Source organism: Pseudomonas sp. PvP028 (assembly GCF_017832255.1).
GTDB lineage: Bacteria > Pseudomonadota > Gammaproteobacteria > Pseudomonadales > Pseudomonadaceae > Aquipseudomonas > Aquipseudomonas syringae.
In genome coordinates this window covers 1202706-1259225 of the sequence record NZ_JAFIBL010000001.1, presented here as the reverse complement: position 1 = coordinate 1259225, position 56520 = coordinate 1202706, and the positions used below count along the sequence as shown (strand labels likewise).

At 59.8% G+C, this 56520-nt stretch carries 54 protein-coding genes and 1 pseudogene (2 of these 55 running past the window's edge); 30 read left to right on the top strand and 25 right to left on the bottom strand.

Translation table 11 applies throughout. The features are described 5' to 3' along the window. The 3 genes in view from rbsK to JOE34_RS05650 are tightly spaced (at most 29 nt apart) and all read left to right on the top strand, a layout consistent with a single transcriptional unit that may run on beyond the window. A protein-coding gene (gene rbsK, locus JOE34_RS05660; protein ID WP_209995227.1) for a ribokinase crosses the window boundary here: on the top strand, positions 1 to 41 show its end. The gene continues 886 nt to the left of window position 1, outside the view; 41 of the gene's 927 nt are visible here — the last part of the coding sequence; the start codon falls outside the window, past its left edge; its stop codon occupies positions 39 to 41. Positions 42 to 70: 29 nt separating this feature from the next. Then, positions 71 to 1402 (top strand): L-fucose:H+ symporter permease, encoded by a 1332-nt coding sequence (fucP, locus tag JOE34_RS05655; protein WP_003415888.1) that lies wholly within the window; start codon positions 71 to 73, stop codon positions 1400 to 1402. Next, the gene (locus JOE34_RS05650; protein ID WP_209995217.1) at positions 1399 to 2466 is read left to right on the top strand and encodes an aldose 1-epimerase family protein; all 1068 of its coding nucleotides are present in this window, start codon (positions 1399 to 1401) and stop codon (positions 2464 to 2466) included. Before fucP ends, JOE34_RS05650 begins: the two co-directional genes overlap by 4 nt. A gap of 5 nt (positions 2467 to 2471) precedes the next feature. On the opposite strand, the gene deoR is transcribed toward JOE34_RS05650, so the two are convergent. Continuing rightward, complete coding sequence (gene deoR / locus JOE34_RS05645) at positions 2472 to 3242, bottom strand: DNA-binding transcriptional repressor DeoR (RefSeq protein ID WP_003425726.1); 771 nt, start codon at positions 3240 to 3242, stop codon at positions 2472 to 2474. Between the two features lie 102 nt (positions 3243 to 3344). On the opposite strand from deoR, the gene deoC reads away from it, so the two are divergent. Beyond that, entirely contained in the window at positions 3345 to 4025 is a 681-nt protein-coding gene (gene deoC, locus JOE34_RS05640; RefSeq protein ID WP_004403629.1) for a deoxyribose-phosphate aldolase, read from the top strand. 33 nt (positions 4026 to 4058) lie between these two features. On the opposite strand, the gene JOE34_RS05635 is transcribed toward deoC, so the two are convergent. Both JOE34_RS05635 and JOE34_RS05630 read right to left on the bottom strand, forming a co-directional pair. After that, positions 4059 to 4307, bottom strand: a complete 249-nt coding sequence (locus JOE34_RS05635; protein ID WP_010408162.1) for a hypothetical protein — start codon at positions 4305 to 4307, stop codon at positions 4059 to 4061. A gap of 100 nt (positions 4308 to 4407) precedes the next feature. Beyond that, on the bottom strand, positions 4408 to 5322 hold the full coding sequence (locus tag JOE34_RS05630) for a LysR family transcriptional regulator (protein ID WP_003425731.1): 915 nt from the start codon (positions 5320 to 5322) through the stop codon (positions 4408 to 4410). 111 nt (positions 5323 to 5433) lie between these two features. Here JOE34_RS05630 and JOE34_RS05625 point away from each other — a divergent pair, with 111 nt between their 5' ends. The 6 genes and pseudogenes from JOE34_RS05625 (at position 5434) to JOE34_RS05600 (ending at position 9339) form a co-directional block, all read left to right on the top strand. Continuing rightward, on the top strand, positions 5434 to 6291 hold the full coding sequence (locus JOE34_RS05625) for a sugar phosphate isomerase/epimerase family protein (RefSeq protein ID WP_209995206.1): 858 nt from the start codon (positions 5434 to 5436) through the stop codon (positions 6289 to 6291). Between the two features lie 406 nt (positions 6292 to 6697). Continuing rightward, positions 6698 to 7104: pseudogene (locus tag JOE34_RS26105) on the top strand (calcium-binding protein); the annotation flags it as partial. Positions 7105 to 7404: 300 nt separating this feature from the next. Beyond that, the gene (locus tag JOE34_RS05615) at positions 7405 to 7761 is read left to right on the top strand and encodes a DUF4190 domain-containing protein (RefSeq protein WP_003318145.1); all 357 of its coding nucleotides are present in this window, start codon (positions 7405 to 7407) and stop codon (positions 7759 to 7761) included. Between the two features lie 16 nt (positions 7762 to 7777). Then, entirely contained in the window at positions 7778 to 8218 is a 441-nt protein-coding gene (locus tag JOE34_RS05610; RefSeq protein ID WP_003437268.1) for a DUF805 domain-containing protein, read from the top strand. Between the two features lie 326 nt (positions 8219 to 8544). Then, positions 8545 to 8910 carry a histone-like nucleoid-structuring protein, MvaT/MvaU family gene (locus JOE34_RS05605; RefSeq protein ID WP_003318143.1) on the top strand — a complete coding sequence of 122 codons (366 nt, stop codon included), beginning with the start codon at positions 8545 to 8547 and terminating at the stop codon, positions 8908 to 8910. Between the two features lie 129 nt (positions 8911 to 9039). Then, complete coding sequence (locus JOE34_RS05600) at positions 9040 to 9339, top strand: hypothetical protein (protein ID WP_004403637.1); 300 nt, start codon at positions 9040 to 9042, stop codon at positions 9337 to 9339. Between the two features lie 147 nt (positions 9340 to 9486). Here the strand turns inward: JOE34_RS05600 and JOE34_RS05595 are convergent, their stop codons facing one another. Beyond that, positions 9487 to 10374, bottom strand: a complete 888-nt coding sequence (locus tag JOE34_RS05595; protein WP_010408188.1) for an SDR family oxidoreductase — start codon at positions 10372 to 10374, stop codon at positions 9487 to 9489. A gap of 97 nt (positions 10375 to 10471) precedes the next feature. Here JOE34_RS05595 and JOE34_RS05590 point away from each other — a divergent pair, with 97 nt between their 5' ends. The 4 genes from JOE34_RS05590 (at position 10472) to JOE34_RS05575 (ending at position 14126) form a co-directional block, all read left to right on the top strand. Beyond that, entirely contained in the window at positions 10472 to 11293 is an 822-nt protein-coding gene (locus JOE34_RS05590; RefSeq protein WP_010408189.1) for a helix-turn-helix transcriptional regulator, read from the top strand. 228 nt (positions 11294 to 11521) lie between these two features. Beyond that, a complete protein-coding gene (locus tag JOE34_RS05585; protein WP_209995204.1) occupies positions 11522 to 12196 on the top strand; it encodes an HAD family hydrolase in 675 nt (224 codons plus the stop codon). A gap of 233 nt (positions 12197 to 12429) precedes the next feature. After that, positions 12430 to 13566, top strand: coding sequence for an XRE family transcriptional regulator (locus JOE34_RS05580; RefSeq protein ID WP_209995202.1), 1137 nt, complete (start codon positions 12430 to 12432; stop codon positions 13564 to 13566). Beyond that, positions 13563 to 14126 (top strand): DUF4411 family protein, encoded by a 564-nt coding sequence (locus JOE34_RS05575; protein ID WP_080341364.1) that lies wholly within the window; start codon positions 13563 to 13565, stop codon positions 14124 to 14126. Before JOE34_RS05580 ends, JOE34_RS05575 begins: the two co-directional genes overlap by 4 nt. Here the strand turns inward: JOE34_RS05575 and JOE34_RS05570 are convergent. Further along, the gene (locus JOE34_RS05570; protein ID WP_003339994.1) at positions 14051 to 14299 is read right to left on the bottom strand and encodes a hypothetical protein; all 249 of its coding nucleotides are present in this window, start codon (positions 14297 to 14299) and stop codon (positions 14051 to 14053) included. The two genes, JOE34_RS05575 and JOE34_RS05570, sit on opposite strands and share 76 nt — an antisense overlap. Before the next feature lie 83 nt (positions 14300 to 14382). Then, positions 14383 to 14853 carry an Lrp/AsnC family transcriptional regulator gene (locus JOE34_RS05565; RefSeq protein ID WP_003339996.1) on the bottom strand — a complete coding sequence of 157 codons (471 nt, stop codon included), beginning with the start codon at positions 14851 to 14853 and terminating at the stop codon, positions 14383 to 14385. A gap of 253 nt (positions 14854 to 15106) precedes the next feature. Here JOE34_RS05565 and JOE34_RS05560 point away from each other — a divergent pair, with 253 nt between their 5' ends. The 9 genes from JOE34_RS05560 to JOE34_RS05520 all read left to right on the top strand — a co-directional run bounded on the left by JOE34_RS05560 (position 15107) and on the right by JOE34_RS05520 (position 28078). Then, positions 15107 to 16261, top strand: a complete 1155-nt coding sequence (locus JOE34_RS05560) for an aminotransferase class V-fold PLP-dependent enzyme (RefSeq protein ID WP_046266607.1) — start codon at positions 15107 to 15109, stop codon at positions 16259 to 16261. 1216 nt (positions 16262 to 17477) lie between these two features. Continuing rightward, on the top strand, positions 17478 to 18287 hold the full coding sequence (locus JOE34_RS05555; protein ID WP_229699120.1) for an energy transducer TonB: 810 nt from the start codon (positions 17478 to 17480) through the stop codon (positions 18285 to 18287). A gap of 53 nt (positions 18288 to 18340) precedes the next feature. Beyond that, complete coding sequence (locus JOE34_RS05550) at positions 18341 to 19048, top strand: MotA/TolQ/ExbB proton channel family protein (protein ID WP_003340004.1); 708 nt, start codon at positions 18341 to 18343, stop codon at positions 19046 to 19048. Next, positions 19048 to 19449, top strand: coding sequence for a biopolymer transporter ExbD (locus tag JOE34_RS05545; RefSeq protein WP_002555939.1), 402 nt, complete (start codon positions 19048 to 19050; stop codon positions 19447 to 19449). Before JOE34_RS05550 ends, JOE34_RS05545 begins: the two co-directional genes overlap by 1 nt. Before the next feature lie 99 nt (positions 19450 to 19548). Then, positions 19549 to 22374, top strand: coding sequence for a TonB-dependent receptor (locus JOE34_RS05540; protein WP_003425754.1), 2826 nt, complete (start codon positions 19549 to 19551; stop codon positions 22372 to 22374). 144 nt (positions 22375 to 22518) lie between these two features. Then, on the top strand, positions 22519 to 24402 hold the full coding sequence (locus JOE34_RS05535; protein WP_046266608.1) for an extracellular solute-binding protein: 1884 nt from the start codon (positions 22519 to 22521) through the stop codon (positions 24400 to 24402). Position 24403: 1 nt separating this feature from the next. Then, a complete protein-coding gene (gene yejB, locus JOE34_RS05530) occupies positions 24404 to 25471 on the top strand; it encodes a microcin C ABC transporter permease YejB (RefSeq protein ID WP_046266609.1) in 1068 nt (355 codons plus the stop codon). Then, positions 25471 to 26493, top strand: a complete 1023-nt coding sequence (locus JOE34_RS05525; protein ID WP_003437297.1) for an ABC transporter permease — start codon at positions 25471 to 25473, stop codon at positions 26491 to 26493. Before yejB ends, JOE34_RS05525 begins: the two co-directional genes overlap by 1 nt. Before the next feature lies 1 nt (position 26494). Then, on the top strand, positions 26495 to 28078 hold the full coding sequence (locus JOE34_RS05520) for an ABC transporter ATP-binding protein (RefSeq protein ID WP_046266611.1): 1584 nt from the start codon (positions 26495 to 26497) through the stop codon (positions 28076 to 28078). 9 nt (positions 28079 to 28087) lie between these two features. Here JOE34_RS05520 and JOE34_RS05515 read toward each other — a convergent pair whose 3' ends face one another. From JOE34_RS05515 to gabT, 4 genes are all read right to left on the bottom strand, one after another. Further along, positions 28088 to 29584 (bottom strand): methyl-accepting chemotaxis protein, encoded by a 1497-nt coding sequence (locus tag JOE34_RS05515; RefSeq protein WP_046266612.1) that lies wholly within the window; start codon positions 29582 to 29584, stop codon positions 28088 to 28090. 341 nt (positions 29585 to 29925) lie between these two features. Continuing rightward, the gene (locus JOE34_RS05510; RefSeq protein WP_002555947.1) at positions 29926 to 30414 is read right to left on the bottom strand and encodes an Lrp/AsnC family transcriptional regulator; all 489 of its coding nucleotides are present in this window, start codon (positions 30412 to 30414) and stop codon (positions 29926 to 29928) included. Between the two features lie 47 nt (positions 30415 to 30461). After that, positions 30462 to 31118 carry a haloacid dehalogenase gene (locus tag JOE34_RS05505; RefSeq protein ID WP_003437305.1) on the bottom strand — a complete coding sequence of 219 codons (657 nt, stop codon included), beginning with the start codon at positions 31116 to 31118 and terminating at the stop codon, positions 30462 to 30464. Positions 31119 to 31199: 81 nt separating this feature from the next. Then, positions 31200 to 32504: a 4-aminobutyrate--2-oxoglutarate transaminase gene (gene gabT / locus JOE34_RS05500; RefSeq protein ID WP_003425770.1), complete on the bottom strand. Its 1305-nt coding sequence runs from the start codon at positions 32502 to 32504 to the stop codon at positions 31200 to 31202. Positions 32505 to 32790: 286 nt separating this feature from the next. On the opposite strand from gabT, the gene JOE34_RS05495 reads away from it, so the two are divergent. Beyond that, positions 32791 to 33720, top strand: a complete 930-nt coding sequence (locus tag JOE34_RS05495; RefSeq protein ID WP_046266631.1) for a glyoxylate/hydroxypyruvate reductase A — start codon at positions 32791 to 32793, stop codon at positions 33718 to 33720. 612 nt (positions 33721 to 34332) lie between these two features. Here JOE34_RS05495 and JOE34_RS05490 read toward each other — a convergent pair. The 11 genes from JOE34_RS05490 to JOE34_RS05440 form a co-directional block, all read right to left on the bottom strand. Further along, positions 34333 to 35790, bottom strand: coding sequence for an NAD-dependent succinate-semialdehyde dehydrogenase (locus tag JOE34_RS05490; RefSeq protein WP_209995192.1), 1458 nt, complete (start codon positions 35788 to 35790; stop codon positions 34333 to 34335). Positions 35791 to 35904: 114 nt separating this feature from the next. Next, positions 35905 to 37062: an acetylornithine deacetylase gene (argE, locus tag JOE34_RS05485; protein ID WP_003425778.1), complete on the bottom strand. Its 1158-nt coding sequence runs from the start codon at positions 37060 to 37062 to the stop codon at positions 35905 to 35907. After that, the gene (locus JOE34_RS05480; RefSeq protein ID WP_209995190.1) at positions 37059 to 38228 is read right to left on the bottom strand and encodes an FAD-binding oxidoreductase; all 1170 of its coding nucleotides are present in this window, start codon (positions 38226 to 38228) and stop codon (positions 37059 to 37061) included. Before JOE34_RS05480 ends, argE begins: the two co-directional genes overlap by 4 nt. Further along, positions 38225 to 39634 carry an FAD-dependent oxidoreductase gene (locus tag JOE34_RS05475; protein ID WP_209995188.1) on the bottom strand — a complete coding sequence of 470 codons (1410 nt, stop codon included), beginning with the start codon at positions 39632 to 39634 and terminating at the stop codon, positions 38225 to 38227. The genes JOE34_RS05480 and JOE34_RS05475 overlap by 4 nt, the downstream gene beginning before the upstream one ends. After that, positions 39613 to 39924 carry a (2Fe-2S)-binding protein gene (locus tag JOE34_RS05470; protein WP_010408411.1) on the bottom strand — a complete coding sequence of 104 codons (312 nt, stop codon included), beginning with the start codon at positions 39922 to 39924 and terminating at the stop codon, positions 39613 to 39615. Before JOE34_RS05470 ends, JOE34_RS05475 begins: the two co-directional genes overlap by 22 nt. Next, the gene (locus JOE34_RS05465) at positions 39921 to 41762 is read right to left on the bottom strand and encodes an ABC transporter ATP-binding protein (RefSeq protein WP_003318114.1); all 1842 of its coding nucleotides are present in this window, start codon (positions 41760 to 41762) and stop codon (positions 39921 to 39923) included. Before JOE34_RS05465 ends, JOE34_RS05470 begins: the two co-directional genes overlap by 4 nt. 1 nt (position 41763) lies before the next feature. Continuing rightward, entirely contained in the window at positions 41764 to 42642 is an 879-nt protein-coding gene (locus JOE34_RS05460) for an ABC transporter permease (protein ID WP_003425791.1), read from the bottom strand. Beyond that, positions 42639 to 43595: an ABC transporter permease gene (locus JOE34_RS05455; protein ID WP_003318112.1), complete on the bottom strand. Its 957-nt coding sequence runs from the start codon at positions 43593 to 43595 to the stop codon at positions 42639 to 42641. The genes JOE34_RS05460 and JOE34_RS05455 overlap by 4 nt, the downstream gene beginning before the upstream one ends. 31 nt (positions 43596 to 43626) lie before the next feature. Next, positions 43627 to 45264 carry an ABC transporter substrate-binding protein gene (locus tag JOE34_RS05450; protein WP_010408429.1) on the bottom strand — a complete coding sequence of 546 codons (1638 nt, stop codon included), beginning with the start codon at positions 45262 to 45264 and terminating at the stop codon, positions 43627 to 43629. 93 nt (positions 45265 to 45357) lie between these two features. Next, positions 45358 to 46632 carry an FAD-binding oxidoreductase gene (locus JOE34_RS05445; protein WP_010408434.1) on the bottom strand — a complete coding sequence of 425 codons (1275 nt, stop codon included), beginning with the start codon at positions 46630 to 46632 and terminating at the stop codon, positions 45358 to 45360. 66 nt (positions 46633 to 46698) lie between these two features. After that, positions 46699 to 47367, bottom strand: coding sequence for a haloacid dehalogenase type II (locus JOE34_RS05440; RefSeq protein WP_010408438.1), 669 nt, complete (start codon positions 47365 to 47367; stop codon positions 46699 to 46701). Between the two features lie 534 nt (positions 47368 to 47901). Between JOE34_RS05440 and JOE34_RS05435 the strand changes: the two genes are divergently transcribed. The 4 genes from JOE34_RS05435 to JOE34_RS05420 all read left to right on the top strand — a co-directional run bounded on the left by JOE34_RS05435 (position 47902) and on the right by JOE34_RS05420 (position 51494). After that, positions 47902 to 48759, top strand: coding sequence for a GNAT family N-acetyltransferase (locus JOE34_RS05435; protein ID WP_010408441.1), 858 nt, complete (start codon positions 47902 to 47904; stop codon positions 48757 to 48759). Positions 48760 to 49057: 298 nt separating this feature from the next. After that, positions 49058 to 49771, top strand: coding sequence for a cupin domain-containing protein (locus JOE34_RS05430; RefSeq protein WP_010408443.1), 714 nt, complete (start codon positions 49058 to 49060; stop codon positions 49769 to 49771). Positions 49772 to 50206: 435 nt separating this feature from the next. Beyond that, complete coding sequence (locus tag JOE34_RS05425; protein ID WP_080393217.1) at positions 50207 to 50656, top strand: hypothetical protein; 450 nt, start codon at positions 50207 to 50209, stop codon at positions 50654 to 50656. A 130-nt stretch (positions 50657 to 50786) separates the two neighbouring features. Then, on the top strand, positions 50787 to 51494 hold the full coding sequence (locus JOE34_RS05420; RefSeq protein ID WP_003437335.1) for a hypothetical protein: 708 nt from the start codon (positions 50787 to 50789) through the stop codon (positions 51492 to 51494). A gap of 95 nt (positions 51495 to 51589) precedes the next feature. Here JOE34_RS05420 and JOE34_RS05415 read toward each other — a convergent pair whose 3' ends face one another. The 4 genes from JOE34_RS05415 to JOE34_RS05400 form a co-directional block, all read right to left on the bottom strand. Then, positions 51590 to 52093 carry a GNAT family N-acetyltransferase gene (locus JOE34_RS05415; protein ID WP_209995179.1) on the bottom strand — a complete coding sequence of 168 codons (504 nt, stop codon included), beginning with the start codon at positions 52091 to 52093 and terminating at the stop codon, positions 51590 to 51592. A 128-nt stretch (positions 52094 to 52221) separates the two neighbouring features. Then, positions 52222 to 53766, bottom strand: a complete 1545-nt coding sequence (locus tag JOE34_RS05410) for a phosphoenolpyruvate carboxykinase (protein ID WP_004403694.1) — start codon at positions 53764 to 53766, stop codon at positions 52222 to 52224. Positions 53767 to 53945: 179 nt separating this feature from the next. Further along, positions 53946 to 54848, bottom strand: coding sequence for an Hsp33 family molecular chaperone HslO (hslO, locus tag JOE34_RS05405; RefSeq protein ID WP_003318104.1), 903 nt, complete (start codon positions 54846 to 54848; stop codon positions 53946 to 53948). Positions 54849 to 55024: 176 nt separating this feature from the next. After that, on the bottom strand, positions 55025 to 55432 hold the full coding sequence (locus JOE34_RS05400) for a S4 domain-containing protein (RefSeq protein WP_003344502.1): 408 nt from the start codon (positions 55430 to 55432) through the stop codon (positions 55025 to 55027). A gap of 167 nt (positions 55433 to 55599) precedes the next feature. Between JOE34_RS05400 and JOE34_RS05395 the strand changes: the two genes are divergently transcribed. Both JOE34_RS05395 and JOE34_RS05390 read left to right on the top strand, forming a co-directional pair. After that, positions 55600 to 56382, top strand: a complete 783-nt coding sequence (locus tag JOE34_RS05395) for an EAL domain-containing protein (protein ID WP_010408460.1) — start codon at positions 55600 to 55602, stop codon at positions 56380 to 56382. Positions 56383 to 56431: 49 nt separating this feature from the next. Next, positions 56432 to 56520 carry the beginning of an ATP-dependent zinc protease gene (locus JOE34_RS05390; RefSeq protein WP_170855945.1) on the top strand. It continues 355 nt past the right edge of the window, so 89 of the gene's 444 nt are visible here — the first part of the coding sequence; it begins with the start codon at positions 56432 to 56434; its stop codon lies off the right edge, out of view.

Genomic DNA, 56520 nt, shown 5'->3' with positions numbered 1-56520 from the left:
CGCCCACGTTTGCGCGCTTCCTCGATGCATCGGCCAACTGACACTCACCAGCATCTCGCGGAGAACAATAATGAATAAGCCTGCGCTGCAACAAACCCCGGACGGGTTCTACCTGAACCGTACGCCGTGGTTCGCCTTCATCCTGCTCTGCAGCATCTTCGCCCTGTGGGCGGCGGCCGCGAGCATGAACGACGTGCTCATCGCGCACTTCAAGAAGGCCTTCCTGCTCAGCGACTTCCAGACCGCTTTCGTCCAGTCGGCGTTCTATCTGGGTTACTTTTTCGTCGCCATTCCGGCGGCACTGGTAGTGCGTCGCTTCAGCTACAAGACCACCATCCTCATCGGCCTGATGCTGTACCTGTTCGGCTGCGCCCTGTTCTTTCCAGCGGCGTCGACCGCCAAGTACGGCATGTTCCTGATGGCACTGTTCGTCATCGCCGCTGGCCTGTCGTTTCTCGAGACTGCGTGCAACACCTATTCGACACTGATGGGGCCACGGGAAACCGGCACACGGCGCCTGAACATCTCGCAGACCTTCCACCCATTCGGCGCCATGACCGGGGTGTACGTCGGCAGCTTCGTGATGTTCAAGGACACCGATGCCACGCGCGAACAGTTGGCCCAGATGAGCGCCAGTGAGGCGGCGGCGCAGCAATTGCAAATGATCCAGTCGACCCTGCTGCCGTACAAATGGATGATCGCGGTACTCATATTGATGTTCATCCTGATCGCCATCACCCGCTTCCCCGCGTGCAAGGGCAACGGCACCGTCAGCGAACCGCGGGCGAGCATCGGCCAGAGCCTCGGCCGCCTGCGGCGCAATCCGCGCTTCTGCTTCGGTGTGCTGGCGCAGTTCCTCTATGTTGGCGCGCAGGTCGGGGTGTGGAGCTTCACCATTCGCCTGGCCATGCAAATGGGCGGGATGAACGAGCGCAGTGCCTCGTGGTTCCTGCTGACCACCTTTGCCGCCTATTTTATCGGCAAGATGATCGCCAACCTGCTGATGCGCAAAATGCACCCGGCCAAAGTTCTCGCGGTGTATGGCGTGCTGTGCATCGTGCTGCTGGCTTACACCATCCTGGTGCCGAACATCACTGCGGTGTATGCCGCAGTGGGGGTCAGTGTGTTTCTCGGGCCTTGCTGGCCGACCATCTATGGTCTGACCATTGACGGGCTCGGCGAGGACACCGGTGTCGGCGGCTCGTTACTGGTGATGAGCATCGTTGGCGGTGGCGTGATGCCGATCTTCCAGGGTCTGCTCAGCGATGCCAATGGCGGCAACATGCAGATTGCCTACAGCGTGCCGCTGCTGTGCTTCGTGGCCATCGTGATGTACGCAGTGTATTGCATGCGTCAGCCGCAACCGGTGCTGGGTGGCTCGGCCACGGCGGTGGCGCAATGAGTAGCGAAGCGTTGCGCCTGCCCCTCTACCCTCAGCTCTGGGACCAGACCAGCCGGCTGCTGCTCGAATCCGCGAACTTCAGCGTGCGTGCCTGGACCTACCCCAGCGGGGTCAAGGCGCTGTCACTGGAAAACAGTCGCGGCAAGCTGGTGATCCTGCCCTGGCAGGGGCAAATGATCTGGTCGGCCGAATTCGACGGCGTTGATTTGACCATGCTCAATATGTTCACCCAGCCGCGGCCCAGTGCCAGCGTGATCGGCACCTACGGCTGTTTCATGTTTCACAGCGGCCTGCTGCGCAACGGTTGCCCGGGGCCCGAGGATGATCATGCGCTGCACGGCGAAATGCCCTGCGCGCCGATGGACGATGCCTGGCTGCAGGCAGGCGAAGACGAGCACGGCGCTTATCTGCGCCTCGGCGGCACTTACGAATACGTGCAGGGTTTCGGCGACCATTACCGGGCCAGCCCGAGCGTGACCCTGCGCCCGGCCAGCGGGCTGTTCGAGATCGGCATGCAGGTGGTCAATCTGGCCGGTAAGGCCATGGACCTGATGTACATGGCGCACATGAACTACGCCTACGTCGACGGCGCGCGCCTCACCCAGCCCTTGGGCTGCGAGGGCACACGGGTACGCGCCAGCGTGCCGGCCCATGTGCGGCCGACCCCAGCCTGGAACGCCTATATCGCCGAGCTCAGTCAGGACCCGACCCGCCTCGAGGTGCTCGACTCGCCCGCGCTGTATGACCCGGAGATCGTCTGCTTCTTCGATGACGTGCGCAGCGACGCTCAGGGACAGGCGCATTTCTTCCTCGATCATCCCGACGGCGCGGCGTTCTACACCCGCTACAGCCCGCGGCAATTTGAACATGCCGCGCGCTGGATCCTGCATAACACCGATCAGCAGGTGGCGGCCTTTATCTTGCCGGCCACCTGCGAACCGGAGGGCTACCGCGCCGAACTCGCCAAAGGCAACGTGCGCAGCCTCGCGCCCGGTGCCAGCGCCGAGTTCAGCGTGACCACCGGTTACCTGAACGCACCCGAACGCCGGGCGCTGCAACCGTGATGCATCTAGAGCACAAGCTGCGCGCCGCCGGCCTCGATGGCCTCGCGGTAGCTACGCGGGATTTTCTTGTCGCTGACCACGCAATGGAAGTCGCTCAAGGCACCGAAGTGCGCAGTGCGTACGGCGTCGAATTTGGAGTGATCGGCCAGCAGCAGGCTTTGCCGGGCCTGACGCATGACCTTCTGCTTGACCTCCACCTCGTGGAAATTGAAGCAGGTGACACCGCAGTCCAGGCTGACCCCGGCCGCCGAGACAAATGCCCAGGTCAGGCGCACGCCATCGAGGATGCTGGTTTCGGCATGGCTCTCGAACACCTGGTTCTTGCGGTGGAAGATGCCGCCGCACAGGACGATGCTGCAGTTGGGTTTCTGCTGCAGCTTGAGCAGCACGTTGAGCGAGTTGCACACCGCGGTGAACTCCAGCTCGTCGGGGATGAAGTCGACCACGAAGGGGATCGTTGTACCGCAGTCGAAAAACACGGTGTCGCCGGGCCGGATGAAAGTGGCGGCCAGCTTGCCGATGCGGCGCTTCTCCTCGACATGGCGGGTGCCCTGCTCGCTGACCCGGTAATCCCCCGGCTCAGGATCATCGTGGGCGCGAGTGATGTAGCCGCCCAGCAGCCGTAATTGCTCGGGGTGCCGGCTGAGGTCGCGGCGCAAGGTCATTTCGGACACCTCAAGCAGCGCCGCCATCTCCCGCAGATGGATGGCTTTCTGATCTTGCAGGGCCTGTTGAATCTGTTTGATGCGGTCGGTTTTCTTGACGTCCATGGGCATCTCGGCAATCCGTTAGTGGTGTCGCTAGAGTAACACCAAGTGTTAATTTTTTAACTTATGGGTATCCACCCAAGTGTTTTTACTGATGACAGGAATCCCTTGATGAATTCGCTAGAACCCGCTGCACTGGCCCAGGCCATCGATCACACCTTGTTGGCGGCAGATGCCAGCCGAGAGCAGATTGCCACACTTTGCGCCGAAGCCCGGGAACACGGCTTCTACTCGGTGTGCGTGAACTCCAGCCAGGTGCCTTTTGCCGCGCGACAACTGGCCGGGTCTGCCGTGAAGGTCTGTGCGGTGGTGGGCTTTCCACTGGGCGCCGGGCTGAGTGCCAGCAAGGCGTCGGAAGCAGCCCTGACGATCGCCGCCGGCGCTCAGGAAATCGACATGGTGCTGAACATCGGCTGGCTCAAGGACGGCCTGTTCGATGAGGTCCGCGACGATATCGCTGCGGTGCTGCAGGCCTGTGGCAGCGTGCCGCTCAAGGTGATCCTGGAGACCTGCCTGCTCGATGAGGCGCAGAAGGTGCGCGCCTGCGAAATCTGCCGCGACTTGGGCGTGGCATTCGTCAAGACCTCCACCGGCTTCAGCCGCAGTGGCGCGACGCTCGAGGATGTGGCGCTGATGCGCCGTGTGGTCGGCCCTGACATCGGCGTCAAGGCGTCTGGCGGGGTGCGTGACGTGGCCACGGCCAGAGCCATGATCGAAGCTGGCGCAACACGCCTGGGCACCAGTTCCGGGATTGCGATCGTGACAGGCGCGGGTACGGGGGCGGGCTATTGAGTCTGCGGGCTTTGACCTCAAAGCCCGCTGCACTTAGCTCAGATCGATCACACCGGTCATGGCCGTGAAATGGCTTTGCTTGTGCTGAACCCTGTCGAGAACCTGCGCAGGGGTCGACTCGCGGAAGACCACCATGTGCCCGACATCCTTGCCGCCCTCGGTCACGCGTTCGATATCGTTGATCATCCAGGTGGTCAGCTCTTCGGCAGTAATGCCCAGTTCGGTCGCTACGCGCTGGTGAAGGCGCTCGGCGTCGTATTGATTGAGTTGATCGCTGTTCATGGGGCTGGCTCCTTAAAGGGGTGTTAAGTTCAGTCCCCGCGAGGGCTCCACAGTTCAGTCGGGTTTGCGCGGGCTGCGAACGTCCAGTCGCCCGACAGGATCAGCTCAGGTCACCCCTCTCGGCCCGGGCAACAAGCTCATCCACGACACGTCTTACCTTCGGCTGCAGGTGCCGCGTCTGAGGCCAGACTGCGTGGATGGCCACGTCATCCGGGTGGTATTTCTCCAGGACGGGAACCAGCCTGCCATCCTTCAGATGATCGCGGATCAAAGAGCCGGGCATCTGACAGATCCCCTGACCGGCCGCAGCCATGGCAATGATCGCATCCCCGTCGCCGACCTCATGGGTACCCGGTGGAGTGATCCGCGCGAGCTCGCCGCTTTCATCCAGGACCGTCCAGCTTACCCGCTGGCCTCTACGATAGTTGACGATACAGCGGTGCTGCTGAAGGTCTTCGGGAGACTCCGGGTAGCCGTGCTTTTGAATGTAACGAGGCGCAGCGCAGATGATCTGCTTCTGTACAGCCAGGCGCCTCGCGACCAGGCCGCTTGTGTCTTTGAGCGCCCCGAATCGAATACTGAGATCGACACCCTCTTCGATCAGATCGATCACGCTATCGTTAAACGTCACCGTCAACTTGAGGCCGGGATTGGCTTCAAGGATATCCAGTAACACCGGAAGAACGACGCTACGTCCATAGGCGGCGGGCAGATCGATTCGCAGGCGCCCGCCAGGCGTCTTCTGGTTGCTCGTCAGAAATGCTTCAGCAGCGAGAACTTCATCCACGGCTAATGAGCAGCTTGCGAAGTAAGCCTCTCCGTCAACGGTGAGCCCCAAGCTGCGAGTGGATCGATGAAAAAGTTTGCAACCCAGCCTTTCTTCCAGCTTGGCGATGCTCTTGCCCACTGCTGATTTGGTTATGCCCAGCCGGTCGGCGGCTGAAGTAAAGCTTCCGGCTCTTGCCGCTGTAACGAAAATAACAACTCCGCTCAAAGCCTGTTCAACCTGAGGCATTGTCAACTCCAGCTCTACTCTGTGAGGACTGATTACGGGTTTATCGTAGCAAAGCTCTACCTTAGTCTGGTTACCAAGTTATTCAGAACAGATTGAGAGGCAGAAAAAGCAATGACCCATCAACACGTAGAACTTCTCGCAGCCTACTGGACTATTGCCGGTGACGTTTACCCGATGGGCCCTACAGAAGTGAGCCCTTTTTCCTTCAGAGATCGTATGGAGGCGGCGGGCCAGGCTGGCTTCAAGGGTATCGGCTTGGTGCACAACGGCATGATGGCGACGATGGATGAGATCGGTTACCCGGCGATGAAAACCATCCTGAAGCAGAACGGTATCGAGCATATTGAACTGGAATTCCTGGTGGACTGGTACCACTCAGGCGAGCGTCGACGCCAGTCAGACAAAGTTCGCCGAGAACTGCTCGAAGCAGCTGAAGCCTTGGGCGTTCGCTCAATCAAAATCGGCCCTGGGATAGGAGAAGACCTGACGGACATTGATCTCATGGTCAAGGAGTTCACTTTGCTCTGCCAGGAAGCTGCCGCGGTCGGTTCCAATATAGTCCTGGAAATCATGCCGTTCAGTAACGTGCGCACCATCGACACTGCCTTGGCGATTGTGGAAGGCGCTGATCAGCCCAATGGAGGTCTGCTACTCGATATCTGGCACCTGCAGCGTGGCGGTATCGACTTCAGTGAAATCGCCCGAATCCCGGCCCGGTTCATCAAGTCGGTCGAGCTAAACGATGCGCACAAGTACCCCATCGAGCCGCTGTGGATGGACACCATTCATAAACGTGTCCTGCCGGGCGATGGGACCTTCGACATCCAGGCTTTTATCAACGCGGTTCAAGCTGCAGGTTATGAGGGCCCGTGGGGGTTGGAAGTGCTGTCAGACACCCACCGCAAGCTTCCCCTTGAGGCCATGGCCAATCGAGCGTTTGAAAGCACTATGTGCCTGTTCAGTCAGTGATAGGCGCGACGTCCCAGTCTTCGTCGCCTCACTTCGATCATCAACCATGGAGCACGTCATGAGCCATCTACAGATAATTTGCCTTGCCGCTTTCCTGTCGGCAGGTCTCTCAGGGTGTTTTGACACATCGAATAAAGATCAGGGCACTACACAAAATCCCGACAATGGTTCTTCTATCCAGATGAAGAAGCACTGATTGCGCGAATCCAGGAATCTTTGGCCACTCACGCAGCCTTTGCCTGGGCAAGTAGCTCGATTACGGTTGGAGTGATGCCTGATCCCAGCCGTATTCTTCCTCAACACTAACGGCTGCCGCGTAACGACGTACTTCAAACCCGCCGCTTATTGCACCTTCGTCGGGTAAGGCCCACTGCTATCAAGAGACCGCATTACTGGCGTCACACCACAGCTGGTGGGCACCGACGGCAGCGAAACGCTCAGAGCCGGCGCTGGCCGCGGCACAGTCGAAGCGGGTGCGGGCAATGATCGGTTATTCGGCGGCGCAGGCGGGGACACCCTGAGCGGCGGCGCGGGTGCCGACACCTTCGTGTATACCCAGCTCAGCGACAGCTATCGCAACGATGCCAGTGGCAGCTACAGCCCACCGACTTCAATGGCAACGGCCATGACATGATCGACGTGTCCGCACTGGGCTTCACCGGGCTGGGTAACGGCTACGACGGTACGCTGAAGGTGGTTCTCAACCTCGCCGGCGATGCCACCGCACTTAAATCATTAGAAGCCGATGCCAACGGTAACCGCTTTGAAATTCTGCTCAGTGGCAACCATGCCAATGAGCTCAACGCCAGCACTGAGGGCAACGCCGTTGACCTCGTGAACTGACAGCGCCTGAACCGCTCGCCTCACCTTTAGTTGCCTGCTTTCGTGCCAGACACGAAAGCCCACTGAAACCTGGAACAGGCGCTCCCATTTCGGCTGATGCAACACGCCAACGTAAATAACTGACTGCAAAACACCTCAAAACGTTGCGCAGTCGCCAAAATTATAAATAAAACTAACTAATTCTTGGCAATACAAACCTTTTAACCCAGACTTTGCGGGCATTCAAACGCTTGTTGGTGGTCTGAAAGCTACTCGATATAAGGAAATAAAATGGCGATGGTCTTCTGTCGTGGCTGCGCAAAGGAAATACATGAAACGGCACTCAACTGCCCGCAATGTGGCGCCAGTCAGGTCTCCGCAACTCCCGCGAAACAGCTACAACAGACCGGTTCCCCGTGGATGGCTATCGTCTCTCTGGTGCTGGGCATCCTCTGCTCGCTGGCGCTGTTCGACGATGGTGAATGGGATCTGGATACCGTCGTCGGGCTCGGCATGTGCTCGATAGCCGGACTGGTTCTGGGCGTCATCAGCATCAACAAAAAGTTGCCTGGAAACGGAATAGCGATAGCAGGCACTGTCTTGTCAGCAGTATCGCTGCTGATATTTTTTGGATTAATAGCTAACTGATTTAGGGAAGAATGAGATGGTATTTTGTCGTGGTTGTGCAAAGGAAATCAGTGATGACGCTGGTACGTGTCCGCACTGCGGGGCTCCGCAGTTGGTTATTTCGCCAGCCAGTGCGAGCACCGATAACCCGCCTGCGTGGAGCTGGTATACAGAAGTTCTGAAAAAATACGCGGTGTTCACGGGCAGGGCACGCAGAAAAGAATACTGGATGTTCTTTCTGTTCAACATCTTGATCTCGATTGTCCTCGGCTTTATCGGCGGGTTGATCGGGGATGGCGGCATTATCGCTAACCTTTACTCCCTGGCCGTGTTGGTCCCAGGTATCGCGGTGGGTGTTCGCAGGTTGCACGACACGGATCGCAGTGGCTGGTGGCTGCTGGTACCGATTGCCAACCTTGTGTTCCTGATTCAGGAAGGTCATCCAGGACCTAACCGTTTTGGGCCAAGTCCTAAATAAAGCCCGTGTGAAGATGTGGTCGTCCGGCCACGTCTTCACAGGCTTTTCGCTGCCGCGCAGCGAATAGACGGAACCACTGTTTACTGCGTCAGCAAATAGGCCAATCAAAACCTCCCTCGAGCTTGCAGCGGATAGACCAAAATCGCTGTTGATTCTGCGCTCGTGAAATCGCATTTTCTGAAAATAACCGGAAGCCCGGGCAATCCGGCTTATCGTGTCACTACAGCGTATTGGAAGCCACCGCGCCTCTGAGGAAAATAGGCTGAACTTGTAACGGGTATGATCTCTCTCAATAACTACGCACACCTGTTTATAAGGAAAACACCATGTCCAAACTCGCAGAATTCCGCCAGCTGGAAAAACATCTCGCCGAGCAACTCCAGGCACTGGAAGCAATGAAAGGCGACCAAGGGCTCAAGAAGGAGATCGAGTTCGAAACCAAGCTGCGCAAGCTGCTTGAGCAATATGGTTTCAGCCTGAAGCACATCATCAATCTGCTGGACCCACAGAGCTCTTCCCGTGGCCAGACCGTTGAAAAACCTGCGGGCAAACGCAAACCGCGTGAACTCAAGGTTTATAAGAACCCGAAAACCGGTGAAGTGATCGAGACCAAGGGTGGGAATCACAAGATTCTGAAAGAATGGAAGGCCGAACATGGTTCCGATGTTGTTGAGGGTTGGCTGAAGAAGTAAAGCCTTGCCTGTCGATTGATTCAGGGCGTCGACTCTTCACCGTTGGCGCTGTTGAACAGCCGACGCCGGGAACGATCCGCGGCGGCTGTTCGTCTGACCTGTATCGACTCACTGAAAAGGTACAGCGCAATGGACAAGACGATCACTGTGGACCAACTGGCTTCCACTGACCTCAGATCAGTCAACGAAATATGGCTCGGCGGTACTCATACCGAGCTATGTCTGTGGCGTGGCAAACAAGTCCCTACCCACGACATGCTCAGCGAGGGCACCCACGATCAGAACGCCCGGCGCCTGTGCCTGCAACTGGTCGACCCCGACGATAAGGCTGCAGTAGCCAACGTCGAAGCACTCGTTCGCGATAGATTGGAAAGAATGGGGAGCCAGGGCGAGTTTTATCCGGCTGAGAATGCGGACACTCACCAGTAATCACTTTGATTACACGCGATTCCTTAGGCCCTTAGGCTGCCTTGCCAGACTGTAGCTTTGTGACGCAGAGCGTCACGAGCTGCATGCCAACGCGGAGCATTGGCACGATGGTCATCTGCAATTGCAGAGTTGCTCCGCCCGCAAACGCTATCCCTTCAAAAACCTTCCCAAGTCCTCAATCAAACTTGGGCCCTTGGGCTGCCATCCCAAGCGCTCGCGTGTCTTGTGATTCAGGCTGCTCATGTCCTTGGCCACAAATGTCGACAGCCAGCCAAAGTGTGCGGCGGCTTCATGGGCGGGCATTGCCAACGTGGGCAGGCCGAGATGTTCTCCGACGGTTTCGGCAATCAGGCGGAAAGTAATGCCTGATTCGGCCGTCGCGTGATAACGAGCCCCAGGCTGATGTTTCTCCAGAGCCAGACGATACAGGCGCGCCGTGTCTTCAAGATGCGCTGCAGACCACTGATTGAGGCCTTGGTCGATATAGGCCGAGCAGCCTTTTTCCTGCGCCTGTTTGATGACTTCGCTGACCAAGCCTTGTTTGGCCGGGTTATGAATCTGCGAGAGTCGCATCACGACTATGTTGACGCCGCGTTGCAACAGCGCCTGCCCGGCGAGTTCCGATGCGACGCGAGGGTTGGGGTGCGCCGGGTCGAAATGATCTTCGTCTGCGGACTGCCCAGGTGCTGACGAGCCCATCGCCGTGCTGGAGGTGATAACCAGTGGTCGCTCGGAGCCTGCCAGTGCAGAACCCAATGCGTCGATGACGCGAGCGTCTTTCTGGCAGTTGGCGACGAAGTGCGCGAAGTTGTGATCAAACGCCGTGTGAATCACCGCGTCGCACTGCTCTACGCCACGCTGAAGGCCGGACAGGTCTTCGATATCACCGCGATGCGGTTCGGCTCCCATGGCAAGCAGAGCTTGAGCCCCCTCTTGCGAACGTGTCAGACCTACTACCTGATGGCCTGCGTTGATCAGTTCCCCAGTGACGCGAGTGCCAATAAAGCCTGTGGCGCCGGTTATAAATACGCGCATAGTCAAATCTCTCTTTGCTGAAGTCGGCAGAGTGCGCGTAACGTTTATCCCGTAAAAGACGTGACGTTATCAGGGTATAAAAACCAACAGGATCATCATGGCCAACCCGCTTGGAACGTATTTGAAGGACTGTCGGGCGCGTCTGGACCCTGCGAGTCTGGGGCTTTCCACCACGCGTCGACGCACGCCAGGCTTGCGTCGTGAAGAAGTTGCCCAGCGCGCCAATATCAGCGCGACGTGGTACACGTGGCTGGAACAAGGGCGCGGTGGCGCGCCTTCTGCTCAGGTTCTGGACCGGATCGCGCAAAGTCTCCTGATGACCGAGCCCGAGCGGCAACACCTGTTCATGCTCGCTTTTGGTCACCTGCCCGAAGTGGTCTACAGCGCGCCCGAAGGCGTATCGCCGCGCTTGCAGCGCATTCTGGATACGCTCGCGTTCAGCCCTGCTTTTATCAAGACTGCCACTTGGGATGTTCTGGCCTGGAACAACGCTGCGGCAGCTGTATTTACTGACTACAGCCTGCTGCCCGTAGAGCAGCGCAACATCCTGCGCCTGATGTTTTGCAACGCTGGCACGCGTGCAAAGCAGGACGACTGGCAGGCCGTCGCGCGCTTTATCGTCGCCGCATTCAGAGCCGACGCGACCCGTGCCGGTGCTGCCTCGGAACTCCGCGAACTTGCTGACGAACTCTGCACGCTCAGCGCCGATTTTGCTGCGTTGTGGCGCGACAACGATGTGCGTTCACAGGGCGAAGGCACCAAGCGCCTGCGGCATCCGGTTCATGGGCTGATTGAACTGGAGTATTCGGGGTTCGCAGTGGATGGCCGGCCCGATCTGTCGATGATTGTTTATAACCCGGTCACCGAGGATGACGCGGCGCGGGTTCAGGCGCTGGTGGAGGGTTACATACAGCGTTAATGCGGCTTTAGAACCATCAGGCTTTTCTGCTACCAGATCGCCCTCCCGCCCGAAAGATCGAACCGCCATTCCATCACGTACTCGAAAGTGTGTGACCTCAAAAAACCAACCCTTTCCCGCCATTTGGCAACGCCGTATTGAAGCCCCCCGGTACCGCCGAACAGGTATCGACTCACAACGCTCCGGACCTCGCCAGATGGTCAATCCGCATTCAAAAAGAGTAACCCTATGAGACCCCAGACTTCCTTCATCTTCGACCTGGACGGCACGCTGACCGACAGCGTTTATCAAAACGTCGCCGCCTGGAAAGAAGCGCTGGATGCAGAAAAGATCCCGCTTGCGATGTGGCGTATTCACCGCAAGATCGGCATGAGCGGCGGGCTGATGTTGAAATCACTGTCGCGTGAAACCGGCTTGAACATCAGCGAAGAACAAGCCGAACGGCTCAGCGAGAAACATGCTCAGGCTTACGAGCGGCTGCAAGGACAGATCATCGCCTTGCCCGGCGCCGTCGAGTTGCTGGAGACGCTCGACAAGGAAAACCTCAAGTGGTGCATCGCCACCAGCGGCGGGATCGATACGGCGACGATCAACCTCAAAGCGCTGAAACTGGACATCAACAAGATCAACATCGTTACGCGCGATGACGTGAGCTACGGCAAGCCTGACCCCGACCTGTTCCTGGCGGCTGCAAAGAAGATAAACGCTCCGATCGACGAGTGTCTGGTGATCGGCGATGCGATCTGGGACATGCTGGCGGCGCGTCGCTGTAAGGCAACCGGCGTCGGCCTGCTGTCGGGTGGCTACGACATTGTCGAACTTGAGCGTGCTGGCGCGTTGAGGGTGTATGAAGACCCGCTGGATCTGCTGAATCATCTGGACGAGATTGCTTCGCGGCCTTGAATGATGCCGGGTAGGTAAATGAAGTAATTACTTACCTACACGCTCCCGATTATCAGGTTCATCATGGCTGCCTTAACGCGATGCCGCCGTCATTGACCGTGGCGTTGTCAGCCCATAATGTACGGACATGCGCCGCAGCCTGCGGTGCGCGTCATCGCCAAGGAGAAGGCAATGCCCGTCAGCCTGCATATGGATCAGCTCGCTACAGCCCTTTTTGATATTCCTAATCCGCCATGAGCCAACCCGCGTTTGTTAATCCCAGCATCCTCACGTGGTCCCGCGAGCGTGCAGGCTTGTCTGCCGCACAGGTCGCCAGAAAGCTTCCGGTGAAACCTGAGCGGGTCGTGGAATGGGAAGCGGGTGAGGCGAAACCGACTTTTCTTCAGGCGCAAAAGTGGGCGAGCGTCGCGCACGTTCCATTTGGCTTCCTTTTCCTTCTGCAACCGCCTGTTGAGCTGCTCCCGCTGCCAGACCTTCGCACGGTCGGCAACTTGGCCCCCCTGCGGCCAAGTCTGGAGCTTCTGGATACTATGAAAGATGCCATTCGAAAGCAGGACTGGTATCTGGAGTATCTCCACAACCATGAGCAAAAGCCGCTTTCGTTCGTAGGCCGCTTTGACAGCCGATCGGCTGTGAAGGCGGTTGTGGACGATATTCGCCGGACCCTCGACGTCGATCCAGAAAAATCCCGTCTCGATCATGACAGGTACAGCCGTGCTTTGATCGATGCCGCAGAAGCGGCCGGTGTGCTTGTGATGCGCAGCGGTATTGCGCTGGGCAATACCCATCGCAAACTGGAAGTCAGCGAGTTTCGGGGCTTCGCCATCAGCAATCCGCTGGCACCTTTGGTATTTATCAACAGCTCTGATGCTCCAACGGCTCGCTTGTTCACATTGATGCATGAGCTTGCACATATCTGGATTGGCAGCAGTGGTGTCTCTGACGCAGGCACTGCCAACGGCCGAGAGGACGAGCGTTTCTGCAATGCGGTAGCCGGAGAGTTTCTTGTTCCCGAAGCACTTTTTCGTACCCTGTGGGATACCGCTGTGGAATGGGAAAGCAATCTAGCCCAGCTTGCTACGCGATTCCACGTCAGCAAACTCGTTATAGGTCGCCGAGCCCTCGACCTGGGCTTTGTAACGCAAGAGCAGTACGGAACGTATTACCAAAGGGTACTGAAAGCATTTCAGGAGGAGAAAGGCGGTGCCGGTAATTACTACCGGAATGCAACTGCCAAAAACAGCACCCGTCTTAGCAGAGCCGTCCTGATCGAGGCCATGAGTGGACGAATGCTGTTGCGTGAAGCAGGCAACTTGCTCGGCATACAGCCTGCCAAGTTGAGAACGCTGGCGCAGACAGTAACGCTGTGAAGTATTTTCTCGACTCCAATACGCTGATTGAAGCCAAGAACCGTTACTACGGCATGAGAATATGCCCGGCATACTGGCAATGGTTGTTGCTTCAAAATCAGGCTTTTTCTTTAGCGAGCATAGAGCCTGTCAAAGATGAACTCACCAAAGGCCATGATGAACTGGCCGTGTGGACGATCGATAATTCGAGCTTCTTTTGGGGCGTTTCGGATGAAGATACCCAAACCGCTTTTGTGAAGGTTGTAACGTTAGTCGCTCAAGCCCAGGGTATGAAGACAGGGGCAATGGAAGAGTTTTTAAGGGGCGCTGATCCATGGCTGATCGCCAAAGCTCTGACCTCTGGAGCTACTGTCGTTACCCATGAAGTACGCAATATGGATGCAAGGCGGAAATTCATCATCCCCAACCTCTGTGAACAGCTCAACGTCCCTTACATGAACACGTTTGAGCTGTTACACCACCTCAGCGCCATATTTGTGCTCCCTCAGCCCGGCAGAGTGCCGCCGCCCTCATCCGAGACGCTGTCGGCGTCGTCCACTTCCAGCTCACCTTCATCGTAAGTCTCGTCGTGTTCCGTACGCTTCTTCACCTCGTCGCCTTTTTTCGGGCCGACACCGGGTCTGTTCGCGTTCATGGCGAGGACCGGGTCTGCTTCGCGGTCGTACTGGCCGAGTTGCGGGCTGGCGGGGTCTTCTTTGGGCACGCTGTCTGTGAGTATGTGATCGGTTGTCATGTCAGCCACCTTTTTCGTTTGCCAAAGAAAGTGGACGTGGCATCGGGCTGAGGGTTCGATTCAATCGATGAGCGTGGCTGCGCTCAGCCGCCAAACGATGCGTAGTGCAAGGGCAGGCCGGTGGTGAATTTGATCTGTTCCATGGCGAAGCTGGAGCTCACGTCGCTGATGCCGGGGATGCTGATCAGTTGCTTGTACACCTCGTCGTACCCTGCGATGTCGGCCACCACGATGCGCAGCATGTAGTCGGTGTCGCCTGCCATGCGGTAGCACTCGACCACTTCAGGCAGCTCGCCGACGGCGGCGTGAAACTGTTCGAGCCAGGCGGCGTTGTGCTGGTTGGTGCGGATGGCGGCGAAGACGCTGACTGACACGTTCAGCCGTTGCGGATTGAGCAGCGCGACCCGGCGGTCGATGATGCCGGCCTCTTCCAGCTTTTGGATACGTCGCCAGCACGCGGTACTGCCTAGGCCGATACGCTCGGCGATGTCCGCCACCGAACGGGTGCAGTCGGTTTGCAGGATGTCGAGGATTGCCCGGTCGAATTTGTCCATTAGCGGTTTCCTGCGTTAGTCGCTCCATACTGATCGTGAGGAACGATGGCGTCTGGCTGCGATTCTGCGTCTGAAGCAGTATCCTAGAATTTTTAATCGTAAAAATCCAAGTAAAAGCGAATAATTTTTCGCATTGGATGTCCATGCCCGTGCAAATATCAATAATTTTTCGCGTGCGGATCAGTAATCTTTCAAGCAGTCGGTCTGGTTATGCCAGCCCTTGATTTTGACTCGATTACAAAGCGAATTGCCCATGACCACTTCTGCGCTCTATCTGGATTACGCCGCCACCACACCTGTCGATGAGCAGGTCATCGAAGCCATGGTTGCCTGCATGGGGCGCGAAGGTCATTTCGGTAATCCGGCTTCCAGCGGGCACGGTTATGGGCAGGTGGCGCGGCAGGCCGTTGAACAGGCACGCGCGCAGGTGGCCGATGCGGTGGGTGCGCCTGTCGACACCATTGTCTGGACCTCCGGCGCTACCGAGTCCAACAACCTGGCGATCAAGGGCATCGCCCAGGATGCCAGCGCGCAACGCCGCCACATCATCACCAGCGTCCTGGAACACAAGGCCGTGCTCGACACCGTCAGCACGCTGGAGCGTCAGGGTTTTCCCGTCACCTGGCTGAAACCGGACGCCCAAGGCCTGATCCAGCCTCACGCGGTACAGGCTGCCTTGCGCGAAGACACGCTGCTGGTGTCGCTGATGCTGGTGAACAATGAGCTGGGTACACTGACCGATATCGCCAGCATCGGCGCCTTGGTGCGCGAGCACGGTGCGCTGTTTCATGTGGACGCTGCGCAGGGCGTCGGCAAGGTGAAGGTCGATCTGTCGAGTCTGGCCGTCGACCTGATGTCGTTCTCGGCGCACAAGGCCTACGGCCCCAAGGGCATTGGCGCCCTGTACGTGGGCCCGCGTGCGCATTCACTGTTGAAAGCGCAGATCCACGGCGGCGGACATGAAGGCGGCTTTCGTTCGGGCACGTTGGCCACCCATCAGATCGTCGGCATGGGGACAGCCTTTGCCTTGGCGATCAGCCAGGCCGAAACCGAAAACCGTCGTATCGAAGCGCTGAGTCGTCACCTGCGCGAAGGCCTGTTGAGTCTGCCGGATGTGCAACTCAATGGCTGTCCGCAACAACGCATACCGCACACCCTGAACCTGTGCATCACCCGCAGCGGCTTCACCAGCGCCCAGTTGTCCCACAGCCTGGCGTTGTCCTCGACGTCCGCGTGCAATTCGGCCAGCAATGCACCCTCGCATGTGCTGCTTGCTCTGGGCATGGACTCCGCCAAGGCCCTGGCCAGCGTGCGCGTCAGCCTTGGCCGCTACACCACGCAGGCAGATGTCGAACGCGCCATTGAGGTGTTCAGCAAGGCGCTCAGCGCACCTGCTGCGTTCTGGTAACTCACGACACCTACAAGCCGCCCGAATCACGGGCTGCCCTCTCCCGACGCACCCGCGCCAATCTGCCGAGTTGATACCCGCCTGGGTCAGCGACTGCGCCTTGCAGCCGCAAATACTCGTCTCCAGATGAAAATGTACCCCTCCGGATACAAAAAGACACAAATTGGCACAGTTCTTTCTAGTGGAACGGTCGTGCCATAAACCAATGGTGCGCGCTGCATTCATGGGGTGCCTACACGCACCAAAGTGCAGTTAACGGACGTCAGAGCGTCCATAAACAGTGCAGGGGGCAGACCACAAGTCTCGCTTCCCGCCAGGAAAGGAATCTAGCTGTGCCCTATCAGTCTTGCGTCAGACCACCGTTACGTTGGCAATCCACACCTTGGGCATCACCTGCCTCAAGCGATGCCTGCACGGTCGCTTCACCCTTGTCCCGATCTGCGCGTTGTTATTCGACGGCCCTGCACGTCTGGACTTAAGACATTTCGCGTGTGCCTTAGTGTTCTGGTGATGAATCAGGATCGTGTGCGCCCGTGCGCGTAATAAGTACGCACGGAGTTGTTTTTAATTAAAAGACGGTCGACCTATAAAGAGTGTCCGACACTTTGTTTTAAGTGGTTTCATTTTGCCATCACCCATGGAATGGCTTTTATTTCAACAACGCTAACTGTCCACACAACCGCGTACCTGTACGGAGCATTGTTTTATGAAGCGCTGATCAACTAACGCACCAACGTGATCCTAGTGACACAGTATTGGTGCATCAAACAAAGTGACTTGCAGGTCATGATTTTCGAACGCGTCTGCTCAAGCAGAGGGTCATTGTTTGCCTGTTTTTTTGTTCGAGGTTTTATTCATCTGTGCGGTTTTGAAGCCAATGAAGTCGGGAATCGATAAATAGTTATACGAATGCGACACCCGCTCTGCGTCAGTGGTTACAGCTGGGTCGTTCTGGCACAGCGGTTGCAATGTAAGCCTTCAGGAACATCGCTGTACGTCCCCGTACATGACGATAAGAAAGCAAGGATTTGCAATGTCAGTGCCCTGATTCAAGACGTCCTTTAACCGTTTGAGTTCGCCGTGTGCGCACCCACCGCGTTGCCCTGCCTATCCACAATATGCAGGTCTTCATCAATCGAACAGTTACCCATTGTTCGAGCGGATTTTTATTGCCCTTTAACTACCCGAGGGAGCGTTAATGAATGATGCGGTAATAATGAAAGCGGTTCCCTCTCCCTCGCCCGATGACACTTCGACGGCGTGGCAGGGTATTCCTTTCAGCGCCAATACGTCACGCCCGGGTGGCCTTAACAAGCCGCAAGTAATGGTGTTGATTGCTGCGTCGGTACTTATTCATGGTGTGATCTGGTGGTACATGCAAACGGCCCAGCCAGACGTGCCGGAAGTTGCGCCACAAGTTCCGGAAATGACCATTGAACTGACCAGCCCGACACCACCCGCCCCGGAACCGCCGCCGCCCGAGCCACCACCTCCGCCGCCGCCTCCACCGCCTCCCCCCGAACCGGAACAACCGGTCGAGGACCCGGACGCGGTCGAACCGCCGCCCAAACCGGTGGAAAAGCCCAAGGTCGAGAAGCCCAAGCCGGTCAAGAAAGTCGAGCCGGTGAAAAAGCCGACGCCGCCTGCGCCCAAGCCTGCTGCTGCTGCGCCCAGCCCGCCCGCGCCGCCAACACCTGCGCCCGCGCCGCCGGCACCTGCTGCGCCACCGGCTCCGGTCAAGGAAAGCGCCGCGGTATCCGGGCTCGCCAGCCTGGGCAATCCACCGCCGGAATACCCGGGGCTGGCGTTACGACGCAGTTGGGAAGGTCGCGTGATTCTGCGCATCAAGGTGCTGCCCAACGGTCGCGCCGGGGCTGTCGAGGTGACCAAATCCAGTGGCAAACCGGTACTGGACGAAGCGGCCGTGGAGGCTGTGCGCAACTGGAAGTTCATACCGGCCAAACGCGGTGACACGCCGATAGAAGGCTTCGCGACGCAGACCATCGACTTCAAGTTGCCGGAATGATCCGGCGCATGACAACCGACTATTCAATTATCAAAGCTGGTGAGGTTTAAACCATGAACGCATCGCTCTCTTCCATGATCGTCCCGGCCGTGCTCTGGGCACTGATTCTGTTTTCCGTATTGAGTTGGGCACTGTTGCTGATCAAGTCGGCGCAGTATGTCCGCCAGAAGTCCCAGAACAAACAATTCACCAAAGTGTTCTGGAGCGCACCGGACCTGCTCACCGCTGCCGAGCATTCTGCGCAATATCCCGGCGCGCTGGCACGTATTGCCAACAGCGGCTTCGAAGCCATGGCGGTCGATGAGTCGCCGCGCACCACGCAACAATTGGCGCACACCATCAACCGCTCGGACCGTCTGGAGCGCAACCTGCGCCAGCAGATACAAAAAGAGCGGCGCGCGCTGGAAAGTGGCCAGGCGATTCTCGCCAGTATCGGCAGCACCGCGCCCTTCATCGGCCTGTTCGGTACGGTCTGGGGGATCATGGAAGCGCTGCAAAGCATCGGCGTGACCGGCTCGGCCAGCCTTGAAGCGGTCGCCGGGCCTATCGGTCACGCGCTGGTCGCCACCGGCGTGGGTATCGCCGTCGCCGTGCCGGCAGTGCTGATCTACAACTTCTTCCTGCGCCGCCTCAAGCTCGCCGTGGCCGACATGGATGACTTCGCCCACGACTTCGACGCCCTCGCCCAGCGCAGCGCCTTTGCCGTCACGCGCCAGCCCATCGCCAGCAAGAATGGCCATGCCGTTCGGGAGGCCAGCTAATGTCTTTCTCCACTCAGGACAGCGATGAAGTGCTCAGCGAAATGAACGTCACGCCGCTGGTCGACGTGATGCTCGTGCTGCTGGTGGTGTTCATCGTCACCACGCCGCTGATGACCAACGCGATCAAGGTCAACTTGCCCAAGACCGACGCAGTCGCCCCCGCCGAGAAGAAAAACCCGGTGGTGGTCAGCGTCGATCAGGACGGCAAGTTCTACCTCGCCAAATCGGAAATCGCCCCGGAGCTGCTGGAAAAAAGCCTGCAGGACGAAAAGGCCAAGGACCCGGAAATCCGCGTCCAGTTGCAGGCCGATACCGCCGTGAATTATGGCCAGGTGGCCAAGGCCATGGCCTCCATCGAACGCTCTGGCATTACCAAGATATCCGTCATGACAGCGAAATGACGCTCGACTGACCGGGTGGCTTCGCCTCGCGAAGCCGTCTGACCCGACCCCCGTGAATGCGGTTGTCCGTGGGCTGAAAAGCCCCTGGAGGGGAGCGGCTTGCTGGAAAAAGAAGAAGTGGAACTCCCGCTCGGCACAACCGCGTCGGGAACAGAGGGCTCACAAGGCCATTTCAATAATGTCTGGATCAAGTCGGAACTAACCATGCTGATGAATCTTCCCGGTTGCACCCTCAAACCACTGGCCCTCGCGGTCCGGCGTCATCCACGTGCCCTGCTCTGCGCATTGGCCATGGGCATGAGCGGTGCCCAGGCGGCAGACGCCGTCGATGCAGACACCAGCGGCTCGGCCGTGTCCACCAGCGCAGCGGTTGTGCCTGCCACGACCCAGCTGCAACGTGTAGAAGTCACCGGTTCGGCGATCCGCCGGGTCGATGCCGAAACCGCCGTGCCGATTACCATCCTGCGCGCCGACGACCTGAAGAAACAGGGCGTGACCACCACCCAGGAAATGGTCCAGCGCATCACCGGCAGCCAGTCGATCAACAACAGCGCTGGCTCGGTCGGAGCCGGAACAGGAGGCGCCTCCTTCGCCGACATGCGCGGCATCGGTGCGAACAAGACGCTGGTGCTGCTCAACGGCCGACGTCTGGCCAACAATGCGTTGTCCGGTGTGGGTACGCCCAACGGCAGCGCCATTGACCTGAACATGATCCCGTTCGCTGCGATCGACCGCGTGGAAGTGCTGCGTGACGGTGCCTCGGCGCTGTACGGCACCGACGCCATCGGTGGTGTGATCAACTTCATCACCAAAAAATCCCTGACCGATGGCAGCCTGACCCTCGGTGGCGAGACGCCGACCGCCAGTGGCGGCGGTGCGACCAAGGACATGAGTGCCAGCTGGGGCTTCGGTGATCTGGAAGAAGACCGCTTTAACGTGATGGGCGTCTTCAACTACAACAAGCAGCAGAATCTGGACGCCAATGATCGTTCGTTTGCCAAGGATTACGTACCGGGACGCGGTCTCAACCAGACCTCCGGGACGGCATATCCCGGCAATTATTTTCAGGGCGACAACTCCGCCAACCCGCTGGGCAGAAACTGCAGCGGCCCCAGCCTGATAGCCAGCAACGGCATCTGCCGATTCAGTACTCGCGAGTACATCGACCTGATCCCGCAAACCGAAAAGACCTCTTTTTTCGGCAGGGCTACCGGCAAGCTGGCCGACGATCATAACGTCAGCCTCGAATACTTCTGGGCCCGCAACAACAACCATACCGATATCGGGCCAGCGCCTCTCACCGGGCTGTCACTGGACTCGTCGTCACCCTTCTATCCCGGTAACGGCATCACTCCGGCCCCCACCGATTTCACCCTCGACCCGACGCAACCGGTCAGCACCGCCTGGCGAGAAACGGCAGCAGGCCCACGCGGATCGAGCGACCAAAACACCAGCCAGCGTTTTCTGCTGAACTTCGACGGTCTGGTGGGTGGCTGGGACTACAACGTTGGCGCTTCTTACAACCAGAACAAAGTGTTGTCATCACTCACCGATGGTTACATCAGCGATGCTGCAATGCTCAATGGCCTCGCCAACGGCACCCTCAATCCGTTTGGTCCGCAGACCGCTGCCGGTCAGGCGCTGATTGACGCCAATCAATACCATGGCCAGTACTCAAGCGCCGTGGGCCGGGTGGCCGGGCTGGACGCGCGCATCAGCCGAGAAATCGGTGACTGGTTCGGTGCAGGCCCTGCCGGCATTGCGCTAGGTGGCGAATACCGAAAAGAGAAAATGCATCAAGAGTACGAAGCGTTCGTCAACGACGTCAGCAGTCTGGGCGCAGATGCCGCAGGCAGCGTCGAAGGTGACAGGAGCGTCAAAGCGGAATACGCCGAACTGAATGTCCCCGTGCTGGACAGCCTTGAACTGACCGCCGCCGTTCGTCACGACAAATACAGCGACTTCGGCAGCACCACCAACCCGAAATACTCGTTCCGCTACCAGCCGTTCAAGCAACTGGTTGTCCGTGGTGCCTACAGCGAAGGCTTTCGCGCACCTTCGCTGTACGAACTGTATGCCCCGCGTAGTACGACCTTTACCCAAGGCTATTACAACGACCCGGTGCTGTGTGCCGGTGGTGTCGTCCAGCCTGGTGGTAACGCCGGTCGTGATTGCCAGCAGCAGTTCCTCAACAATGGCGGAGGCAACACCGAGCTGGCCCCGGAAAAAGCCCGCAACATGACCCTGGGCTTCGTCTATCAGCCGGTCAACAACCTGTCGATGGGCCTGGATTTCTGGTGGATTCACATCTCCAACCAGATCCAGGCGTTCCCCGAGTCGACCGTGTTCGATGACCCGAACACCTACGCCGACCGCTACGTGCGCGCTGCCGACGGTTCGATCGCCAACATCGTCACCGGCAACGCCAACCTGGGCATCGTCAAAACCAGCGGTGTCGACGTAACCCTCGACTATCGCTTCCCGAACACGCCTTACGGCCAGTTCGGTCTGGGCATGACCGGCACCTACGTCACCCGGTATGACTTCCAGAACATCATCGACGGCCCGTACACCGACAAGGTCGGCGACTTCCAGGGCGACGGCGTGATTTCGCGCTGGAAACACGTCCTGACTGGTACCTGGGCACTGGGCGATACCCGCGCCTCCATCACCAACCGCTTCACCAGCGGCTACAACGACTACGACCGCACCACCAATGCGCGGGTCGCGTCGTATGCGCTGTGGGACATGTCGGTGGGTCATACCTTCGACAAGGTGCTGGATATCGACGCCGGTGTGCGCAATATGTTCGACCGCAACCCGCCGTTCTCCAACCAGGCCTACAACTTCCAGTCCGGCTATGACCCTCGTTACGCCGACCCGCTGGGCCGCACCCTGTTCGCCCGCGCGACTTACCACTTCTGAGTGTGACGACGTGGCCCATACACGCTCCGTGGGCCACGTCAGATTGCGAGCTCGCCCCCTCCGGCCCAGGTTTCATCCGCCTTCCCCGGCCGGGGGCTTTTTCGCAGTGTTCCGTCATTCAGTGCGCACGAGGAAAGCCCTACCATGTCGCGTTTTAACCGTTTTCTGCAGCGCCTGCTTCTGGGTGTTGCGCTGTGCAGTGGCTGGCAGACCGTGCTGGCGACGCCGACCCACGCCTTGACCGTCTATGGCGAGGCGGCGAAATACCCGGCTGGCTTTAAGCACTTCGATTACGTCAACCCGAACGCCCCTAAAGGCGGCTCGCTGACGCGCTCGGCGGAAGAAATCGGCCAGTTCAATTACCTCAATCCCTACGTCGATCAGGGCATCAATGTGCGCGAGGTCGACAGCTGGGTGTACTCGCCACTGGCCTATCGCTCGCTGGATGAGCCGTACACGGTGTATGGCCTGATCGCGGAAAAGATGGAGATGGACCCGGACGGTCTGTGGATTCGTTTTTTCCTCAACCCCAAGGCGCGTTTCGAGGACGGCAAGCCCGTCACCGCCGAAGACGTGCGCTACACCTTCGAGCTGATGACCACCAAGGGCAGCTTCAGCTATCGACCGATGTTCGCCGACGTCAAAGAGGTGACAATCGAAGGCCCGCTGCAGATTCGCTTCGACTTCAAAAACAACCTCAACCGCATGCTGGCGCTGGACATTGCCAGCCTGCACATCCTCCCCGAACACTGGTGGAAGACCCGCGACTTCGCCAACGGCGGCGGTTTCGAACCGCCGCTGGGCAACGGGCCGTACCGCGTCGCCAAGGTTGACGCCGGGCGCAGCGTCACCTTCGAACGGGTCAAGGACTGGTGGGGCAAGGACCTGCCGGTCAGCCGTGGTCTGTACAACTTCGACACGCTCACCGTGAACTACTACGGCGACACCGAGATCGCTCGCCAGTTGCTGCAGGCCGGGACGTTCGACTACAACCGCGAGTTCTCTTCTTCAGGCTTCGTGGTCGGCTACAGCGGCCCGGCGATTGACGACGGGCGCCTGCAAAAGCGCATCCTCGCACCGCAACGCCCGGTCGCCGCGCAGGGCTTTGTGTTCAATCTGGACAAGCCCATGTTCAAGGACCGCCGCGTGCGCGAGGCGCTGTCGTTGCTGTGGGATTTCGACTGGATCAATCGCCGGGTCATGCGCAATTTCTACGTGCGTGAACAAAGCTACTTCCCGAAAAGCGACATGGCCGCCACCGAGCTACCGACCCCGGCCGAGCTGAAGATCCTCGAACCCTTGCGCGGCCAGGTCCCTGACGAGGTGTTCAGCAAAGTCTATCAGCCACCGAAAACCGACGGCAGCGGTTACATCCGTGACAAGCAGTTGCAGGCCCTCAAGCTGCTGGCCGAAGCCGGCTGGCACCCGAAAGACAACAAGCTGGTCAACGCGGCGGGCGAGCCGATGGTGTTCAGTTTTCTCGATGGTCAGGGCGGCTTCGACCGGCTGATCCTGCCCTTCAAGCGTACGCTGGCGCAGATCGGCATCACGCTGGATTTTCTGCGCATCGATTCGGCGCAGTACATCAACCGGCTCAATGCGCGGGACTACGACATGATCGTGGTCAGCCTGCCGAAAAACGGCAATCCGATCATTTCCCCAGGCCGTGAGCTGTACAACCTGTATGGCTCGCAAAGCGCCACCGAAGTGGGCAGCTCCAACGCCATGGTGCTGCGCAATCCTGCGGTGGACACGCTGATCGACGGGCTGGTCAGCGCCAATACGCGCAACGACATGGTGCTCTACGCGCGGGCGCTGGATCGGGTCCTGCAGTGGGGTTACTACATGATCCCCAACTACTACTCCAAGGGCACGCCGCTGGTGTTCGCCAACCGTTTCGGCATGCCGGATGTGGCACCGATCTATGACGTGGGCCTGGAAACCTGGTGGCAGATCAGCCCGACGCCGCTGACCAATGCTCAGGCCACTGCGCTGACCGGCAAACCTGCCGCTGCCAAGGAGTATTGAGATGCTGGCTTATGTGATTCGACGCCTGCTGCTGATCATTCCCACGCTGCTGGCCATTCTGATTGTGAATTTCCTGATCGTGCAGGCCGCTCCAGGCGGACCGGTCGAGCAGGCCATCGCGCGCATTCAGGGCTTCAGCCCCAACGGTCTGGGCGGCGGCGGGGGCGAAGTGGCTGCCTCCGGCACCGCCAGCCGCAGCACCCGCGGGCTGGACCCGGCGCTGATCGAGCAGATCAAGCAACACTACGGTTTCGACAAACCGATGCACGAACGGCTGTGGCTGATGCTCAAGAACTACGCACAACTGGATTTCGGCACCAGCTTCTTCCGCGGTGCACCGGTCACCGAACTGATCGCGCAAAAGCTGCCGGTGTCGCTGTCCCTCGGGATTTGGGCGACGCTGATCACGTACCTGATTTCCATCCCGCTGGGCATTCGCAAGGCGGTGCGGCATGGCAGTGCGTTCGATGTCTGGAGCAGCACGCTGGTGATCATCGGTTACGCCACGCCCGCGTTTCTGTTCGCCATTCTGTTGATCGTGGTGTTCGCCGGGGGCAGTTACCTGAGCTGGTTTCCGGCGCAAGGGCTGTTCTCGGACAACTTCGACAGCCTGAGCACCTGGGGCAAGGTGAAGGACTATCTGTGGCACCTGGTGCTGCCGGTCAGTTCGCTGGTGATCGGCGGGTTCGCCACGCTGACCATCCTCACCAAGAACAGCTTTCTCAACGAGATCAGCCGCCAGTACGTGGTCACGGCGCGCGCCAAGGGCCTGACCGAGCACCGCGTGCTGTACGGCCATGTGTTTCGCAACGCCATGTTGCTGGTGATCGCCGGCATTCCACAGGCCTTGATCGAAGTGTTCTTCGCCGGCTCGCTGCTGATCGAAACCATCTTCGGCCTCGATGGTTTGGGACGCATGAGTTACGAAGCAGCGGTCTCGCGCGACTACCCCATCGTGTTCGGCACGCTGTTTCTGTTCACGCTGTTCGGCCTGCTGATCAAACTGATCGGTGACCTGTGTTACACGCTGGTCGACCCACGCATCGACTTTTCCGCGAGGAGCGCCTGATGTTCGAGTTCTCTCCCCAGACCCGGCGCCGCTTCGATCTGTTCAAGGCCAACCGTCGCGGTTGGTGGTCGCTGTGGATCTTCATCGGCCTGCTGCTGGTGTGCCTGTGCGGCGAACTGATCGCCAACGACAAGCCGCTGCTGATCCGCTACGACGGGCAGCTGTATTACCCGGTGCTGCACACCTACATGGAAACCGATTTCGGCGGCGAGCTGCCTTTCGAACCGGACTATGCCAGCGACTATGTGCGCAAGCTGATCGCGGCGAAAAACGGCTGGATGCTGTTCGCGCCGATACCGTTCAGCTACGACACCATCAACTATGACCTGGACGCGCCATCGCCCAGCCCGCCGGACCACATCAACTGGCTGGGCACGGACGAGCAGGCCCGTGATGTGCTGGCGCGGGTGCTGTTCGGCGCGCGGATATCCATTCTGTTCGCGCTGCTGCTGACCGCGATCAGCACGGTGATCGGCGTGTGTGCCGGGGCGATTCAGGGTTACTACGGCGGCATGACCGACCTCATCGGCCAGCGCATTCAGGAGATCTGGTCGGGGCTGCCGGTGCTGTACCTGCTGATCATTCTGTCCGGCTTTGTGTCGCCCAGTTTCTGGTGGCTGCTGGGGATCATGGCGCTGTTCTCCTGGCTGTCGCTGGTGGACGTGGTGCGTGCCGAGTTCCTGCGTGGGCGCAATCTGGAGTACGTCAAAGCTGCCCGCGCATTGGGTCTGACCGACGCTGCGCTGATGTGGCGACACATCCTGCCCAACGCGATGACCAGTACCCTGACCTACCTGCCGTTCATCATCACCGGCGCCATCGCCACCCTCACTGCGCTGGATTTTCTTGGTTTCGGCATGCCGGCGGGCAGTGCGTCGCTGGGCGAGCTGATTGGCGAGGCCAAGCGCAACCTGCAAGCACCCTGGCTGGGGCTGACCGCGTTCGTGGTGCTGGCCTTGATTCTTTCTCTGCTGGTGTTCATCGGCGAAGCCTGCCGCGACGCGTTCGATCCTCGGAGCTGACATGCACGACAACCTGATTGAAATTCGCGACCTGCGGGTCGCCTTCAACGGCCGCGAAGTGGTGCATGGCGTCAGCCTCGACATCCGCCGTGGCGAGTGCCTGGCGCTGGTGGGCGAATCCGGCTCGGGCAAATCGGTCACGGCGCATTCGATTCTGCGCCTGTTGCCGGTGAAAACCGTCAGCACGCAAGGCTCGATTCGTTACGACGGGCTGGATCTGGTCAGCGCCAGCGACAAGCAGTTGCGCAGCCTGCGCGGCAACCGCGTGGCGATGATTTTTCAGGAGCCCATGAGCTCGCTGAACCCGCTGCACACGGTCGAAAAACAGATCGGCGAAATCCTCGTGACCCACAAGGGCCTCAAGGGCAAGGCTGCGCTGACCCGTACCCTGGAGTTGCTGGAACTGGTCGGCATTCGTGATCCGCTGTCCCGTCTCCAGGCGTATCCGCATCAACTGTCGGGCGGGCAACGGCAGCGCATCATGATTGCCATGGCGCTGGCCAACGAGCCGGATCTGCTGATCGCCGACGAGCCGACTACCGCGCTGGATGTGACCGTGCAGGTGAAGATTCTGGAGTTGCTCAAGTCCCTGCAACAGCGCTTGAACATGTCGCTGCTGTTGATCAGCCACGACCTCAATCTGGTGCGGCGCATCGCCCAGCGAGTCTGCGTGATGCGTGAGGGCGAGATTGTCGAGCAGGCCGATTGCCAGACCCTGTTCGACAGCCCGCAGCACCCTTACAGCCGTCTGCTGATCAATGCCGAGCCGGATGGCGAACCGGTGCCGTCTACGCACAGCAACACGCTGCTGTCGGTGCAGGACCTGAAGGTCTGGTTCCCGCTGGGCAAGGCCTGGTTCAAGCGTGAGCCGCAGTATGTGAAGGCAGTGGACGGGGTGAGTTTCGAGCTGCTCAAAGGCAAGACGCTGGGCATTGTCGGCGAGTCGGGTTCGGGCAAATCGACCCTGGGCCAGGCGATTTTGCGCCTGGTCGATTCAGAGGGCAGCATCCGCTTCGGCACCAAGGAACTGAGCCTGCACAGCCAGCACCTGATGCGCCCGTTGCGCCGTCAACTGCAGGTGGTGTTTCAGGACCCGTTCGGCAGCCTCAGCCCGCGCATGACTGTGGAACAGATCATTGCCGAGGGCCTGGTGACGCACAACATCGGTACGCCGAAAGAGCGTGAACAGACCGTGATCCGCGTGTTGCAGGAAGTCGGCCTGGACCCGGCCACCCGGCATCGTTACCCGCACGAGTTTTCCGGCGGTCAGCGCCAGCGTATTTCCATCGCACGGGCGCTGGTGCTTGAACCGGATCTGATCCTGCTCGACGAGCCGACCTCGGCGCTCGACCGGACCGTGCAAAAGCAGATCGTCGCCCTGCTGCGCGATCTGCAAATCCGTCATGGCCTGACGTATCTGTTTATCAGCCATGACCTGGCGGTGGTTCACGCCCTGGCCCATGACCTGATCGTCATCAAGGACGGCAAGGTCGTCGAACAGGGCCCGTCCCGCGAGATCTTCGCCGCACCGCAGCAGGCCTACACTCAGGAACTGCTGCGTTCGTCGGGGCTGGTGTTTGCCTGAGCGCGAAAACTACGCGTGAAAGCTCTGGCCCAGCGCTTCCAGGCGGATGGCCAGTGGTGACAGGCTCTGGCTGCTGGTCGCCAGCACACCGATATTGGCGGCGGTGTGTTCGGCGATGGTCTGCACCGAGCGCAACTGGTCGGCCATTTCCCGGCTGACGGCGGACTGCTGTTCGGTCGTCGTGGCAATCAAGCCGTTGAGCCGGGTGATGTGGCCGATCCCTTCGCCGACTGCGCGCAGGGATTGCGAAGCGCGCTGGCTGTCCTCGACACAACGCCCGACGCCCTGCAGGCTGTCGTTCATGGCCGTAGCGGCCTGACGACTGCCTTTTTGCAGGTCTTCGATGATGGTCTGGATTTCCTTGGTCGACGACGCTGTGCGTTGGGCCAGGTTGCGCACTTCATCGGCCACCACTGCAAAGCCTCGGCCCTGCTCACCGGCGCGAGCGGCTTCGATCGCGGCGTTGAGGGCCAGCAGGTTGGTCTGCTCGGCAATGCTGCCGATCACGTCCAGTACCTTGCCGATCTGTTCTGACTGGTTGGCCAGAGCTTGTACGGTCTCATCGGTGGTCGTGATGCGTGCGGCAAGCTGGGTGATTTCGCTCTGCGCACGGTCGACACTGTCGCGCCCGTGAGCGACCTGATCGCTGGCGTCACCGGCCCGCTGCACGGCTTGCGCGACGTGGCTGGAGATATCGTTCATGGCATCGCCCATGCGCTGCATCGCGCCGGTCATGCGCGCGATTTCACTGAGCTGATGCTGTGCACCGGTTTCCAGCGTACTGCTGGCCTTGGCGAGGTCATGACCCAGTTCGCCAAGCCCGCGAGTGTCACGCACCACGCCGTCGACCAGGCCGGTGATCTGCGCCAGAAACTGCTCGAACCGCTGCGCCAGCGAGACATGTTTGCCCGACTGCTGGCTGGACTGGCTATCAGTAGAGAACTGGTTGGTGGTGGCCAGCATCCGGTCCAGCATGTCCTGATTCTCGACCGCCTCGGCTTGGTTCTGTACCGCGAGGTAGACCAGAATCGCGCTTTCAACGACCACATACACCGCATGCACAAGCACCATGCTCCAGCCGAAGCCGTGGTGCATGACATACACCGGGAAGCCGGAATGCTGCAGGGCATGGAAACCGATGTGGTGGAGGGCGATGGTGACGGCAGCGACCAGAATCGGCAGCCAGTCGCGGTAGAAGGTAAGCACTGCCAGCAGGACGAAGATGCCGAAATGTATCTCGACCTGCCCGTGGGCCTGATTGATGTGCAGCGCGGTCATGACCATCAGGCCTACCCCGAAACAGCAACGCATCAATCGGGTGCCGCCGATGGCCCGATACAGCCCGGTCAGCACCACCGCGGTGCCGCCACCGACGACGACTGCCTGGGTGAAGGTGTCGAACCAGAACGCCAACCCGAGCGCGTAGATGAACAACAGCCAGATCAGACCCAGCATGATCCGGTCAGCCTTGCGGTAATGGTCAAGGAAACGAGGGGCTACGGGCATCGAACACATCCTTTTGAAATCCATGGCGACAGGGGCTCCTGCCGGTTTTCAAATCTGCACGAGCAAAAGCCCGGCCAAAGTGCCGTCCGGATAGTAGCCCTATGCCAGAATTTCAGACATACATATTCTTTGCCCGGTATTCACGGCTGCGTATGCGGTGCGGCGCAGATCTGTGACGCGGAGCGTCACGCCAGGCATTCCACTGGAGCGTGAGGAACGATAGTCAGCAGGTAGGTCGCGGAACGGGTGTAGCGCGAGGCGTCCGGGCGAACGCTATCGTGCCCATGCTCCAGCGTGGGCATGCTGTTCTGGACGCTCAGCGTCCTCTCCCGGCTGGTATTTCAGTGGCGCAGCAATTTGCGCAGCGGTACGCCGTCTTTCATGACTGGGGATTTGATGACGATGTAGCTGAAGTACTTGGAGATGCCGATGTTTTTGTCCAGCAGCTCTTCGATCACTTCCTGATAATGCTGAATGCTGCGGGTCATGAAGCGCACTAGGTAATCGTAGCCGCCGCTGATCAGGTGGCATTCCAGCACTTCGTCGACGTGGCGGATGTTGGCTTCGAATTTGGCGAAGTCTTCGCGCTTGTGGTCGCTGAGCGAGATTTCCGTGAACACCGTGACCGATTCGGTGATTTTCGCGAGATTAAGATGCGCCTTGTAACTGGAGATGTAACCCGCCGACTCAAGTCGTTTGACGCGTTGCAGGCAAGGGCTCGCGGAAAGCCCGACTGCATCGGCCAGGCTGACGTTGGTCATGCGCCCGTCTTTCTGGAGTTCTACCAGGATATTGATATCAATCCGATCCAGTTTGACCAAGCCTTCCATTACCTACCTCATGTATTGCCATTCACCGTGCCTACCTTCTAGCAAAATCAGCGCCGTAAAGACAGCTGATGCTGAGCAACCAGATCCGCCATGCTGTTGATGCAGATATCTGCGGCGCAGGGCTGGCTGTGCTGTTCGCGGCTGCGGCGGATCAGGCACAGCCCGCCGAGGCCCGGAGCAGAGGCCGGTGGGCGGGAAACCAGCAAGGTGTCTCGGGTGTCCAGATCCATCTTGGCAAGCCAGCGCGTGTCGTCCAGCGGGTGCGTGGTCAACGACAGCAAACTGTCAGCCTCAAGCCCCAATCGCTCGCACAGGAGACCGCGATCCTGCAGATCCCGGTCGGCGTACACCAGCAATCGATAGAACTTGCGCAGGTAGAGCATCGCGCCGGGCGCATCCTCGAACAGCGTCCAGTTCGGCACCGAGCGGGCGAAACTCATGCCTTCCTCCCAACTCGCCTTGATCCCCAGTCGTTCGGCCAGTTGGCGATGCGCAAAGCACAACAGTCCGCTGAAACCCAATTCGTCAAAGCGCGGGTACAACGTGCGGATGACATCATGGAATTCAGCGAGTACCTGGTCTTTGCCGGGTGTGTTCAGACCGTTGTCCAGCAACGGCTGCAACGCCGTCCAGACACCGGAATCACGGTCCACCAGCACTTCATCACAATCGATCAGCAGTGCGCGGTAATCAATAAGCCCCATGGCAGGCAACGTCTCCATTCAACAATGATACCCGGCGCGGGTGATCGCAGCGTCTCACGACAGCCGCGACCACGCTTGCGCTCAGCTGGACTTCAATACTCGTGCCAAGGCCGCGTCGAGAATGCCCAGCGCTTCATCGATCTGCTGCTCGGTGGTCACCAGTGGGGCCAGGAAGCGCAGGACGTTGCGGTACACGCCGCACTTGATCACCAGCAGGCCACCGAGGCGCGCCTGGTCGATGATCTTCTGGTTGAGGTCGGCGTCCGGGCTGCGGGCTGCGTCATTCTTGACCATCTCCATGGCGAGCATGAAACCGGTGCCGCGCACGTCACCAATGCAGGCGTAACGCTCTTTGAGCGCGAGCAGACCCGCACGCAGATGTTTGCCCAGCTGTTCGCCACGCGCCAGCAGGTTTTCTTGCTCATACGTGTCGATCACTGCCAGTGCCGCGGCGCAGGACAGGGCATTACCGCCGTAGGTGCCGCCCAGGCCGCCCGGAAGCGGTGCATCCATGATCTCGGCACGCCCGACCACGCCCGACAGCGGCATGCCGCCCGCGAGGCTCTTGGCCACGGTCACCAGATCAGGCTGGATGCCCGAATGCTCGAAGCCAAACCATTTGCCGGTACGCCCGAAACCGGACTGGATTTCATCGGCAATCAGCACAATGCCGTGTTGTTCGGTCAGCGCACGCAAGGCCTTCATGAACTCGACTGGCGCAGTCAGGAAGCCGCCGTCACCCTGCATCGGCTCGATCAGAATCGCCGCCACACGCTCCGGTGCGACCTGAGTGGCCAACAGCTCGTGCAACGCCGCCAGCGCCACTTCAGTGGTTACGCCGCGGTATTCGTTCGGGTACGGCGTGTGGAACACTTCGGGGGCCATCGGGCCGAAATTCTGTTTGTACGGCTGGCTCATGCCGGTCAGCGTGGTGCCGAGCAGCGTACGGCCATGAAAGCCGCCCCGGAACGAGATGATCGCCGGGCGATTGGTGTGGGCGCGGGCGATTTTCACCGCGTTTTCCACGGCTTCGGCGCCGGAGGTGAAAAGCACGGCCTTGTGATCGATACCGCTCTGGCCTGCGATCAACAGGCTCAAGCGTTTGGCCAGATCGATATAGGGCTGGTAGGAGGCCACCTGAAAGCAGGCGTGGGTGACTTTAGTCAGCTGCGCCTGAATCGCCGCGACCACGTTCGGGTGGTTGTGGCCGATGTTCAACACGCCGATACCGCCGACGAAATCCAGATAGCGCTTGCCATCGACGTCCCACAATTCAGAACCCTGGGCGCGGTCGATGACCAGCGGGTGGGCCGTGACAATGCCACGCGGCACAAACTGGTCGCGCTGGCGGATCAGATGAGGGGTGTCGTCGACTTTGCTGTTCATGGTTTTACCTATCATGGGCCAGGCAGCCGGCGGGGGTGGCTGCGATGTTGTTCAGGTTAAGCGTTCAGCGAAATGATCTACGCCGAACTTCGCCCCTCAGATGTCCATATCGACTGTTTTTCGCCTCGCAAACGGCAGATTCCTTCATGCCCGCAAATCACCATGCAATCTGCCGGGCAGCGGCGCTTTTCGGACATTAGAGGGGCCTGGAAGCAGTCCTTTTCGACAGATCATGCTTTGCTTTTACGGCATGATGGGGCTCATCTTTCATGCTCAGGAAATGCCCATGCCCGCCCTGCTCTACAAAGCCGATCCCGCACGTGCCGAACGCTGGCGCGTCCTGTTTGCCGAGCACGCGCCAGACATTGAATGGCGGGTATGGCCAGACATCGGCGACCCGGCCGACATCCACTATCTGGGCGCCTGGCTGGCGCCCGATGATCTGCAGGAACTGCTGCCCAACCTGAAAGTGCTGTTTGCCCTGTCGGCGGGTGTGGACCAGCTGGACCTGAGCCGTATTCCGAAAGCACTGCCGGTGGTGCGTCTACTGGACCCTGGCATCAGTCACGGGATGTGTGAGTACGCAACCTTTGCCGTGCTGAGCCTGCACCGGGAAATGCTGCGTTATCGGCAGCAGCAGGTTGAAGGCGTCTGGAAAGCCCACCCGCTGATACCGGCGAACCAACGGCGAGTCGGCGTGATGGGGCTGGGCTTGCAGGCGCAGCATATTCTGTCGAGCCTCAAACCGTTCGGTTTCCAACTGTCGGGCTGGGCGCGCAGCGCGCATCGAATCGACGCTGTGCAGTGCTATGCCGGGGAAGATCAACTGGACGCATTTCTGGGGCAGTGCGACATTTTGCTGTGTGTCCTGCCGCTGACTGGCCAGACCGAAGGCATCCTCAATGGCCGGCTTTTCGAGCAGATGCCCGAAGGTGCTGCACTGATCAATATGGGCCGTGGTGGGCATCTGGTGGAAGCGGATCTGATTGAAGCGCTGGACAGCGGCCAACTCAGCGCTGCAGTGCTGGATGTGCTGCAGCAGGAACCAGCGTCAGCCGACCATCCGTTCTGGAACCACCCGAAGATCCTGCTGACCCCGCATGTGGCGGCCATGACCCAGCCGGAAAGCGCATTTCCTGGCCTGCTCGATAACATCCGCCGCTTTGAACGTGGTGAAGCGATGCAAGGACAGGTGGATCGCGGCCAGGGTTACTGATGCGTTGGATTATCGTTCCCACGCTCCGTACCCAGCGTCATACACAAGTCTGCTTTTGATTCTGGCCGGAGGCCGTAGGAGCGAACCGGGCGACGCTTCGCTTGTTCGCGAAAGCTGCCTCAACTGCCACGCCTGGCAATTGACCTCAACGGCATGGTTGCGCGCTTCGCGCTTTGATCCTCGAAAACGGGCGTTTTATGTCCGCAAGCCAGGTTGTGTGAATGCCAGTCTTCGCGAACAAGTTCGCTCCTACGCCCTTCGGGCAGAAGCCAAGGCGAATACGGTCTGCTTTTGATTCTGGCCGCAGGCCGTAGGAGCGAACCGGGCGACGCTTCGCTTGTTCGCGAAAGCTGCCTCAACTGCCACGCCTGGCAATCGACCTCAACGGCATGGTTGCGCGCTTCGCGCTTCGCGCTTTGATCCTCGAAAACGGGCGTTTTATGTCCGCAAGCCAGGTTGTGTGAACGCCAGTCTTCGCGAACAAGTTCGCTCCTACGCCCTTCGGGCAGAAGCCAAGGCGAATACGGTCTGCTTTTGATTCTGGCCGCAGGCCGTAGCGAACCGGGCGACGCTTCGCTTGTTCGCGAAGGGGACTTGCTGTTTTCTCCGCCTCTACAACCCACCCACATGAAACGCCTTCACTTCCAGGTATTCATCCAGTCCGTAGCTGGAGCCTTCGCGGCCCAGGCCGGATTGTTTGATGCCGCCGAACGGGGCGACTTCCATGGAGATGATGCCGGTGTTGAGGCCGACCATGCCGAACTCCAGCGCCTCGCCGAAACGCCATGAACGGCGCAGGTCCTGGGTGAAGTAATACGCACCAAGGCCATAAGGCGTGGCGTTGGCCAGTGCCAGGGCTTCGGCTTCATCTGTGAAGCGCATCAGCGGTGCGACCGGGCCGAAGGTTTCTTCGTTGGCCAGCAGCATGCCCGCGTGCGTATCGCCCAATACCGTGGGCTGGACGAACTGGCTGGTGCCGTCGGGAGAACCGCCGTGCAGCAGTTTCGCTCCCTGGCTCAGCGCATCGTCGATATGCCGGGCGACTTTGCTGACCGCCGCCTGATTGATCAGCGGGCCGATGGTCACGCCCTCTTCCAGACCGTTGCCGACCTTGAGCTTGCTCACTTCTTCCACCAGCCGTGCAGCAAAACGGTCGTAGATGCCGTTTTGCACCAGAATCCGGTTGGCGCACACGCAGGTCTGCCCGGCGTTGCGGAATTTGCTGAGCATGATGCCCGTCACTGCCTGTTCCAGGTCCGCGTCGTCAAACACGATGAAGGGTGCGTTGCCGCCCAGCTCCAGGCTCAGACGCTTGATGTGTTCGGCGCTTTGGCGCATCAGCAGACGGCCGACCGGCGTCGAACCGGTGAAGGAAATCTTGCGTACTACCGGGTTGCTGGTCAGCTCTTCGCCAATCCCGGTGGGCATGCCAGTGATGACGTTGAACACCCCGGCAGGAATGCCCACGCGTTCGGCCAGCACCACCAGCGCCAAGGCTGACAAGGGCGTGAGGTCCGATGGCTTGACGATGATCGGGCACCCGGCAGCCAGGGCCGGCGCGCACTTGCGGGTGATCATGGCGTTGGGGAAGTTCCACGGTGTGATCGCGGCACAGACACCCACTGGTTGCTTGAGGGTCATCAAGCGACGGTCTGCGCTGGGCGCGGGAATGGTTTCACCGTACGAGCGGCGCGCCTCCTCGGCGAACCATTTGACGAAGCTGGCACCGTAGCGGATCTCGCCGCGCGACTCGTTCAGTGGCTTGCCCTGCTCAAAGGTCATGATCAGCGCCAGGTCTTCGACGTTGTCGAGCATCGCCTGATGCCAGCGCTCCAGCAGCGCCGCGCGTTCGGCTGCGGGACGTGCGCGCCAGGCCGGCCAGGCGCGATCAGCCGCTTCGATGGCGCGCAGGGTTTCGACGCCCTGCAGGGCCGGCACCTGCGCCAGCGCCTCGCCGGTGGCCGGGTTGTTGATGGTCAGGGTGGCACCATCGTCAGCGCTGATCCATTGCCCATCGACGTAGGCGCGGTCTACCAGCAGGCTGGGGTCTTTCAACTGATTCTTGAGCATGATCAAGTCCTGTTCCGGGATGACTGCCAGTCTAGGCAGACGCCACAGTCCAGGATGCTGAAAGCGCGATAACGGCAGCGTCCGATGCTGAAATTTGCCTGCGGACGGCAGCCTCTACTGCTTCAACGACCCCAGCAGACTCTGCAAAAAGCGCTCGCCTGCGTCCATCTGACTCTCGTCGATAAACTCGTCCGGCTTGTGCGCCTGCTCGATGGAGCCTGGCCCGCAGACCACCACCGGCACGTTCAGGCGCCCGGCGAACAGACCGCCCTCGGTGCCATACGAGACCTTGATGTGCTGTGTGCCCGGTTCGGCAAACGCATGCAGCAGGCGCACTGCCTCAACGCTTGGATGGGTCTCCAGCGCCGGGTATTCGTTCATGACCTCGATCTCGATGTCTGCCACCCCCGACAGCTGTCGCGCTTCACGTACCAGCACCTCGGCACGCTCGCGCAATTGCTCCAGCAACGCATCGGGGTTGTCGCCCGGCAGGTTGCGGTACTCGAATTCCATGGTGCACAGATTGGGCACGATGTTCAGCGCCTTGCCGCCATCGATACGGCCGATGTGTACGGTGCTGTAAGGGATGTCGTAACCCTCGTCACGCGCGCCTTGCTGTTCGATCTGCTTCTGGCTCTTGCGCAGTTCGGCGATGAAATCGCTGGCCAGGTGAATCGCGTTGACCGCGCGCGGTGCCAGTGAGGAATGCGCCTCCTGACCTCGACAGAAGGTGCGATAGGACGCCTTGCCCTTGTGGCCGACGGCGAACTGCATCAGGGTCGGCTCGCCAACCACGCACAGAAACGGACGTACCGGTGCCAGGTGCAGGACGTCAAGCAGCCGCCGCACACCGACACAGCCGATCTCTTCGTCGTGGGACAGCGCCAATTGCAGCGGGCGCATCAGGGTCATGTCTGCGGCATCGAGCATTGCGTCGATAGCCAGGGCGATAAAGCCCTTCATGTCGCAGGTGCCACGGCCGTAGATGCGCCCGTCACGCAGGGTTGCCTGAAACGGTGGCATGGTCCACGCCTGACCGGCAGCCGGCACCACGTCGGTGTGGCCGGACAGCAGCACGCCCGGTACATCGCGCGGGCCGGTGCTGGCGAACAGGTTGGCTTTCTTGCCGGTCTCGTCCTTGACGATCAGCGACTCGATGCCTTTGCTGGCCAGCAGTTCGCGGACGTATTCGATCAGTGCCATGTTCGGCTCCGACGACACGGTGTCGAAGGCGATCAGACGCTTGAGGATTTCCAGTGCGCGGGGGCTCATGAGGCTTTACTCGTCTGTTCGGTGAAGTTATCCACAAGGCTGACGTCAAAACGGCGAATGTCGAACGGGCTGATCGAGGTGCTGGTAGCACCGGTACTGATCAACTCGGCCATCACGTCGCCGACGCCCGGGCCGAGCTGGAAGCCGTGGCCGCAGAAGCCGAACGCATAAAACAGCCCGTCGACCTTGCCGCTGCGGCCCATCACCGGCAGCGAGTCCGGCGTGTAGCCTTCGATGCCGCTCCACACGCGGATGATGTTCAGGTTGCCGACACCGGGCAACAGGCGACGCATCTGCTGCACCTGATTGACGATGCTGCGCGGCTCGACATAGGCGCGGTGGTTGATCATGTCCGGCTTGCTGCGAAAACCCCCGCCGATGATGATGTTGCCGCGAGCGATCTGCCGGAAGTAGATCACTTCGTGAGGGATTTTGGTGAACACGCCGATCACTGTCGACAGTGCATACGGCACCGGCTCGGTCACGGCCATCTGCGGACCATGGGTGTCCAGCGGCACGGACTCGCCAAACTGCGTGGAGAGTTTCTGTCCCCAGGCGCCAGCGGTGATCAGCAACTGATCGGCGCTGAAAATGCGCCCGTCAGTGGTGGTGACTTCGAATTCGTTACCGACCTTTTCCACATGGGCCACTTCGGTACGCTCTTCGATCCGCGCCCCGGCCCGAATCGCGGCGCGGGCGAAGGCCGGTGCCGCCAGACGCGGGTTGGCGTGGCCGTCGTGCGGGGCATAAGACCCGCCCTTCACGTCGGGGCCAAGAAACGGAAAGCGCTCGTGCAGCGCTTTCCCGCTGTAGATTTTCAGGTCCAGCTCACGGGCTTCCGGGGCTGCTGCGTAGGCTTTCAGCTCGGCGATTTCGTCCTCGCGATAGCAGACGCGCATGTGGCCGCTGGGCAGAAATTCCAGGTCTTCACCGATCAGCTCCGGCAGCCGCTGCCATAACGCTCTGGAGCGGTTGGCGAGTTCCAGCTGACCGAGATGCCGGCCCTGACGTCGCACGTTGCCGAAGTTCACGCCGCTGGCGTACTGACCGATCACGTCGCGCTCCAGCAGCGTCACTGACTTGCCGCGCTGGCGCAGAAAGAACGCTGATGCCGAGCCCATGAAGCCGCCGCCGACAATCAGTACGTCCACTTTTGGCTGCTTCATGATGTCACCTCGTCGATCAGCATCGACAACGGTTTGACCGGTGCCTGACCGCGCTGACGACCGACCTGTTCGACCGGCACGCCTGCTTCGGCTGCGATCACCTCGGCCCCGGCCTGCGAGCAGTAACGGCCCTGGCAGCGGCCCATGCCGACGCGACTGAAAGCCTTGGCGCGGTTGACTTCGCAGGCGCCCTTTTCTCGTACGACGCCGCGCAATTCGCCTGCGCTGATCATCTCGCAGCGGCAGACAATGGCGTCATCGGGCAAGGCAGTCGCCTGGGCCGCAGGCCACGGAAACGCTTCGGCCAGCCCGACCCGAAAGCGGTCCATCGCCACCAGACTCTTGCGCACTTCTGCCTGACGCGAGTTATCCACAGGTTGACCGAGGTCTTCCAGCAGCGCCATCGCCACCAGTCGCCCGGCCTGTTCCGCCGCATCGGCGCCACGAATCTTCGCGCCGTCACCTGCGGCGTAAAAACCTTTGACTGAGGTACGTCCCTCTTCATCGACTGCCAGCAGCCATTGCCCGGACGCTTCGTCGAAACGTAACTGGCAGCCGGCCAGATCAGCCAGCTGGGTTTCCGGACGCAGGTGATAACCCAGCGCCAGGGCATCGCAATCGACGTTCAGCGCGGTGCCATTGGCCAGCTTCACACGCACGCCGGTCACGCCGTCCTGTTCGCTGCCGATGATTTCCTCGGGCTGCACGCCCAGATGCACCGGCACCCCGGCGCTGTACAGTTGGCCCAGCAGTTTCATGCCGTTGAACAGCAGACCGGGGCGCGCCAGCAATTTGGGCATCGCGCTGACGCGTTTGCCGAACGGTGAGGTGTCGAGCACTGCAGCGACGTCGGCACCGGCTTTGACGTACTGGCTGGCGACCAGGTACAGCAGCGGACCGCTGCCCATGAACACCACGCGACTGCCAATCGAGACCGATTGCGACTTCAGCGCAATCTGCGAGCCGCCCAGACTGTAGGTGCCTGCCAACTGCCAGCCCTTGATCGGCATCAGACGGTCGGTGGCCCCGGCACACAGGATCAGTGCGTCGTATTCGACCACGGTGTGTACGCCCTGACTGGCACAGCACAGCTCGCCGTGGGTCAGGTTCCAGGCCAGGGTGTCGGGGCGGTAATCGATCTGCGGGCGCAAGCGATCGAAGCTTTCATGCAGGTCACGCGCTTTGGCCGCTTCGGTGCCATACAGCGCCGAATAATCGCGCTTGAAGCCTTCTGGCTGACGGCGATAGATCTGCCCGCCGTCACGCCGGTTTTCGTCGATCAGGATCGGTTTGATGCCCGCAGCCAGCAAGGTTTCGGCGCAGCGGGTGCCTGCCGGGCCGGCGCCGATGATGACCACTCTCGGGCTGCCAGGGTTGCGAACGTCTAACCGTGAAGAAGTGGCCATTTCGCCTCCGGTTGGGTGGTGACGATGTCGAGTCCGTCGCGGACTTCGTTTGAGCAGGCGCGCAGCCGCTCACCGCTGCGGGTCCAGACCCAGCAATCCTGGCAGGCCCCCATCAGGCAGAAACCTGCACGGCGTCCCGGGTCGAACTCGGACTGGCGTAACGTGGCCTTGCGGGTCAGCAACGCCACCATCAGCGTATCGCCCTGTAATGCCTCGATAGGCGCGCTATCGACCATCAGGCTCACGACCGGGCGATCACGCTCGCCCAGCCTCACAAAACGGCCATTCATGCGTAAGCTCCGACGATTTCAGGATTCAGATTTTCTTGCACGGCCTGCAGCTCGTCGCTGTCGCGGTGGCAAAGGATTTCGCTGCCACCTGCGATCACGCGGCGGCCCGGCGCGGTCTTGTTGCACAGGCCTTCGATTCGGGCCGGGCAGCGATTGAGGAAGGTGCACAGCTCCGGATTGTTGGCCGGTGCGCTGATGGGCGGCAGGTTGCCGCTGGTTACACCGCAGGTTTCCAGCCAGCCCTGACGCAGTTCCGGCACCGAATGCACCAGTAGATCGGTGTAGGGGTGGAACGGCATTCGGCTGAAGGCTTCGCGGCTGCCCTCTTCGACCTTGTGGCCGCTGTACATCACCACGATGTCGTCGCACAGCGCGCGAACGGTGGAGATGTCGTGGCTGATGAACAGGTAGGAAACCCCGAGCTTGCGGCGCAGTTCGCCGAGCAGTTCAAGGATGCAGGCACCCACCACGGTATCCAGTGCCGAGGTCACTTCATCACAGAGAATCAGGTCCGGCTTGGCCGCCAGCGCGCGAGCCAGGTTGACGCGTTGTTTCTGCCCGCCCGAGAGTTCGTTGGGACGCCGCTCGGCCAGCTCGCGGGGCAGGCGCACCAGGTCCATCAGTTCATCGATGCGCTCGCGCAGGGCCCTGCCCTTCAGGCCGAAATACATCTTCAGCGGGCGCGCCAGAATTGCGCTGATACTGTGCATCGGGTTGAGTGCGGTGTCGGCGTTCTGGAACACCATCTGGATGCGCCGGAACTGTTCTTCGGTACGACCCGCCAGGGTGCCGGACAACTCGGCACCGTCGAACGTCAGGCTGCCATGCGCCGGGTCCAGAAGACCGGCGACCACACGGGCCAGCGTCGATTTGCCCGAGCCTGACTCGCCGATCACGCCGATGGCCTGACCACGGCGGATGGTCAGGTCGATGTCTTCCAGCACGCGAATCATCGGCATGCCCTGCAGGTTCTTCTTGCCGTAGCCCGCCGTCAGGCCCGTGATGGTCAACAGCGTGCTGTCCTTGGCCACTTCGCTGGCCGGGCTCAGCACTTTATCCGGACGCGCTGCCGCCAGCAGGCTGCGGCTGTAGGCATCCACGGGTCCCTTGAGCAGCGCGGCGGTGCTGCTGGTTTCGATGATCTGCCCACCGTTGAGCACCACGATCTGATCGGCCATCTGCGCCACCACCGCAAGGTCGTGGGAGACATAAACCGCAGTGGCCCCCCGGTCACGGACTACCCGCTTGAATGCGCGCAGCACGTCGATCTGCGTGGTGACGTCCAGTGCCGTGGTCGGTTCGTCGAGGATCACCAGCAACGGATCACTGATCAGCGCCATGGCCGCCATGACGCGTTGCAACTGACCGCCCGAGACCTGATGCGGATAACGTCGACCGATGCTTTCCGGATTGGGCAGGGCCAGATCGCGGAACAGCTCGACCGCCTTGGCTTCCAGTTCCGCGCGGCTGCCCAGGCCGTGAATCAACGCACCTTCGATCACCTGATCGATCAGCTTTTTCGCCGGGTTGAAGGCCGCTGCGGCGCTTTGCGCAATGTAGGAAACGCGATTGCCACGCAGGCCCTGCAATTGGCTTTCGGGCAGGCTGAGCATGTCGTGCTCGCCCACTTGAACCACCCCGCCGGCCAGCTTGCAACCGCGTCGGGCGTAACCCAGCAGAGCCAGCGCGATCGTGGTCTTGCCGGAGCCCGACTCGCCGATCAGTGCCAGCACTTCACCTTTTTCCAGCGCAAAGCTGACGCCTTTGACAATCTCCAGCTCGCCATGGTCGCCATCGGCAACTACGCGCAGGTCTTGCACACGAATCAACTGGCTCATCTCAATGCCCTCCCGAACGACGACCACGCCGCGAGGCCAGCCGGTCGATGAGCAGGTTCACGCCGATGGTCAGGGTGCCGATGGCCAGTGCCGGGATCACGATGGCCGGCGCGCCCTGGCTGAGGCCACCGATATTCTCGCGGACCAGCGAGCCAAGGTCGGCGTCAGGCGGCTGTACACCGAGCCCCAGAAAGCTCATGCCGCTGAGCAGCAAGACGATGAAGCCGAAGCGCAGGCCCAGGTCGGTCATGACCGGGTTGAGCATGTTCGGCAGGATTTCCCGGCAGGCAATGTAGATACGGCCCTCGCCGCGTGTGCGTGCCACTTGCACGTATTCCAGCGCCTCGATATTCACCGCCATGCTGCGCGCGATCCGAAACGCGCCTGGTGTGTAGCTCAGCACCGCCGTGCAGATCAGCAGCACCTCGGACGAGCCGAATGCCGAGACCATGATCAGCGCCAGCATTTTGCTGGGGATCGAGATGAACGCGTCCATCAGGCGGCTGATGATTTCGTCCAGCCATTTTGGCGCGACCACCGACAGCAGCGCGCACAGCGTCCCGATGCCGCTGGCCAGTACGGCAGAAATCAATGCCAGGCCGACGGTGAAGCGCGCGCCGACCAATACGCGGCTGAGCATGTCGCGACCCAGGTAGTCAGTACCGAATGGATAGGCTGCGCTCATGTTTTCGAACATGTTGTCGGAGACCACTTCGCCCACCGGATGCGGTGCGAGCCAGGGGCCGAACAGGGCGACCATCAACCAGATGAAGCACACCGTTGCGCCCAGCAGGCCAAGCCATGAGGTCGGACGGGACACCTTTTTGCGAAGCACCGGTTGCGGCGCCGCAGGCGTCGATTTCGCAATGAATTGAGTCATTGGTTTCTCAGCCTCGGATTGGAAAGAATTGCACACAGGTCGGCCATCAGCACCAACCCAAGGTAAGCGGAGCAGAACAGCATCGTGCAGCCCTGCACCAGGGCCATATCACGGTTGGTCACGGCATCGACCATCAGGCTGGCGATGCCGGGATAGTTGAAGATGGTCTCGACGATGACGACGCCGCCGAGCAGGTACGACAGGCTCAGTGCCACGGCGTTGACGATCGGTCCGATGGCGTTCGGCAAGGCATGGCGCAATACGATACGCACCGGGCTGACGCCCTTGAGGCGCGCCATTTCCACATACGCGCTGTCCAGCTGGTCAATGACCGCAGCGCGAGTCATGCGCGCCATCTGCGCCACGATCACGCAGCACAGGGTCATCACCGGCAACGCGTAGGTGCGCATGAACTGCCAAGGCGAGCTGACATCGGCGCCGTAGGACAGCGCGGACAGCCAACCCAGATTGACGGCGAAAATCAGCACCGCCAGCGTTGCCACCAGAAACTCCGGCACGGCGACCAGTGACAGGGTGATGAAATTCAGCGCGCTATCCAGGCGACTGCCGCGGTACATCGCTGCGCCAATCCCCAGCGCCAGCGCTACCGGCACCGATACCAGCGCGGTGGTGGCCGACAGCATCAGCGTTTTCGGGAAGCGTCCGGCAATCAGCTCGGAGACCGGCATCGCGTTGGAGACCGATTCGCCGAGGTTGCCGCTGAGCAGGTTGGTCAACCAATGCAGATAACGCACCACACCGGGTTGATCCAGGCCCAGCTTGATACGCAACGCCGCGACCTGTTCAGGCGTCGCGAATTGCCCAAGGGCCTGCTGCGCTGCGTCTCCAGGCAACACCGCGGTAATGGCGAAGACCACGATGGAAACGATCAACAACGTCACGATCGCCGCGCCGAAGCGCTGCACGATCAACCAGAGTGTGTTGCTATTCATCTGCGTCCTCCTGCTCGGTTCAGCGTTGCAATTACGCGTCCAGCCACACCTGCTCGCTGAACATGTAGCCCATGAAGCCGCCCAGCGGGTTGCTGGAGTAGCCCTGGACACGCTTGTCCACACCGTCGATGTTGCTGATGAACACAGGGATGCCGACGCCGCAGTTCTGGCTGACCAGAGCCTGCATGTCGCCATACATTTTGCCGCGCTTGGCGTCGTCGGTTTCGCCACGGGCCAGCACCAGCAACTGATCGAACTGGTCGTTTTTCCAGCCGGACTCGTTCCACGGCGCTGTGGACTGGAAGAATTGCGAGAAGATCACGTCGGCGTTCGGGCGCGGGTTGATGTTGCCGAAGCTCAGCGGATGCTTCATCCAGTGGTTGGACCAGTAGCCGTCGCTTGGCAGACGGTTGACGTTGAGGGTCAGGCCGGCCTGCTTGGCGGACTGTTGCAGCAGCACGGCAATGTCCACCGAACCGGTCGCAGCAGGCGACGCCGCCACGGCCATGGTGATACTTTCCATGCCGGCTTTCTTGAGCAGGAATTTGGCTTTTTCCGGGTCGTAGGCGCGCTGTGGCAGGTCAGCGTTGAAGTAGCGCGAGCCTGGCGAGATCGGATGGTCGTTACCGACGCGAGCATAGCCACGGAACACCGCTGATTTGACCTGCTCACGGTCCAGCAGGTACTTCATGGCCTCGGTGAATTCCGGACTCTTGCCGGGCATCTGGTCCTGACGAATGATCAGGTCGGTATAGTTGCCGGACGGGGCATCGACCACCCGGTGTCTGGCGCTGGCGGCAATGCGTGTGGTCGAGCGCGGATTGACCTCGTTGATCATGTGTACGTCGCCGGAGAGCAGCGCGTTGACCCGCGATGGCTCGTCGGCGATGGCGATGAATTCGATCTCGTCCAGGTACGGCAGGCCCGGCTTCCAGTAGTTGGGGTTGCGCGCACTGACCGAGCGCACGCCAGGGTTGAATTCCTTGACGGTGAACGGCCCGGTGCCGATGCCTTTGCTGAAGTCGGTGGTGCCTTCAGGCACGATCAGCAGGTGCGAGACCGCGAGGATCGACGGCAGCTCGGCGTTTGGCGAGCTGAGGGTGATCTGCACTTCCAGCGGGCCGGTGGCCTTGATCTCGGAAAACTGCGCCATCAGTGGCATGACTTTCGAACCGGTGGCCGGATCCTTGTGGCGCGACAGGGAGAACACCACGTCACCAGCGGTCAGCGCCTTGCCATTGTGGAAGGTCACGCCCTGGCGCAGGGTCACGGTCCAGACCGTCGCGTTGTCGCTTTCGATCTTCTCGGCCAGCTCCATGTGCGGCACCAGATGGCTGTCGAAACGCGTCAGGCCGTTGTAGAACATGAAATGACGCACGTAGTCGGTGGACAGCGCGCCTTTGGCCGGGTCCAGCGTATCGGCGGTAGAACTGGACATGCCGGCAACCCGAATGCGGCCGCCCGGTTTGCCTTTGACAGGGGCATCCGCGTCGTCGGCAAAGACCTTGCCGGCCGCGCCGAACAGGCTGGTGGAGCCCGCCGCAACTACGCCTGCAACACCCAGCATGCGCAACGCATCGCGCCGTGACAGGCCACGATTGAGACCTTCGAAAACCCGCAGGCTGTCTTGGCCTGTGATCAACGCGGAGTCGGTTTTTTTATCAGCCATATCAGTTCTACCTGTCGAAAAGGGAAAATTCCGAATTGCTCACGGTTGGCCGGAGCGTCCTTCAAGCACACACGATGACGGTCAGACGAACACTCAGTGGCGGCTGTCCTGATAGCGGTAATATGCGCCTACCAGCGGCAGAAACCATGGTTTGCCGAAGTGGCCGGGAATGGCTGGCCAGCTCAGGTCTTTCCAGGGATTGGCCTGTGCCTTGCCTTCCATGACTTCGGCCATCATTCGCCCCATGTGCACCGACATTTGCACACCGTGACCGCTGTAACCCATCGAATAGAAGACCCCGTTGTGTTCGCCTGCACGCGGCAAACGGTCGGAGGTCATGTCCACCAGCCCGCCCCAGCAGTAGTCGACCTTGACGTGTGCCAGTTGCGGAAACATCTGCACCATGGCCGCCTGCAACACCTTGCCGCTTTTGGCGTCTGAGCTGCTGTTGGACATGGCGAAGCGTGCGCGTCCGCCGAACAGCAGGCGGTTGTCCGGCGTGAGGCGGAAATAGTTGCCGATCAAACGGCTGGTCACGTAAGCGCGCTGGTGGGGGAACAGTTGGTCGATCAGCGCTTGCGGCAATACTTCAGTGACGATGACGAAGCTGCCGACCGGCACGATGCGCCGGCGATACCAGCCCAGTCCGCCATGCTGGCAGGCACCGGTCGCCAACATCAGCTGGCCGGCCTGGATCGAGCCTTTCGAGGTGTTGACCACAAAGCCGCCACGGTTGGCTTTCCAGTCTTTTACCGTCGCGTTCTGATACACCCTTGCGCCATGGCGCACGGCCGCATCGGCGAGACCCAGACCGAAACGTCCGACATGCATCTGTATGCCGTTGCGCTGCAGCAGGCCACCGTGAAACTCGTTCGAATCGATTTCGGCGCGCACGTCCTGAGCCGATAGCAGCTCGACGTCAGCATCGACTTCGCGGCGGATCAGCTCGCAGGTGCGCGCCAGTCCTTCGTAATGCCCTGGCTTGGCCGCCAGCTTGAGCTTGCCGTTACGCTTGACGTCGCAGGCGATGTTTTCCTCCTCGATTACGGTCACGACGCTCTGCACCGCGCTTTCATAAGCCTTGTAATACTCGCGTGCCTGATCGGCACCCAGGGTTGCGCTCAACGACGCGTAGTCCTGGGCCACGCCGGTATTGCACTGTCCACCATTGCGGCCCGACGCTTCGCCGATCACCCGGCCTGCTTCCAGAACCACCACGCTGGCACCTTTCAAGGCCAATGCACGCGCCGCCGCAAGGCCGGTGAAACCGCCACCGACCACCACCACGTCAGCCTGCCCCTCCACTGCGCCGTCCTGCGCGCCGGTAAAGTCTGGAGCCGTATCGAGCCAGTAAGACTCACTGCGCATATCGTTCCCCTTGTCACTCATCGAAGAGCACCTTGAAAAATGCCGGTTTTGCGCGGGTTGCCCAGCCTAGAGGCCGACCAGCCCGGCCAGTCCGCCGATATCCGGGATCTGGTGGTATTCGTAGAAGCTGTTGGCGGGCTGTTCATGACCGCGAGCCACAAAGGCCTTGTTTTTGATTTTCATGTCGTGGGCCGAGAACAGGTCATAACGGAAGCTCGAGGACACATGCAAGATGTCTTCCGGACCGCAACCCAGGTTGTCGAGCATGAACTCGAAGGCTGCCAGACGCGGCTTGTAGACCTTGGCCTGGTCAGCGGTGAACACCTTATGGAACGGTGCGCCGAGCTTTTCGACGTTGGACATGATCTGACTGTCGCTGGCGTTGGAGAAAATCACCAGCGGGATCTTGTCGGCGATTTTCGACAGGCCGGCGGGCACATCGGCATGTGGACCCCAGGTTGGCACGGCGTCGTAATACAGCTGGCCTTCTTCGCGGTATTCAACGTTCCAGCGCTTGCAGGTGCGCGCCAGTGCGACTTTCAGGATTTCGTCGTATGGCATCCAGTCACCCATGACCTGATCCAGACGATACGCCGAAAAATCCCTGACGAACTGATCCATCTGTTCAGCCGGAACGCGGTCGGCAAACAGCTCGCGCGTCATGGTGCCCATATGGAAATTGGTCAACGTGCCGTAGCAGTCGAACGTAATGAATTTTGGTCGAAGAAAGCTCATTGTGTGCGGTCCTGAAAGTTCGTTGAGGTCATGGCATGACGAGCAATCCGGCCTGATATCCAGGGGCGGTGATGCACGCTGCAGCACAACCTCATTACAACACCGTGAAATCAGCATATGGCGTTAAAAGTGATGGCTGCTTGATAGAAACCACCGTTTTGAGGTGCGCGCTCAGCAGACTTTGCGGGGCGCTCCAGCCTTGGGCAGAGCCCGGTTTTCGGCGCTTTTGTGACCCTTTTCAGGGCGCTCGGGCTCAAACACGCGGGTTTGCGCCGCAGAAACTGCGCCGCGCCAGCGCTCGGCGAGTGACAAATGCCGGCAGCTATATAAAGAGCCTGAACGCGTGGTAAAAACCCTAAGCATTTGCTGCCGGAGGCCCGGCTGATTTAAGCAGTAACTGTGGTCTGGCGAACGGCACTTTGTGGAATCTGCCGAATGCTCGCCAGCCTCTTGTCTCCTCTCGCCACAGGTGGGATACAGAGCATCTGCAGCAACCTTTTATTGCCTGTGCATCCTTCTGGACGGAGACACGTCATGCTCGCTCAGCAACGCCTCGACTTTGAATTTCGCCCCATGACCGCAGCCGATGTCGGCAACGCTCATGAGTTATCCATCGCCCTGAAGTGGCCGCATCGACTTGAGGACTGGGCCATGCTGCAGCGTGTCGCCCAAGGCTTTGTCGCGGTACACAATGGGCGTTTGATCGGCAGTGCCTTTGCCTGTCATCAGGGCGAGTTTTCCACCATCGGCCTGGTGATCGTCAGTGACGATTACCAGGGCAAGGGCATTGGTCGCAAGCTGATGGAGTTGGCCGTCGGCAGCGTCGCGCCCCGCACGGCGGTCCTCAACGCCACGCTGGCAGGTGCGCCGCTCTACGCGAAGATGGGGTTCGTCAGCTTTGGCGAGATCCAGCAGCGTCAGGGGCAGGCGCAACCGCCCGACACCACCGAATTGAAGGCACAGGAACGTTGCCGGGGGCTGAACGAGGCTGACCACCCTCGTGTGCTGGAACTGGCCAACGCCGGTTCGGGTATGGACCGCTCGGTGACGCTGGGCGATGTGCTGAACAACCTTGAATACGCTGTCGGCATTGAGCGCGACGGTCAGTTGCAGGCCTTTGCCCTGTTGCGCCCGTTCGGTCGTGGCCTGTGCATCGGCCCTGTTGTTGCCCAGGGCGTTGACCAGGCCAGGCACATGATTGGAGAGCTGCTGGCCCGCGTGCCTTATGCCTTCGTACGTATCGACATCCCGACCGACAGCGGCCTGGCTGACTGGCTGGAGGAAGCCGGCCTCAAGCGCGTCGACAGCGTGACCTGCATGAGCATGGGCGCAGTCCCGCGAGCCACTCAGGGCGTGCGCCAGTTTGCGCTGATTACCCAGGCGATCGGCTGATCGCCCGTAAGCACCTCATCGTGCCAATGCTCTCGCAGAGCGTCACGAAATGCATTACCACGCAGAGCGCTCATCGTTATACATAAGTCCTGGAGAGCCCAGAATACGTGCCTTTCAGGCTTCTGCCCGCAGGGCGTAGGAGCGAACTTGTTCGCGAAGACAGGCGATTATACCGGCCCTTTCGCGAACAAGTTCGCTCCTACGGCCTCCGGCCAGAAGCAAAAGCGGATTTGTGTATAACGCTGAGTCCGGAGCGTGGGAACGATCATCAACGCTTCAACTTCAGGAGCCCGACCCGATGCCCCAACCCACTGTTTTGCTATTGGCCCGCGCTGACCTCAGCCCGGTCGACACCGAATTCACCACTGGCCCCATCGATGCGCATGACTCGTTCGATAATGAACGCCGCACAGCGTTCATCGATGATCAGGGCATTGCGGCCGGCCTCGTGCACTTCGGCACGTCACTGTCAGTGGCAGCCTACCCCTACACCGAAATGCTGGTGATGCATCGGGGGTCCGTCACCCTGACCTCCGGCACCGAGAGCCTCACCATCAAGACCGGTGAAAGTGCCGTGATCGGTCGCGGCACTCAAGTACGTATCGACGCGCAACCGGACAGCCTCTGGGCGTTCTGCGCGTCCACCCAGGCCAGCGGGCCAGACAAACCCGGCATCACCGCGCTCGACCGCCTCGCCATGCTCACGCCGTCTTCACCGCCAGACCCGGCGATCATGATCAGCGCGCTGCCACAATGCCGCAGCAACAACCTCTTCGAAGACACCGCCAGCACCCTGCGTATCGGCGTGTGGGACTCGACGCCCTACGAACGCATCTCGCGGCCGCACAAGATCCATGAACTGATGAACCTGATCGAAGGCAGCGTCGAGCTGAGTCTGGAAAACGGCCCGAGCCTGACCGTGAACACCGGCGACACCGTATTCGTCGCCCAAGGCGCGCCCTGCAAGTGGACCAGCACTGCGTATGTGCGCAAGTTTTATGCGGTGACGTGAGACACGTTGTCGCGCCCTTCAGCTCTGAGGGGCGCTTTAATCTGCACACTTACAACTTCTGCCAGCGCAGTTAATCCAACTCGATACTAAAAGACAAGAGCAATCATCTTCATTAACTGATTTGCAAAGAATCAGAAGTTTCCTACTTTTCTTTCCCATCTCACGTGCTAAAACATCTCAACGGATTGCAGGAAACTAATCTTTTCTTCTAACCCGTTCAGCGGAGTCACCCCTGCTTTTTAGTATAGGGTCATCCTCCGACTGTCATCGACATAAACACCTTCAGGTGGACAGCGCACTTTCTGTGCGCTGATACATGGCGGATCTTAATCGGGCGATAGCGCGTGCACGTCATATATGCGGCTCACTGCTGTCGTGCGTTCGCCTTGCTTAATGTAATACGAACTTAATTAATTAACTCAGGAACTACCGATCATGAAAACAAAAAACGTCTTGCTGACTTCTCTTGCTCTCGCCACGCTGTGCGCCACTGTTGTTGCGCACGCGGGACCACCGGTTACGGTGACGTTCAAAAATCTGGGAACAGAGGCCGCGAAGCATAAGCCTGTTACGCGTAACGAGTTATCGACGCTACGCAACGCCAGAACAGCCATTGGCTCTACCGTTCAACCCGGCGATTCAAACTTTTATACGGTGCAAAGCACGCTCTCACCTGATGCCAGCTACGCCAGTGTTCGTTATGTGATGGGTTCCAAGGTATGTGTATTCTCGACCACCTTTGTAAGGCTGGCAGGCGCGGGTGGAGTCAAGGTTCCAAAGTGGAACCGTACTGCAACGCCTGAAGGTGGTGCGATTTGCACAGCTACCTCCAGGGTCACCGACCTCTCTACTCATGCATGGACTGCTGAATTCACCATGAAATAATCTCAAGGCGTGCGCGTTACAAAATTACGCGCGCGCCTGCCTCCGGAGGATAACTAAAGCTGAATCTGATCGTGCCGATATAGATAGCGAATATAACGCCATGGATTGGCAACTGACGCGAGGACGCAGCATGTTCGACATTTCTCACATCACGGCCCTTACCAGCAGCCCTACCCTAACGACTGTTGCGAAAGAGGTTTCCCCAACCAGTAGCACGTCGGCAATAAGTAAACTGTCTTCTGAGCGCTCCGCTGATAGTGCAACCCTCTCCACGTTGTCCAGTCAATTAAACAGCAGCGCGATGCGCGCTCAGATCCGCGATAGTCGTTTAGGCTTCAAAGAGCTGGGTGCGGTGGCAACATCCATTAACGACAAGATCACGGGTACACACTATTACGCCAACAGAGCACTGCACGATGCGGAGGTCCCCGATACCGACGATCCAGCGCTGCTCGAAAGAGCCAGGCAGGCTACGCTGTTCAAGAATGGCGGGGGAGCAAACCCGTTCTCAGGATTATCTCAGGATCAACTCAAACTGATCATGTATGACGAAGGTGGCGAATTCACCATTAATGAGCGTAGTGCTGCTTCGTCCGAAAACCATCTTCAACAGGAAGCCTGGAATAGAGCGATGGGCAAACGCTATGTCGACGAATACAACGAAACCGGCAAAAGTACCCAAACACTGGTGATGCTTCTCGCCCACTACGACCAGCTGCCACCCATAGAAAAGGCCCAATACCCCGCCAATTACGCCGCTAACATCACATCTGGCGACAGCTCGGCGATGGACATTTTCAAAACGCTGAAAAGCCAATCAGGCATTCAGGGGACTTGAGCGCCTATGACGGAGCACGCAGGTTCGCGCGCCCTCTCTGGCTGTCGGCGTTCTGCTGTATTGCAGTTCGCCGACACAGCTGCGGTGTAGCCACGTCATTGTTCTTTCAGGCCCAGCACATAGAACTTGCTGTCCACCGCGATCAACGGAAAGCTCGCAGGCAGGTCCTCCTTCGTGATTTCTCTGAAGCCGTGCTTTTCATAGAAGCGATGTGCAGCGTGAAATTTGTCGGTCGTGCCCAGGAAAACTTCGCTGACGCCCTTGCGGGTTGATTCCTCGATCAGGCGCTCGAGCAGTCTGGCTGCAACGGAGAATTCCCGGCCGCGAAACGGGGCGGCGACAAACATCTTGCGCAGTGCTGCCTGGCCTGCGCCGATGTCCCTGAGACCGATGCTGCCGATGATCTGATCGTCTTGTACCGCGACCCAGAAATCCCCTGTGCCGGTCTGGTAAAACGTCGGGATCGCTTTCAGGTCAGGCTGATCTTCGGCGGTAATGGGAATACCGAACTCTTCACGCTGGATTGGCAGGATCATCGCCGATACACCTTGCTCGTCGCTCGGCACGAAACGCCGTATCTGAATCCCGTTTACGCCCACAACACACCTCCTGGCCATCGTCTTCAGTGGAAATCAGTATTCCAGACAAGCAAACGCCCCGACAAGTCGAGGCGTTTGCTTGAGCATTTTCGAGGGTCACACGGGCGTGTGACCCTGAAGATGTTTAATTACAACTTCGGACCCGCAGCCTTGATGGCGTCGCTCACGTCGAACTTCTTGAAGTTCTCCACGAACAGGCCAGCCAGTGCTTTTGCCGCTTCGTCGTAGGCAGCTTTGTCAGCCCAGGTGTTGCGTGGGTTGAGCAGGCCGGTATCGACGCCGGGTACTGACTTCGGTACGTCGAGGTTGATGGTGTCGAGGTGTTCGGTTTCGGCACCGATCAGTGCGCCGCTCTGGATCGCTGCGATCACGCCACGGGTGGTGGGGATGTTGAAGCGCTTGCCGACGCCGTAGCCGCCGCCGGTCCAGCCGGTGTTGACCAGGTAGACCTTGGATTTGAAGCCGCGGATGCGCTTGATCAGCAGTTCTGCGTATTCGCCAGCCGGACGCGGGAAGAACGGTGCGCCGAAGCAGGTGGAGAAGGTGGACTTGATGCCCGAACCCGAACCCATTTCAGTCGAGCCGACCAGTGCGGTGTAACCCGACAGGAAGTGGTAGGCGGCCTGTTCTTCGCTGAGGATCGACACAGGCGGCAGTACGCCGGTCAGGTCGCAGGTCAGGAAGATAACGGCGTTCGGCTCGCCACCGAGGTTCTTCGGTGCGCGTTTTTCGATCAGTTCGCGCGGGTAGGCGGCGCGGCTGTTCTGGGTCAGGCTGCTGTCGGCGTAGTCGGCTTTTTTGGTAACCGGGTCGAGTACGACGTTTTCCAGTACGGCGCCGTGCTGGATGGCTTTCCAGATGACCGGCTCGTTCTTCTCGGACAGGTCGATGCACTTGGCATAGCAACCGCCTTCGATGTTGAATACCACGCCCTCGCCCCAGCCGTGTTCGTCGTCACCGATCAGGTAACGGCTTTCATCAGCGGACAGGGTGGTCTTGCCGGTGCCGGACAGGCCGAAGAACAGGGTGACATCGCCCTCTTCGCCCATGTTGGCCGCGCAGTGCATCGGCAGAACGTCGGACGCCGGGAGCAGGAAGTTCTGCACCGAGAACATGGCTTTCTTCATTTCGCCGGCATAACGCATGCCTGCGATCAGCACCTTGCGGGCTGCGAAGTTGATGATCACGGTGCCGTCGGAGTTGGTGCCGTCACGCTCAGGGTCGCAGACGAACCATGGCGCGTTCTGGATTTCCCATTCGTCCTTGCCAGCCGGGTTGTACTGTTCAGGGTTGATGAACAGGCAACGGCCGAACAGATTGTGCCACGCAGTTTCGGTGGTCATCTTGACCGGCAGGTAGTGCGCAGGGTCGGAGCCTACATGAACATGGGAAACGAAGCGCTCGCGCTCGGCGAGGTACGCGCCGACAAGGTCCCACAGGGCGTTGAATTTATCCTCCGGGAACTTGCGGTTGATCGGGCCCCAGGCGATGGCGTCCTGAGTGCTCGGCTCTTCAACGATGAAACGATCGACCGGCGAACGGCCAGTGCGATGGCCTGTCTCCACAACCAGTGCGCCAGTATCGGACAGTACGCCTTCTTTGCGGGCAAGGGCTTCCTTGACCAGTTCGTCGGTGCTCAGATCGGTGTACACAGCGTTGTTGGTTTGCGTCATGAGGTTCCCCGTCGGCCTGTGGCCGAGTGCTCCAAACGGTTTTGTAGTAAAAAAACAACCACTACTACAGCGTAAAAGTGGGCCGGATTATGCCAGAAATGCCTGGAAATGGTAGGACCCTCCTGTCAGAACAGCATTACAGGGGCCCACACCGTTTTCTGAGGCCCTTTACGCGATGATTAATGGCGCGTGTCAGATGGCGAATCGACACCGCCGCCAGCAAACAGCTGCGCGACGTCAGTGGCATCGAACAGATAGCGTTCGTTGCAGAACTGGCAATCGATCTCGATCGTGCCGTTGTGCTCGATAACCAATTGCTGCGCGTCCTCCAGCCCAAGGCTGGCCAGCGCATTGGCCGAGCGCTCACGCGAGCAACTGCAGCGAAAGCAGATGGGCTGTTCGTCGAACAGGCGAACCGGGTCTTCGTGATACAGGCGATGCAGGATGGTCTGGTTGTCCAGCCCGAGCATTTCCTCGGCCGTAAGGGTGTTGGCCAGGGTGATGACGTGCTCCCAGCTGGCGTCGCGTTCTTCCGGATCGGTGATCTGTGCGATGGGCAGCTGTTGCAGCAACAGACCACGGGCGCGGTGACCGTCGGCCTTGAGCCAGAAACGCGTGCCGAGCTGTTCGGACATCACGAAATAGTTGGAGAGGCTTTCCGACAGGTCGACGCCGTCGAGGGCAACGATGCCCTGATAGCGCTTGCCCTTGTTCGGGTCGATGGTCAATGCCAGCGAGCCATCGGGCATCAGGTCCTGCAGACCTGCGCCTGCTGTGACCAGTGCCTCGTCATAACGGGCAATGCCACGCAGTTCACGCTCGCTGGAGCACTCGACCATCAGCAACGGCACTGCGCCGCTGGAGCGTGCCTGGAGGATCAACAGGCCGTCGAATTTGAGGGTGCCGACGAGCAGCGCGGCAGCCGCCATCAGTTCGCCAAGCAACTGCGCGACCGGCTCCGGGTAGGGATGCTTGGCGAGCACTTCGGCGTAGCTGCGCTCCAGGGCGACCAGTTCTCCGCGAACGTCGCTTTCGTCGAAGATGAAGCGCTGGGTGAAATCGATGTTCGGGAAATCATGCATAGGTAGGAAAGGTATCTGAAGTAATGACAATGGATGGCACGCGGCTTAGGAAGCACCGTCCGGCACTCGAAAGCGGCGTGGGCCATGCGGATTGACCGCATTTTAGGAGCTATGCGGTGCGCTTCCAAGCTGGATGGCACGTCGGACTGATAGCCGGAGCTGCCCGGTGCCGTGTTTCAGTCGTTGTTCTGGCTGGCGCGGAAGCCGAAAAGCTCCCGGCGTTGCTTCTTGGTCGGCTTTCCGTCGGTGGTTACACCCAGGTTGCCGGCCTTGCGCTGAGCGGCAGCATGTTCGCGTCTGGCGATGCTCTCGGGTGTCTCGTGATACAGCGTCTGTGCCTCCGGCGCGCCACGCCGTACGATGGACAGAGCTTCGACGACTACCGTGCGGTCGTCGAAACCCATGCGAATCTGAAACTCGTCACCGATACGAGGCTCTTTGCCGGGCTTGCAACGTTCGCCGCGACAGTGCACCTTTCCGCTTTCGATAGCCGCTTTGGCCAGCGCGCGAGTTTTGAAAAAGCGCGCGGCCCACAGCCATTTATCCAGGCGGACCTTATCGTCTTCTTCCATCTTTTGTGCCATTTGAATTCCTCATGCGTGTGGCAGTCTGAACGTTATCCGGCTAATCAGGAAACCTGGCGGTCTGCAGTTGCTGATCTATAGCTGTCAAGAACATGAAGTAACCGATCCTTGCTTGTCAAAATCCGCTATTCATCATTTTATGGCCCTGACCTCACATGGAGTGCGATGTGACAGATTTTCCAACTTCGTTGACCTCCCCCAAAAAGGGGTGTGAGGGCTGCACCGGCAGTCCGGAACTGGGCTTTTCGTTTGATTATGCCTATCAACCCATCGTCAGCCTGCATGACCAGTCGATCTTTGCCCATGAGGCGCTGGTCCGGGGCCCGAATGGTGAAGGCGCGATGTCGGTACTGAACCAGGTCACCGACCAGAACCGCTATCGGTTCGATCAGACCTGCCGGACCACAGCCATCGCCGGCGCTGCGAGACTGGGCATGACCGAACGTTTATCGATCAATTTTTTGCCAAATGCCGTGTATCGTCCCGAGCTGTGTATCCGCAGCACGCTGGAAGCGGCCAAGCTTCATGACTTTCCCATCGAGCGGTTGATTTTCGAAACCATTGAAAGCGAACATGTCTGCAACAACGGCCATTTGAGCAACATCCTGCGCGAATACCGAGAGTTCGGTTTCATGACCGCCATCGACGATTTCGGTGCCGGCTACTCCGGCCTGACGCTGCTGGCTGATTTCCAGCCCGATCTGATAAAACTCGACATGCACCTGGTTCGCGACATTCATCGTGATCGCGCACGTCAGGCCATTGTTCGTGGCGTTGTCACAATGTGTACGGACTTGGGGATTAAACTCATCGCCGAAGGTATCGAACACATTGAAGAGCGGGATTTCCTGGCTGATTGCGGCATATCCCTGATGCAAGGCTATTTGTTCGCCAAACCTGCATTCAAAGCCCTGGCTCATGTCGCACCCGAGGCCTGGCAGAAGTCTTGAACAGTACGGAATCGCATTGAAGACATTCGATCATCTGACAGTTATCGGCCTGCGCGAGTGGGTGGCGCTTCCCGATCTGGGGGTGGCAGGCCTGCGGGCAAAAATCGATACCGGTGCAAGCACGTCGAGCCTGCATGC

Excerpts from the sequence above, each read along its gene's own strand:
- JOE34_RS05420 (WP_003437335.1), top strand. The coding sequence starts at position 50,787 with ATGTTCGACATTTCTCACATCACGGCCCTTACCAGCAGCCCTACCCTA.
- yejB (WP_046266609.1), top strand. The coding sequence starts at position 24,404 with ATGCTGGCTTATGTGATTCGACGCCTGCTGCTGATCATTCCCACGCTG.
- JOE34_RS05440 (WP_010408438.1), bottom strand. The coding sequence starts at position 47,367 with ATGAGCTTTCTTCGACCAAAATTCATTACGTTCGACTGCTACGGCACG.
- hslO (WP_003318104.1), bottom strand. The coding sequence starts at position 54,848 with ATGCATGATTTCCCGAACATCGATTTCACCCAGCGCTTCATCTTCGAC.
- JOE34_RS05610 (WP_003437268.1), top strand. The coding sequence starts at position 7,778 with ATGGTATTTTGTCGTGGTTGTGCAAAGGAAATCAGTGATGACGCTGGT.
- JOE34_RS05470 (WP_010408411.1), bottom strand. The coding sequence starts at position 39,924 with ATGAATGGCCGTTTTGTGAGGCTGGGCGAGCGTGATCGCCCGGTCGTG.
- JOE34_RS05560 (WP_046266607.1), top strand. The coding sequence starts at position 15,107 with ATGACCACTTCTGCGCTCTATCTGGATTACGCCGCCACCACACCTGTC.
- JOE34_RS05520 (WP_046266611.1), top strand. The coding sequence starts at position 26,495 with ATGCACGACAACCTGATTGAAATTCGCGACCTGCGGGTCGCCTTCAAC.
- gabT (WP_003425770.1), bottom strand. The coding sequence starts at position 32,504 with ATGAACAGCAAAGTCGACGACACCCCTCATCTGATCCGCCAGCGCGAC.
- JOE34_RS05435 (WP_010408441.1), top strand. The coding sequence starts at position 47,902 with ATGCTCGCTCAGCAACGCCTCGACTTTGAATTTCGCCCCATGACCGCA.
- JOE34_RS05450 (WP_010408429.1), bottom strand. The coding sequence starts at position 45,264 with ATGGCTGATAAAAAAACCGACTCCGCGTTGATCACAGGCCAAGACAGC.
- JOE34_RS05625 (WP_209995206.1), top strand. The coding sequence starts at position 5,434 with ATGACCCATCAACACGTAGAACTTCTCGCAGCCTACTGGACTATTGCC.
- JOE34_RS05515 (WP_046266612.1), bottom strand. The coding sequence starts at position 29,584 with ATGCCCGTAGCCCCTCGTTTCCTTGACCATTACCGCAAGGCTGACCGG.
- JOE34_RS05590 (WP_010408189.1), top strand. The coding sequence starts at position 10,472 with ATGGCCAACCCGCTTGGAACGTATTTGAAGGACTGTCGGGCGCGTCTG.
- argE (WP_003425778.1), bottom strand. The coding sequence starts at position 37,062 with ATGAGCCCCCGCGCACTGGAAATCCTCAAGCGTCTGATCGCCTTCGAC.
- deoC (WP_004403629.1), top strand. The coding sequence starts at position 3,345 with ATGAATTCGCTAGAACCCGCTGCACTGGCCCAGGCCATCGATCACACC.
- JOE34_RS05555 (WP_229699120.1), top strand. The coding sequence starts at position 17,478 with ATGAAAGCGGTTCCCTCTCCCTCGCCCGATGACACTTCGACGGCGTGG.
- JOE34_RS05430 (WP_010408443.1), top strand. The coding sequence starts at position 49,058 with ATGCCCCAACCCACTGTTTTGCTATTGGCCCGCGCTGACCTCAGCCCG.
- deoR (WP_003425726.1), bottom strand. The coding sequence starts at position 3,242 with ATGCCCATGGACGTCAAGAAAACCGACCGCATCAAACAGATTCAACAG.
- JOE34_RS05445 (WP_010408434.1), bottom strand. The coding sequence starts at position 46,632 with ATGCGCAGTGAGTCTTACTGGCTCGATACGGCTCCAGACTTTACCGGC.
- JOE34_RS05465 (WP_003318114.1), bottom strand. The coding sequence starts at position 41,762 with ATGAGCCAGTTGATTCGTGTGCAAGACCTGCGCGTAGTTGCCGATGGC.
- JOE34_RS05635 (WP_010408162.1), bottom strand. The coding sequence starts at position 4,307 with ATGAACAGCGATCAACTCAATCAATACGACGCCGAGCGCCTTCACCAG.
- JOE34_RS05595 (WP_010408188.1), bottom strand. The coding sequence starts at position 10,374 with ATGCGCGTATTTATAACCGGCGCCACAGGCTTTATTGGCACTCGCGTC.
- JOE34_RS05505 (WP_003437305.1), bottom strand. The coding sequence starts at position 31,118 with ATGGGGCTTATTGATTACCGCGCACTGCTGATCGATTGTGATGAAGTG.
- JOE34_RS05510 (WP_002555947.1), bottom strand. The coding sequence starts at position 30,414 with ATGGAAGGCTTGGTCAAACTGGATCGGATTGATATCAATATCCTGGTA.
- JOE34_RS05550 (WP_003340004.1), top strand. The coding sequence starts at position 18,341 with ATGAACGCATCGCTCTCTTCCATGATCGTCCCGGCCGTGCTCTGGGCA.
- JOE34_RS05615 (WP_003318145.1), top strand. The coding sequence starts at position 7,405 with ATGGCGATGGTCTTCTGTCGTGGCTGCGCAAAGGAAATACATGAAACG.
- JOE34_RS05460 (WP_003425791.1), bottom strand. The coding sequence starts at position 42,642 with ATGACTCAATTCATTGCGAAATCGACGCCTGCGGCGCCGCAACCGGTG.
- JOE34_RS05425 (WP_080393217.1), top strand. The coding sequence starts at position 50,207 with ATGAAAACAAAAAACGTCTTGCTGACTTCTCTTGCTCTCGCCACGCTG.
- JOE34_RS05600 (WP_004403637.1), top strand. The coding sequence starts at position 9,040 with ATGGACAAGACGATCACTGTGGACCAACTGGCTTCCACTGACCTCAGA.
- JOE34_RS05455 (WP_003318112.1), bottom strand. The coding sequence starts at position 43,595 with ATGAATAGCAACACACTCTGGTTGATCGTGCAGCGCTTCGGCGCGGCG.
- JOE34_RS05400 (WP_003344502.1), bottom strand. The coding sequence starts at position 55,432 with ATGGCACAAAAGATGGAAGAAGACGATAAGGTCCGCCTGGATAAATGG.
- fucP (WP_003415888.1), top strand. The coding sequence starts at position 71 with ATGAATAAGCCTGCGCTGCAACAAACCCCGGACGGGTTCTACCTGAAC.
- JOE34_RS05605 (WP_003318143.1), top strand. The coding sequence starts at position 8,545 with ATGTCCAAACTCGCAGAATTCCGCCAGCTGGAAAAACATCTCGCCGAG.
- JOE34_RS05525 (WP_003437297.1), top strand. The coding sequence starts at position 25,471 with ATGTTCGAGTTCTCTCCCCAGACCCGGCGCCGCTTCGATCTGTTCAAG.
- JOE34_RS05475 (WP_209995188.1), bottom strand. The coding sequence starts at position 39,634 with ATGGCCACTTCTTCACGGTTAGACGTTCGCAACCCTGGCAGCCCGAGA.
- JOE34_RS05535 (WP_046266608.1), top strand. The coding sequence starts at position 22,519 with ATGTCGCGTTTTAACCGTTTTCTGCAGCGCCTGCTTCTGGGTGTTGCG.
- JOE34_RS05495 (WP_046266631.1), top strand. The coding sequence starts at position 32,791 with ATGCCCGCCCTGCTCTACAAAGCCGATCCCGCACGTGCCGAACGCTGG.
- JOE34_RS05650 (WP_209995217.1), top strand. The coding sequence starts at position 1,399 with ATGAGTAGCGAAGCGTTGCGCCTGCCCCTCTACCCTCAGCTCTGGGAC.
- JOE34_RS05585 (WP_209995204.1), top strand. The coding sequence starts at position 11,522 with ATGAGACCCCAGACTTCCTTCATCTTCGACCTGGACGGCACGCTGACC.
- JOE34_RS05570 (WP_003339994.1), bottom strand. The coding sequence starts at position 14,299 with ATGACAACCGATCACATACTCACAGACAGCGTGCCCAAAGAAGACCCC.
- JOE34_RS05565 (WP_003339996.1), bottom strand. The coding sequence starts at position 14,853 with ATGGACAAATTCGACCGGGCAATCCTCGACATCCTGCAAACCGACTGC.
- JOE34_RS05580 (WP_209995202.1), top strand. The coding sequence starts at position 12,430 with ATGAGCCAACCCGCGTTTGTTAATCCCAGCATCCTCACGTGGTCCCGC.
- JOE34_RS05410 (WP_004403694.1), bottom strand. The coding sequence starts at position 53,766 with ATGACGCAAACCAACAACGCTGTGTACACCGATCTGAGCACCGACGAA.
- JOE34_RS05480 (WP_209995190.1), bottom strand. The coding sequence starts at position 38,228 with ATGAAGCAGCCAAAAGTGGACGTACTGATTGTCGGCGGCGGCTTCATG.
- JOE34_RS05545 (WP_002555939.1), top strand. The coding sequence starts at position 19,048 with ATGTCTTTCTCCACTCAGGACAGCGATGAAGTGCTCAGCGAAATGAAC.
- JOE34_RS05630 (WP_003425731.1), bottom strand. The coding sequence starts at position 5,322 with ATGCCTCAGGTTGAACAGGCTTTGAGCGGAGTTGTTATTTTCGTTACA.
- JOE34_RS05490 (WP_209995192.1), bottom strand. The coding sequence starts at position 35,790 with ATGCTCAAGAATCAGTTGAAAGACCCCAGCCTGCTGGTAGACCGCGCC.